Annotated in this window: 60 protein-coding genes (1 of these 60 cut by a window edge); 21 read left to right on the forward strand and 39 right to left on the reverse strand. The window is 68.6% G+C overall.

The features are described 5' to 3' along the window. Positions 1–174: 174 nt before the first annotated feature. The 6 genes from argF to D6T64_RS08710 form a co-directional block, all read right to left on the reverse strand. Positions 175–1104 (reverse strand): ornithine carbamoyltransferase, encoded by a 930-nt coding sequence (gene argF / locus D6T64_RS08685; protein WP_119974285.1) that lies wholly within the window; start codon positions 1102–1104, stop codon positions 175–177. A 71-nt stretch (positions 1105–1175) separates the two neighbouring features. Beyond that, the gene (locus D6T64_RS08690; protein WP_119974287.1) at positions 1176–2450 is read right to left on the reverse strand and encodes an acetylornithine transaminase; all 1275 of its coding nucleotides are present in this window, start codon (positions 2448–2450) and stop codon (positions 1176–1178) included. Beyond that, positions 2447–3376, reverse strand: a complete 930-nt coding sequence (argB, locus tag D6T64_RS08695) for an acetylglutamate kinase (RefSeq protein WP_119974290.1) — start codon at positions 3374–3376, stop codon at positions 2447–2449. The genes D6T64_RS08690 and argB overlap by 4 nt, the downstream gene beginning before the upstream one ends. Continuing rightward, on the reverse strand, positions 3376–4557 hold the full coding sequence (argJ, locus tag D6T64_RS08700) for a bifunctional glutamate N-acetyltransferase/amino-acid acetyltransferase ArgJ (protein WP_119974292.1): 1182 nt from the start codon (positions 4555–4557) through the stop codon (positions 3376–3378). The genes argB and argJ overlap by 1 nt, the downstream gene beginning before the upstream one ends. Continuing rightward, positions 4554–5597 (reverse strand): N-acetyl-gamma-glutamyl-phosphate reductase, encoded by a 1044-nt coding sequence (argC, locus tag D6T64_RS08705; protein ID WP_119974294.1) that lies wholly within the window; start codon positions 5595–5597, stop codon positions 4554–4556. Before argC ends, argJ begins: the two co-directional genes overlap by 4 nt. A gap of 70 nt (positions 5598–5667) precedes the next feature. After that, positions 5668–6627, reverse strand: a complete 960-nt coding sequence (locus tag D6T64_RS08710; RefSeq protein ID WP_158594851.1) for an alpha/beta fold hydrolase — start codon at positions 6625–6627, stop codon at positions 5668–5670. 274 nt (positions 6628–6901) lie between these two features. On the opposite strand from D6T64_RS08710, the gene D6T64_RS08715 reads away from it, so the two are divergent. Beyond that, positions 6902–7699: a sulfite exporter TauE/SafE family protein gene (locus D6T64_RS08715; protein ID WP_233550962.1), complete on the forward strand. Its 798-nt coding sequence runs from the start codon at positions 6902–6904 to the stop codon at positions 7697–7699. Between the two features lie 98 nt (positions 7700–7797). On the opposite strand, the gene D6T64_RS08720 is transcribed toward D6T64_RS08715, so the two are convergent. Further along, the gene (locus tag D6T64_RS08720) at positions 7798–8817 is read right to left on the reverse strand and encodes an LLM class flavin-dependent oxidoreductase (protein WP_119974301.1); all 1020 of its coding nucleotides are present in this window, start codon (positions 8815–8817) and stop codon (positions 7798–7800) included. 100 nt (positions 8818–8917) lie between these two features. After that, positions 8918–9322, reverse strand: coding sequence for a DUF7715 family protein (locus tag D6T64_RS08725; RefSeq protein ID WP_119974303.1), 405 nt, complete (start codon positions 9320–9322; stop codon positions 8918–8920). A gap of 212 nt (positions 9323–9534) precedes the next feature. On the opposite strand from D6T64_RS08725, the gene D6T64_RS08730 reads away from it, so the two are divergent. Next, positions 9535–10773: an MFS transporter gene (locus D6T64_RS08730; protein ID WP_119974306.1), complete on the forward strand. Its 1239-nt coding sequence runs from the start codon at positions 9535–9537 to the stop codon at positions 10771–10773. 44 nt (positions 10774–10817) lie between these two features. Here the strand turns inward: D6T64_RS08730 and D6T64_RS08735 are convergent, their stop codons facing one another. After that, positions 10818–11246 (reverse strand): GNAT family N-acetyltransferase, encoded by a 429-nt coding sequence (locus D6T64_RS08735; RefSeq protein WP_119974308.1) that lies wholly within the window; start codon positions 11244–11246, stop codon positions 10818–10820. A gap of 438 nt (positions 11247–11684) precedes the next feature. Here D6T64_RS08735 and D6T64_RS23435 point away from each other — a divergent pair, with 438 nt between their 5' ends. Both D6T64_RS23435 and D6T64_RS08740 read left to right on the forward strand, forming a co-directional pair. Continuing rightward, positions 11685–11807 (forward strand): hypothetical protein, encoded by a 123-nt coding sequence (locus D6T64_RS23435; RefSeq protein ID WP_267900478.1) that lies wholly within the window; start codon positions 11685–11687, stop codon positions 11805–11807. Positions 11808–12007: 200 nt separating this feature from the next. Then, positions 12008–12790, forward strand: coding sequence for a thioesterase family protein (locus tag D6T64_RS08740; RefSeq protein ID WP_199719119.1), 783 nt, complete (start codon positions 12008–12010; stop codon positions 12788–12790). 18 nt (positions 12791–12808) lie between these two features. On the opposite strand, the gene D6T64_RS08745 is transcribed toward D6T64_RS08740, so the two are convergent. From D6T64_RS08745 to D6T64_RS08755, 3 genes are all read right to left on the reverse strand, one after another. Further along, positions 12809–13165 (reverse strand): hypothetical protein, encoded by a 357-nt coding sequence (locus D6T64_RS08745; RefSeq protein WP_119974310.1) that lies wholly within the window; start codon positions 13163–13165, stop codon positions 12809–12811. Positions 13166–13209: 44 nt separating this feature from the next. After that, complete coding sequence (locus D6T64_RS08750; RefSeq protein ID WP_147364510.1) at positions 13210–13632, reverse strand: hypothetical protein; 423 nt, start codon at positions 13630–13632, stop codon at positions 13210–13212. A 146-nt stretch (positions 13633–13778) separates the two neighbouring features. After that, positions 13779–14549: an IclR family transcriptional regulator gene (locus tag D6T64_RS08755; RefSeq protein WP_119974314.1), complete on the reverse strand. Its 771-nt coding sequence runs from the start codon at positions 14547–14549 to the stop codon at positions 13779–13781. A 91-nt stretch (positions 14550–14640) separates the two neighbouring features. On the opposite strand from D6T64_RS08755, the gene aceB reads away from it, so the two are divergent. Together aceB and D6T64_RS22580 are read left to right on the forward strand one after the other, a co-directional pair. Continuing rightward, positions 14641–16257 (forward strand): malate synthase A, encoded by a 1617-nt coding sequence (gene aceB / locus D6T64_RS08760; protein ID WP_119974316.1) that lies wholly within the window; start codon positions 14641–14643, stop codon positions 16255–16257. Between the two features lie 157 nt (positions 16258–16414). Next, the gene (locus D6T64_RS22580; RefSeq protein WP_158594852.1) at positions 16415–16552 is read left to right on the forward strand and encodes a hypothetical protein; all 138 of its coding nucleotides are present in this window, start codon (positions 16415–16417) and stop codon (positions 16550–16552) included. Here D6T64_RS22580 and D6T64_RS08765 read toward each other — a convergent pair. From D6T64_RS08765 to D6T64_RS08775, 3 genes are read right to left on the reverse strand one after another with little or no spacing between them, the layout of a single operon-like run. Next, the gene (locus tag D6T64_RS08765; protein WP_119974318.1) at positions 16542–17003 is read right to left on the reverse strand and encodes a bleomycin resistance protein; all 462 of its coding nucleotides are present in this window, start codon (positions 17001–17003) and stop codon (positions 16542–16544) included. The two genes, D6T64_RS22580 and D6T64_RS08765, sit on opposite strands and share 11 nt — an antisense overlap. Positions 17004–17030: 27 nt before the next feature. Then, positions 17031–17294 carry a hypothetical protein gene (locus tag D6T64_RS08770; RefSeq protein ID WP_119974320.1) on the reverse strand — a complete coding sequence of 88 codons (264 nt, stop codon included), beginning with the start codon at positions 17292–17294 and terminating at the stop codon, positions 17031–17033. Between the two features lie 36 nt (positions 17295–17330). Beyond that, entirely contained in the window at positions 17331–18329 is a 999-nt protein-coding gene (locus tag D6T64_RS08775; protein WP_119974322.1) for an EamA family transporter, read from the reverse strand. A gap of 45 nt (positions 18330–18374) precedes the next feature. Here D6T64_RS08775 and D6T64_RS08780 point away from each other — a divergent pair, with 45 nt between their 5' ends. Both D6T64_RS08780 and D6T64_RS08785 read left to right on the forward strand, forming a co-directional pair. Continuing rightward, positions 18375–18863 (forward strand): MarR family winged helix-turn-helix transcriptional regulator, encoded by a 489-nt coding sequence (locus D6T64_RS08780; protein WP_119974324.1) that lies wholly within the window; start codon positions 18375–18377, stop codon positions 18861–18863. 10 nt (positions 18864–18873) lie between these two features. Beyond that, a complete protein-coding gene (locus D6T64_RS08785) occupies positions 18874–19101 on the forward strand; it encodes a toxin-antitoxin system YwqK family antitoxin (protein WP_119974408.1) in 228 nt (75 codons plus the stop codon). Here the strand turns inward: D6T64_RS08785 and D6T64_RS08790 are convergent. After that, complete coding sequence (locus D6T64_RS08790; protein WP_147364511.1) at positions 19098–19595, reverse strand: hypothetical protein; 498 nt, start codon at positions 19593–19595, stop codon at positions 19098–19100. The two genes, D6T64_RS08785 and D6T64_RS08790, sit on opposite strands and share 4 nt — an antisense overlap. A 152-nt stretch (positions 19596–19747) precedes the next feature. Here D6T64_RS08790 and D6T64_RS08795 point away from each other — a divergent pair, with 152 nt between their 5' ends. Together D6T64_RS08795 and D6T64_RS08800 are read left to right on the forward strand one after the other, a co-directional pair. Beyond that, positions 19748–20170: an NUDIX hydrolase gene (locus D6T64_RS08795; RefSeq protein WP_119974329.1), complete on the forward strand. Its 423-nt coding sequence runs from the start codon at positions 19748–19750 to the stop codon at positions 20168–20170. Between the two features lie 135 nt (positions 20171–20305). Continuing rightward, positions 20306–21160 (forward strand): hypothetical protein, encoded by an 855-nt coding sequence (locus D6T64_RS08800; RefSeq protein WP_119974331.1) that lies wholly within the window; start codon positions 20306–20308, stop codon positions 21158–21160. Between the two features lie 42 nt (positions 21161–21202). Here the strand turns inward: D6T64_RS08800 and D6T64_RS08805 are convergent, their stop codons facing one another. The 3 genes from D6T64_RS08805 to D6T64_RS08815 form a co-directional block, all read right to left on the reverse strand. After that, positions 21203–21709, reverse strand: a complete 507-nt coding sequence (locus D6T64_RS08805) for a GNAT family N-acetyltransferase (RefSeq protein WP_119974333.1) — start codon at positions 21707–21709, stop codon at positions 21203–21205. Positions 21710–21852: 143 nt separating this feature from the next. Further along, complete coding sequence (locus tag D6T64_RS08810) at positions 21853–22509, reverse strand: CoA transferase subunit B (RefSeq protein WP_119974336.1); 657 nt, start codon at positions 22507–22509, stop codon at positions 21853–21855. Between the two features lie 32 nt (positions 22510–22541). Next, complete coding sequence (locus D6T64_RS08815; RefSeq protein ID WP_119974338.1) at positions 22542–23258, reverse strand: CoA transferase subunit A; 717 nt, start codon at positions 23256–23258, stop codon at positions 22542–22544. 181 nt (positions 23259–23439) lie between these two features. Between D6T64_RS08815 and D6T64_RS08820 the strand changes: the two genes are divergently transcribed. Continuing rightward, positions 23440–24237: an IclR family transcriptional regulator gene (locus D6T64_RS08820; protein WP_119974340.1), complete on the forward strand. Its 798-nt coding sequence runs from the start codon at positions 23440–23442 to the stop codon at positions 24235–24237. Positions 24238–24416: 179 nt separating this feature from the next. Further along, complete coding sequence (locus D6T64_RS08825) at positions 24417–25229, forward strand: DUF1206 domain-containing protein (protein ID WP_325049785.1); 813 nt, start codon at positions 24417–24419, stop codon at positions 25227–25229. On the opposite strand, the gene D6T64_RS08830 is transcribed toward D6T64_RS08825, so the two are convergent. From D6T64_RS08830 to D6T64_RS08840, 3 genes are all read right to left on the reverse strand, one after another. Then, entirely contained in the window at positions 25155–26606 is a 1452-nt protein-coding gene (locus D6T64_RS08830; RefSeq protein WP_119974342.1) for a phosphatase PAP2 family protein, read from the reverse strand. The two genes, D6T64_RS08825 and D6T64_RS08830, sit on opposite strands and share 75 nt — an antisense overlap. A gap of 78 nt (positions 26607–26684) precedes the next feature. Beyond that, positions 26685–26957 (reverse strand): hypothetical protein, encoded by a 273-nt coding sequence (locus tag D6T64_RS08835; RefSeq protein WP_119974344.1) that lies wholly within the window; start codon positions 26955–26957, stop codon positions 26685–26687. A gap of 244 nt (positions 26958–27201) precedes the next feature. Beyond that, positions 27202–28083, reverse strand: a complete 882-nt coding sequence (locus D6T64_RS08840; protein ID WP_233550963.1) for an AraC family transcriptional regulator — start codon at positions 28081–28083, stop codon at positions 27202–27204. Between the two features lie 147 nt (positions 28084–28230). Between D6T64_RS08840 and D6T64_RS08845 the strand changes: the two genes are divergently transcribed. Continuing rightward, entirely contained in the window at positions 28231–29262 is a 1032-nt protein-coding gene (locus D6T64_RS08845; protein WP_119974347.1) for an NAD(P)-dependent alcohol dehydrogenase, read from the forward strand. After that, the gene (locus D6T64_RS08850; RefSeq protein ID WP_119974349.1) at positions 29259–29810 is read left to right on the forward strand and encodes a carbohydrate kinase family protein; all 552 of its coding nucleotides are present in this window, start codon (positions 29259–29261) and stop codon (positions 29808–29810) included. The genes D6T64_RS08845 and D6T64_RS08850 overlap by 4 nt, the downstream gene beginning before the upstream one ends. Positions 29811–29954: 144 nt before the next feature. Here the strand turns inward: D6T64_RS08850 and D6T64_RS08855 are convergent, their stop codons facing one another. Both D6T64_RS08855 and D6T64_RS08860 read right to left on the reverse strand, forming a co-directional pair. After that, positions 29955–30578 carry a superoxide dismutase gene (locus tag D6T64_RS08855; protein WP_119974351.1) on the reverse strand — a complete coding sequence of 208 codons (624 nt, stop codon included), beginning with the start codon at positions 30576–30578 and terminating at the stop codon, positions 29955–29957. Between the two features lie 31 nt (positions 30579–30609). Then, positions 30610–31110 carry a flavin reductase family protein gene (locus D6T64_RS08860; protein WP_119974353.1) on the reverse strand — a complete coding sequence of 167 codons (501 nt, stop codon included), beginning with the start codon at positions 31108–31110 and terminating at the stop codon, positions 30610–30612. 49 nt (positions 31111–31159) lie between these two features. Here D6T64_RS08860 and soxR point away from each other — a divergent pair, with 49 nt between their 5' ends. Next, positions 31160–31642 (forward strand): redox-sensitive transcriptional activator SoxR, encoded by a 483-nt coding sequence (soxR, locus tag D6T64_RS08865; protein ID WP_119974356.1) that lies wholly within the window; start codon positions 31160–31162, stop codon positions 31640–31642. A gap of 30 nt (positions 31643–31672) precedes the next feature. Here the strand turns inward: soxR and D6T64_RS08870 are convergent, their stop codons facing one another. Then, complete coding sequence (locus D6T64_RS08870; RefSeq protein WP_119974358.1) at positions 31673–32125, reverse strand: MarR family winged helix-turn-helix transcriptional regulator; 453 nt, start codon at positions 32123–32125, stop codon at positions 31673–31675. Between the two features lie 60 nt (positions 32126–32185). Here D6T64_RS08870 and D6T64_RS08875 point away from each other — a divergent pair, with 60 nt between their 5' ends. Continuing rightward, on the forward strand, positions 32186–32422 hold the full coding sequence (locus D6T64_RS08875; protein WP_119974360.1) for a hypothetical protein: 237 nt from the start codon (positions 32186–32188) through the stop codon (positions 32420–32422). A gap of 33 nt (positions 32423–32455) precedes the next feature. Here the strand turns inward: D6T64_RS08875 and D6T64_RS08880 are convergent, their stop codons facing one another. The 7 genes from D6T64_RS08880 to D6T64_RS08910 all read right to left on the reverse strand — a co-directional run bounded on the left by D6T64_RS08880 (position 32456) and on the right by D6T64_RS08910 (position 39548). Continuing rightward, positions 32456–32878, reverse strand: a complete 423-nt coding sequence (locus D6T64_RS08880; protein WP_119974362.1) for a hypothetical protein — start codon at positions 32876–32878, stop codon at positions 32456–32458. Positions 32879–33042: 164 nt separating this feature from the next. Further along, positions 33043–34713 carry a dipeptide ABC transporter ATP-binding protein gene (locus tag D6T64_RS08885; protein ID WP_119974365.1) on the reverse strand — a complete coding sequence of 557 codons (1671 nt, stop codon included), beginning with the start codon at positions 34711–34713 and terminating at the stop codon, positions 33043–33045. Beyond that, on the reverse strand, positions 34710–35552 hold the full coding sequence (locus D6T64_RS08890; RefSeq protein ID WP_119974366.1) for an ABC transporter permease: 843 nt from the start codon (positions 35550–35552) through the stop codon (positions 34710–34712). Before D6T64_RS08890 ends, D6T64_RS08885 begins: the two co-directional genes overlap by 4 nt. Then, complete coding sequence (locus D6T64_RS08895) at positions 35549–36517, reverse strand: ABC transporter permease (RefSeq protein WP_119974367.1); 969 nt, start codon at positions 36515–36517, stop codon at positions 35549–35551. Before D6T64_RS08895 ends, D6T64_RS08890 begins: the two co-directional genes overlap by 4 nt. Before the next feature lie 36 nt (positions 36518–36553). Then, positions 36554–38230, reverse strand: coding sequence for a TIGR04028 family ABC transporter substrate-binding protein (locus tag D6T64_RS08900; RefSeq protein WP_119974368.1), 1677 nt, complete (start codon positions 38228–38230; stop codon positions 36554–36556). 53 nt (positions 38231–38283) lie between these two features. Continuing rightward, positions 38284–38943 (reverse strand): alkylhydroperoxidase domain protein, encoded by a 660-nt coding sequence (locus tag D6T64_RS08905; RefSeq protein WP_199719121.1) that lies wholly within the window; start codon positions 38941–38943, stop codon positions 38284–38286. 2 nt (positions 38944–38945) lie between these two features. After that, positions 38946–39548: a CMD domain protein gene (locus D6T64_RS08910; protein WP_119974369.1), complete on the reverse strand. Its 603-nt coding sequence runs from the start codon at positions 39546–39548 to the stop codon at positions 38946–38948. Positions 39549–39766: 218 nt separating this feature from the next. Between D6T64_RS08910 and D6T64_RS08915 the strand changes: the two genes are divergently transcribed. The 4 genes from D6T64_RS08915 to D6T64_RS08930 all read left to right on the forward strand — a co-directional run bounded on the left by D6T64_RS08915 (position 39767) and on the right by D6T64_RS08930 (position 43824). Beyond that, a complete protein-coding gene (locus D6T64_RS08915; protein ID WP_119974370.1) occupies positions 39767–41773 on the forward strand; it encodes an FAD/NAD(P)-binding protein in 2007 nt (668 codons plus the stop codon). Beyond that, entirely contained in the window at positions 41766–42503 is a 738-nt protein-coding gene (locus D6T64_RS08920) for an SDR family oxidoreductase (RefSeq protein WP_233550965.1), read from the forward strand. Before D6T64_RS08915 ends, D6T64_RS08920 begins: the two co-directional genes overlap by 8 nt. A 218-nt stretch (positions 42504–42721) precedes the next feature. After that, a complete protein-coding gene (locus tag D6T64_RS08925) occupies positions 42722–42973 on the forward strand; it encodes a hypothetical protein (RefSeq protein ID WP_119974371.1) in 252 nt (83 codons plus the stop codon). Beyond that, positions 42970–43824, forward strand: coding sequence for a DUF429 domain-containing protein (locus tag D6T64_RS08930; protein ID WP_119974372.1), 855 nt, complete (start codon positions 42970–42972; stop codon positions 43822–43824). Before D6T64_RS08925 ends, D6T64_RS08930 begins: the two co-directional genes overlap by 4 nt. Before the next feature lie 123 nt (positions 43825–43947). Here D6T64_RS08930 and D6T64_RS08935 read toward each other — a convergent pair whose 3' ends face one another. From D6T64_RS08935 to D6T64_RS08955, 5 genes are all read right to left on the reverse strand, one after another. Then, positions 43948–44745 carry a siderophore-interacting protein gene (locus D6T64_RS08935; protein WP_119974373.1) on the reverse strand — a complete coding sequence of 266 codons (798 nt, stop codon included), beginning with the start codon at positions 44743–44745 and terminating at the stop codon, positions 43948–43950. A gap of 29 nt (positions 44746–44774) precedes the next feature. After that, positions 44775–45533 carry an iron ABC transporter ATP-binding protein gene (locus tag D6T64_RS08940; protein ID WP_119974374.1) on the reverse strand — a complete coding sequence of 253 codons (759 nt, stop codon included), beginning with the start codon at positions 45531–45533 and terminating at the stop codon, positions 44775–44777. Then, positions 45530–46471, reverse strand: a complete 942-nt coding sequence (locus D6T64_RS08945; RefSeq protein WP_119974375.1) for an iron chelate uptake ABC transporter family permease subunit — start codon at positions 46469–46471, stop codon at positions 45530–45532. The genes D6T64_RS08940 and D6T64_RS08945 overlap by 4 nt, the downstream gene beginning before the upstream one ends. A gap of 88 nt (positions 46472–46559) precedes the next feature. Next, the gene (locus tag D6T64_RS08950; RefSeq protein WP_119974413.1) at positions 46560–47603 is read right to left on the reverse strand and encodes an ABC transporter permease; all 1044 of its coding nucleotides are present in this window, start codon (positions 47601–47603) and stop codon (positions 46560–46562) included. A 17-nt stretch (positions 47604–47620) separates the two neighbouring features. Then, the gene (locus D6T64_RS08955) at positions 47621–48616 is read right to left on the reverse strand and encodes a siderophore ABC transporter substrate-binding protein (protein ID WP_119974376.1); all 996 of its coding nucleotides are present in this window, start codon (positions 48614–48616) and stop codon (positions 47621–47623) included. Between the two features lie 255 nt (positions 48617–48871). On the opposite strand from D6T64_RS08955, the gene D6T64_RS08960 reads away from it, so the two are divergent. After that, complete coding sequence (locus D6T64_RS08960) at positions 48872–49546, forward strand: CG0192-related protein (protein WP_119974377.1); 675 nt, start codon at positions 48872–48874, stop codon at positions 49544–49546. 84 nt (positions 49547–49630) lie between these two features. On the opposite strand, the gene D6T64_RS08965 is transcribed toward D6T64_RS08960, so the two are convergent. Together D6T64_RS08965 and D6T64_RS23200 are read right to left on the reverse strand one after the other, a co-directional pair. Beyond that, a complete protein-coding gene (locus tag D6T64_RS08965; protein WP_119974378.1) occupies positions 49631–54487 on the reverse strand; it encodes an NAD-glutamate dehydrogenase in 4857 nt (1618 codons plus the stop codon). 52 nt (positions 54488–54539) lie between these two features. Then, positions 54540–54622, reverse strand: partial view of a Wadjet anti-phage system protein JetD domain-containing protein gene (locus D6T64_RS23200; protein ID WP_233550967.1) — the final stretch only. It continues 1162 nt past the right edge of the window; 83 of the gene's 1245 nt are visible here — the last part of the coding sequence; its start codon lies beyond the right edge, outside the window; its stop codon occupies positions 54540–54542.

Below are 54622 nucleotides of genomic sequence, written 5' to 3' on the forward strand. Positions count from 1 at the left end.
CTCGCGGTGGTTTCGACACGGGCGCGCCAACAGCATGCGCGCCCTGCTCAACCAGCGGGGCGGCCGAGCTGCCATTCCCTGGCGACCTTGACCCGCAGCGCGAGTGAGCAATTAATGCACTAAAACTTCGTGGGAAGTGCAAAAAGTGCTCACTCGCGAAAACCTGCGAGCGGGTTAGGACACGTTCTTGGCCAGGAGCCAGGCGAGCAGCGCCTTCTGAGCGTGCAGGCGGTTTTCGGCCTCGTCCCAGATGATGCTCTGCGCGCCGTCGATGACGTCCGCGGTGACTTCGAAGCCGCGGTCGGCCGGCAGGCAGTGCAGAAAGTGCGCATCCGGCTTCGCGAGCGCGAGCAGCGCCGCGTCGACCTGGTACGCACCGAACTGGGTGAGGCGCGCCGCTTTCTCGTCTTCCTTGCCCATCGAGACCCAAGTGTCGGTGACGACCACATCGACCCCGGCCACGGCCTCGGCCGGGTCGCGGTAGAGCGTGATGCTGCCACCGGTCTGCGCGGCGATGGCCGTAGCATCCGCGACGACGGCATCGCTCGGCGAGAATTCGGCGGGCGACGCGATGCGCACATGCATGCCCGCGGTCGCACCGGCGAGCAGGTAGCTCTGCGCCATGTTGCAGGCGCCGTCGCCGAGGAACGCCACGCTCTGCCCGGCGAGGGCGCCGCGGTGCTCACGAATCGTGAGCAGGTCGGCGAGCAGCTGGCAAGGGTGAAAGTCGTCGGAGAGCGCGTTGACGACGGGAACCGTGGTGCCGCGCGCCATCTCTTCGAGTCCGGCCTGGCCGTAGGTGCGCCACACGATCGCGGCGACCTGGCGTTCGAGCACGCGAGCGGTGTCCGACGCGGTTTCCTTGCCGCCAAGCTGACTGCTGGCCGTCGCAATGATGAGCGGGCTGCCGCCGAGGTCGGCGATCCCGACCGCGAACGACACCCTGGTGCGGGTCGAGGACTTGTCGAAGATCACGGCGACGGTCTGCGGGCCTTCGAGCGGTCGCACCGCGAATCGGTCTCGCTTCATGTCCAGGGCCAGATCGAGGATCTCGGCCTGTTCGGCCGCAGAGATGTCGTCGTCGCGCAGGAAATGGCGGGTCACGGTGTCACTTTCGTTGTTTCATTCATGGTTCCCAGAAAGATAATGGGAGGTTTCTACCCTAGGGGAACGCGCTAGGACCGGGCGACGGGCGCCTGGGCGACGGATGCCCCGGCCGCGGCGTGCGCGTTCGTCACGACCGCGAGCGCCCGCCCGAAACGCCGCTCGAACTCGGCCACCTCGGCGTCGCCGACGATCAACGGCGGCGCGAGGCGGATCGTGAGCGGATTGGGTGCGTTGACGATGAGCCCGGCGGCGAAGGCCGCCGCGGCGAGCTCGACGGCGACCGGTTGCGTCAGGGCGATGCCGAGCAGCAGTCCGCGCCCGCGCACACCGGAGATCAGCGGGGAGTCGAAGCCGAGGATTAGCTCGCGCAGTTCGGCGCCGCGCCGCGCGGCATTGCCCGCCAGGTCGTCGCGCTCGATGACGCCGAGCACAGCGTTGCCGGCGGCCGTGACGAGCGGGTTGCCGCCGAAGGTCGTGCCGTGCTGGCCGCGCTGCAAGAGTGTCGACGCGGCCCCGAACGTGACGAGGGCGCCGATCGGCAGGCCGCCGCCGAGTCCTTTGGCCAGGGTGAGGGCATCCGGTTGGATGCCGGCGTGCTCGTAGGCGAACATCGCGCCGGTGCGGCCGATGCCGGTCTGGATCTCGTCGAGGATGAGCAGCGCGCCGTGTTCGGTGCAGAGTTCGCGGGCGCGGCGGAGGAACCCCTCGGGCAGGTCGATGACACCGGCCTCGCCCTGCACCGGTTCGAGGAACAGGGCCGCGACGGTGTCATCGATCGCCGCTTCAAGGGCTGCGAGGGTGGGCGCGATGTGTTCGACGCCGCCGGGAACGGGCAGGAACGGTGCGCGCATCGCGGGCTTTCCCGAGAGCGCGAGTGCGCCCATCGTGCGGCCGTGGAAGGAATCGGTGAGCGTGATCATGCGGGTGCGCTTACCGGTCTCGCCGACGTTGAGTCGGGCCAGTTTGAACGCGGCCTCGTTGGCCTCCGTGCCGGAGTTGCAGAAGAACACCCGTCCTGCCTCGCCGGCGCCCGTCAGCCGGGTGAGACGTTCGGCCAGCTCGATCTGAGGGGTGGAGGCGAAATAGTTGGAGACGTGCGCGACGGCGCCGACCTGCGCGGTCACGGCGGCGACGAGCTCCGGATGCGCGTGGCCGAGCGCGGTCACGGCGATGCCGGCGAGAAAGTCGAGGTATTCGGTGCCTGCGTCGTCCCAGACGTAGCAGCCGGCCCCGCGCACGAGCAGCGCGAGCGGCGGCGCGAAGGTCGGCATGATGGCGCCCGCGTAGCGCTGCGGCCAGGCAGGTGCGGCGGATTCAGGCTGAGCGGGGTCGATCGGGGTCATGCGGGGACTACCTCCGTGCCAATGCCGCTGCCGGTGAAAATTTCGAGCAGGATCGAGTGCGGCACTCGACCGTCGATGATGGCCGCCTTCGCGACCCCGCCGTCGACGGCGTCGAGGCAGGCCGTCATCTTCGGGATCATGCCGCTCTCCAGGCTCGGCAGCAGCGCTCGCAGCTCGGGCACGGGGATGATCGAGACCAGGGAGTCTCGGTTGGGCCAGTCTCGATACAGGCCGGCGACATCCGTCAGAATGACCAGTTTGGCCGCATTGAGCGCGATCGCGAGGGCGGCCGCCGCGGCGTCGGCGTTGACGTTGAGGGACTGCCCAGGCACGTCGGTGTCGGGCGCGATCGACGAGATCACGGGAATGCGCCCCGCGTTCAGCTGCGCGTGCACCGCTTCGGGGTCGACGCCGACAACGTCGCCGACGAGTCCGAGGTCGACTTCTTCGCCGTCGATGACGACTCCGCGGCGTTGGCCGCGGAACAGTCCGGCGTCTTCTCCGCTGAGCCCGGCGGCCAGCGGCCCGTGCTGGTTGATGTGGCTGACCAGATCGCGGTTGATCTGGCCGGTGAGCACCATGCGCACGACGTCCATGGCTTCGGGCGTGGTCACCCGGTAGCCGCCGCGAAATTCGCTCTCGATGCCGAGCCGGGCGAGCATGGCCGAAATCTGCGGTCCGCCACCGTGCACGACGACCGGGCGGATGCCCGCGTAGCGCAGGTAGACCATGTCCTCGGCGAAGGCACGCTGCAGCTCTTCGCTGACCATCGCGTTGCCGCCGAACTTCACGACGACGATCTGGTCATGGAAGCGTTTGAGCCACGGCAGCGATTCGATGAGCGTCGCCGCCTTGACGGATGCCTCTGCCTGCGTCGTCTCGGACCGATCGCTCGATGCCGGGTAGTTCGCGGTGTCGTCGCTCATCAGCTCGCGTACGCGCTGTTCTCTTCGACGTAGTCGTGGGTGAGGTCGTTGGTCCAGACCGTCGCGGTCGCGTCTCCGGCGTGCAGGTCGATCAGCACGGTCACGGCGCGCGGAGCGAGGTCGACGAGTTCCCTCGGCTGGTCAGGCTCGCCGGCGGTGCAGACCTGCACCCCGTTGATGGCGACGTCGATGCCGTAGGGGTCGAAGGCGGCATCCGCTTCGCTGATCGTGCCCACGGCGGCGAGCACGCGGCCCCAGTTCGGATCGTTGCCGAAGATCGCGGTCTTGAAGAGGTTGCTGCGGGAGACGGCCCGGGCCACGGTCACGGCCTCGGTTTCGGTGCGCGCGTTGCGCACTTCGATGGCCACGTCGTGGCCGGACCCTTCGGCGTCGCCCTGCAGCTGCAGGGTGAGGTCGGCGCAGAGCGCGACGAGCGCGGCCGTGAACTCGGCCTCGTCGGCCTCGATGTCGCTGGCTCCGGAGCCGAGCAGGGTGACGGTGTCGTTGGTGGACATGCAGCCGTCGGAGTCGAGCCGGTCGAAGGTGACCGCGGTCGCGTGGCGCAGGGCGGTGTCGAGCTGCGGGGAGGTGAGCACGGCATCCGTCGTGATGACGACCAGCATCGTCGCCAGTCCGGGGGCGAGCATGCCCGCGCCCTTGGCCATGCCGCCGAGCGTCCAGCCGGCGGGTGAGCGGTGCTCGCTCAGTTTGGGGCGGGTGTCGGTGGTCATGATCGCCTGGGCGGCGGCGAGGCCGGCTTCAGGGCCGGTCGATTCCGCGGTTTTCAGGGCCCGGCCGGCGTCAAAGATGCCGGCGGTGACCAGGCCGAGGTTCAGCTGTTCGCCGATCAGGCCGGTGGAGCAGACCAGCACATCACCCGAGGACACGTTCAGCTGGGCCGCGACGGCTTCGGCGGTCGCGTGAGTGGTCTGAAAGCCGATGCTGCCGGTGTAGCAGTTGGCGCCGCCGGAGTTGAGCACGATCGCGCTCACGACACCGTCGGTCATGACCTGCTTGCTCCAGATCACCGGGTTGGCCTGGCAGCGATTCATGGTGAAAACGGATGCCGCGCTGGTCAACGGCCCCAGGTTCTGCACCACGGCGAGGTCGAGTCCGCCGCTCTTTTTGAGGCCGGCGGTGACCCCGGCGGCTGCGAAGCCGGCGGCAGCGGTAACGCTCACGGGGCAACTCCATTCGTGCTCAGGCCCGCGGTTTCAGGTAGTCCCAGGGCGATATTGGCGGATTGGATGGCGGCGCCGGCGGTGCCCTTGGCAAGGTTGTCAACGGCGGTGACCGTGACCACCCGGCCGACGGCTTCGTCGATGGCGAGGCCGATCAGGGCGGTGTTCGCGCCGAGCACGTCGCTCGTGCGGGGAAAACGACCGGCCGGCAGCAGATGCACGAAGGGTTCGGCGACGTAGGCGCTCTCCCAGGCCTCGCGCACGGCTTCGGAGCTCGTGCCGGGCACGAGGCGGGCGGTGACGGTCGCGAGAATTCCGCGCGCCATCGGCACGATCACCGGCGTGAAGCTGATCGTGGGGTTCACGGCGCCGGCCCAGCGCAGGCTCTGCTGGATCTCCGGGATGTGCCGGTGGGTGCCGCCGACCGCATAGGGGTTGGCCGAGCCGAGGATCTCCCCCGCCAGGTTCGGCACGGTGAGGGCCTTGCCGGCACCGGACGGACCGACGGCGAGAACGGCGACCAGGTCTTGTGCTTCGATCACACCGGCGCGGATGCCCGGGGCGATCGCGAGCGCGACCGTGCTTGCATTACAGCCGGGGGCGGCGATCCGGCGAGCGCCGAGCAGGCGACTGCGCTGCTCTTCATCGCCGATGGGCAGCTCGGGCACCCCGTAGGCCCAGGCGCCGAAGTACTCGCCGCCGTAGAAGCGCGCCCAGTCGCTTTCGCTTTCGAGGCGGTGGTCGGCGCCACAGTCGACCACGAGGGTGTCGGGCGAGAGGTGCGCGGTGAGTTCGCCGCTTTTGCCGTGTGGCAGCGCGACGAAGACGACGTCGTGGCCGTTGAGGGCCTCGGGCGTGGTGTCGACGAGGGTGAGGTGGGCAAGCGAACGCAAATGCGGCTGCACGTCGATGAGTTGCTGCCCGGCGTTGCTGTGCGCGGTGACCGTGCGCACCTCAAAATCGGGGTGCCCGGCCAACAGCCGCAACAATTCCCCGCCCGCATAGCCACTCGCGCCCGCCACTGCCACCGAAAAAGCCATGCATCAAACCTAGCGCGCCCCGGTGACACGGCTTGCCGGATGACCCCCGGACAGGATCGGGCCCGTGGGGTCAGTCCTGGTAGCCCGTCTCGGGATCGGCAGGCGGTGCCGCAGCATAGGCCGAAGCATCCGCCGGGCGGCTAGAGTCGGCTAGCGCCGCTCGCTTGGCGGCGGCGGCATGCGTGGCCGAACGCGCGACGGCCAGGTCGGCGGCCAGTTCCTCGTCGGTGGCGTCGAGAAAGGCCAGCACGCGGACCTCGAAGCTGCGGCCGGCCTGCGCCCGAATGTGGCCGGCGCCCTCGACGAGGTCGAGTTGCCCCCGCAGGATGAGCGCGGCCGTGTCACGGAAGAGATCGTCGGAGTAGAGAGGATCGTTGGCGCCGCCGACCACCAGCGTGGGTGCGGTGATGTTGGCCAGACGATCCTTCACGTTGAAGCCGTCTTCGGCCCGGATCGTGGCCACGAGGTCGGCACTGGCGTTCTTGAACAGGGTCGCACCGCCGAGCCAGGCGAGGGCGCGCAGCATCCGCTGCCCGACACGCGTGGTGGACAGCAGGGGCACGATCGCCGTGGCGGCGCTGCGGGGATCGTCGGCCTCGAGGTAATTGGCGGCTTCTGCCTGCGCCTGACGGGCGAGCGGGCTGAGGCGATAGGCAGCAGAGGCGACCACCAGCCGTTTGACGACATCGGGGTGGTCAGCGGCGAGCTGCAGGGCGATGCTGCCGCCGGTCGACAGGCCGACCACGTCGACCGGCTTGCCGAACTTGTGGCGCAGGGCTTCGGCATAGTCCCGGGCAAGGTGCTCCATGGTGGTGCCGGGCTCGAGGTGCGGCCGGCGGTTGACCCACCACACCCGGCGGTTGCCGGCGACGCCCTTCAACTGCTCGGCCTGCGACTGACGGGCCCGTCCGGTGAGCGCCTCGTGGTTGGGCAGGAGCCCGGGAATCACGACGAGCGGGTCGCCCGACCCGATCGTGATGTAGGTCAGCCCTCCGTGGAGGGTTCCGTAGCTGCGCGGTTTCGGTGTCATGGGTGAGCCCCTTTCACTGGCGTGGTCTGACTGCTGGCGTAATTCTGGCTGGCCCCGAGCCGGGACGAAGCCGAGAGTACCCCCGAGCGGGGGGTTCGGCATCCCGTACGGGGCACAACTCCTGCAGATCGTCGGCGGCGGGGCAGCAGATGCCCGTCATTCCGAGCAACTCATCGGCCTACCCGCCCGAATTGCCGGAGTTATGCCGCCGACTGCGCCGCGATGTCGGCGACCGGGTGCCGCGCGCGTAGGGTGGACGAGGCGTTCACTCGCCGTGGGCGGGTCTTCCACATCACTCATTGCGGGAAAGAATAGAAACGAGTTCAGCATCGACGTCTGGACGATCGTGCTGGTTCTCGTGGCCGTTCTGGTTGGATCCAGCATGCAGCGGGTCACCGGCATGGGCTTCGCGCTCGTCGCCGCACCGTTCCTCGTGCTGTTGCTCGGCCCGATCGAGGGCATCGTGCTGATCAATGCGTGCGCGGTGCTGACCGCGAGTGTGATTCTCGCGCGCGTCGTGCGGGAGGTCGACTGGCGCCGTTACGGCGTGCTCGCCGCGTGGGCGCTCGTCGGCATCATCCCGGGCGCGCTGATTTTGAACGTCGTCTCGCTGGCGTGGCTGGAGATTTCGATCGGCGTGATGGTCGCCGTCGGGTTGGGGGTGTCCCTCAGCCTGCGCCGAGTCGCACTGAAGGACCGGCCGGTTTACCGGGTCATCGCCGGGGTGCTCGCCGGCTTCATGAACACCACCGCCGGCGTCGGCGGGCCCGCCGCGAGCGTCTACGCCGTCGCGACCCACTGGCCACAGCGCAGCTTCGCGGCGACCATGCAGCCGTTCTTCCTCACCCTGGGCGCGGCGTCGCTGCTGGCCAAGTTCGCGACCGGCGCCGCGATCACGCCGAACCTCTCCGGCACGGTGCTGCTGTTGATCGCGGCGGCGTGCCTGATCGGCCTGGTCGTCGGCGAGTTACTGTCCCGGGTGGTCGAGCCCCACATCGCCCGACGGATGCTGATCGTCGTCGCCTTCGTCGGCGCGGTCGCCACGATCATCCGCGGGCTCACCGAGCTCTAGGCCCGCCGCCTCGCCGAACGGTGAGTTAAGCGGCCGTTTCGAGTCGATTTCGATGCTTAACTCATCTTCGCCGAGGGCCGGCAGCCCGGGAGAGCGCGTCAGCGCCAGCCGAGGGTCGGGGCGACGTGGCGCAGGATGCTGCCCAGCAGGTGCGCGTTGTAGTCCACGCCGAGCTGGTTGGGAATCGTGACGAGCACGGTGTCGGCCTCCTGCACCGCGGCATCGTCGGCGAGGGCCTCGGCGATGGCGTCGGGTTCCCCCACGTAGCTCTTGCCGAACCGCGCGAGGCCACCGTCGAGGTAGCCGACCTGGTCGGCGGCATCCGCTTCGGCTTCGCGCCCGAAGTAATGCCGGTCGAGGTCGCTCACGATCGGGATGATGCTGCGGCTCACCGAGACCCGCGGGGTGCCCTCGTGGCCGGCTTCCCGCCAAGCCTCGCGGTAGATGGCGATCTGTTCGGCCTGCAGATCGCCGAAAGGCACGCCGGTGTCTTCGGTCAGCAGGGTCGAGCTCATCAGGTTCATGCCCTGTTCGCCGGTCCATTTGGCGCTTGCGCGGGTCCCGGATCCCCACCAGATACGGTCCTGGAGGCCCGGCGACTGCGGCTGGATGGCCAGCAGTCCGGATCGGCCGGTCATCTGCGGGTTGGCCGGCGCGATGCCGACCCCGCTGATGGCCGTGCGAAAGATTTCGGTGCTCTCTCGGGCGTCGTCGGCGTCGGTGTTGCCGTCGCGGGGCACGTAGCCGAAGGCTTCGTATCCGTGCAGCGCCGTTTCGGGCGAGCCGCGGCTGAGGCCGAGCTGCAGGCGTCCGTTGCTGATCAGGTCGGTGATGGCGGCTTCTTCGGCCATGTAGAGCGGGTTTTCGTAGCGCATGTCGATGACGCCGGTGCCGAGTTCGATGAGGCTGGTACGGGCGGCCATCGCGGCCAGCAGGGGGAACGGTGACGCGAACTGCCGGGCGAAGTGGTGCACGCGCAGATAGGCGCCGTCGACGCCGAGCTCCTCGGCAGCCACGGCCAGCTCGACCGTCTGCAGCAGCGCATCCTGCGCGGTGCGCGCGACCGAACCCGGCACGGCCTGGTGGTGACCAAAGGATAAAAACCCGATCTTCTTCATGCTCGGTGCAGCGCACCGGCACCGCCGGCTATTCCCGGGCCGCGGCCAGAACCCGGCGGCGGATGCCCCGGGTCGCCACCCGGGGCATCCGCGGCGATCGTCAGTGCGGCAGTTGCCGCCGCACCCGCACGACGAGCCTGCCGAGCCGCCGCCCGACAACGGAGCCCTCGGGAAGCGCTTCGGCGAGCGCCAGGAGTGCGTCAACATGCTCGGCGAAAAAGACGGTCCGGCACCGGGAACACAAGCCTCGTGCCTCGAAGCTGCCGCGCAGAGCGTCTTCGTAGTCTTGGCGGCTCAGGCCGGGCAGGTTCTGCACCATCGCCGTCGTGGTTCGGCCCTGGGAACTCATGCCCAGAAACGTGCGCCCACAATCGCAGGGCCCGTCGGGGCGGCGCCGGCTGGTGTCGCACGGCGCGACCATCCACACCATTTCGCCCTCCACGCAGTCGGTGCGGTCGGTCGCGCGCAGTCCCTGGGTTGCCCGGGTTGCCACAAGTGCCTTCATGGTCTTCTCCTCTGTTGTCGGCACGGAGTAACTCAATATCGGGAATGTAGCGCCAGCCACCGACACTCCGATCGCGAAGTCTCGGCGCAGACAAACGGAGTCGCGCGGCGCCGCTGTTAGGGAAGCGCGGGCCAGTCAGCACACTCGCCCCGAGGCCGTGGATCGCTGTGACGGCCGGGGACCGGCGCGACCGCCTGCCATAGACTCGGCGTATGTCGCTCGGTCGCCCTTTTCGAGCGCCCCGCCCCTTTCGAGCGCCCCGCCCCTTTCGAGCTCTATGGACGGCCAGTGCCGCGTCGAACCTCGCCGACGGCATCGCTTTCGTCGCGATGCCGCTGCTCGCGGCGTCGCTCACCGACGATCCGCGACTCGTCGCGGGTCTGGCCACCACCTACGCCCTGGTGAGGCTACTCGTCGCCCTGCCGATCGGGGTGTGGGTCGACCGGGTCGACCGGCGCACGATGCTGGTCGTCGCGAACCTGATTCGTGGAGCTGTCGTCGTCGGGCTGGCCGTTTCCATCACTCGGGAGGCCGGCTCGCTGCCGCTGCTGTACGCCGCGTTCGCGGCGATCGGCACGCTGGAGAGTGCGGCGGATAATGCATCCGTTTCGCTGCTGCCGGCGATCGTGCCGGACCGGCAGCTGGACCGTGCGAACGGCCGCATCTCGGCCGCGCAGCTGGTCGCCGACGAGTTCGCGGGTCCGCCGCTCGGCGGCCTGCTGTTCGCGGTAGCAGCCGCCGCGCCCGTGTATCTCATGGGCGGGCTCTGGGCGGTGGCCGGGATTGTCGCGCTGGCGCTTCCGATCCGACGCCTCGGCGCAACGACCGGCACCGAACTCACAGCCCGCGAGCCCCTCGTTCGGGAGGCGCTGCAGGGCGCCCGCTGGCTCGCCGGCAACCGCACAGTCGGCGGCCTCGCGCTCATCGGTGCCCTCGCGAGCGTCGGCTACATGCTGCCGTTCTCGATCCTCGTGTTGTTCGCCGACGAACGGCTCGACCTCGACGCCTTCGGTTACGGCGTGATCCTCGCCGTTTCCGCGCTCGGCGGCTTGGTCGGATCATTCACGACGGCCCGGGTACGCCGGTGGATCGGCTACCGTCGCACGATCGTCGCGAGCCTGCTCACGGGCGCGACCTCGCTGGTCGCCCTGTCCGTCACGACGAACGGTGCTGTGGCCGCCGCCCTGCTCGCGGTCTACATCCTGCACGCGGTGGTGTGGGGCATCTGCGCCACCTCGCTGCGGCAGCGACTCGTTCCCGATGAGCTCAGGGGGCGGGTCAACGCGGCGTCCCGCGTGCTCAGCCTGCTCGGCCTGGCACTCGGGTCCGCGCTCGGTGGCCTCCTCGCGGTCGTCAGCCTGCCGTTGCCGATAGCGGTCGGCGGCGTGGTCTTCGTCGCCTGCGCGGTACTGGCGGCGACCCTTCTTCCGAAGGCGAACGATTCGGCCTAGGCGCCACCCTCGGTTCCCGACGCTCCGGGTTCAGCGACGCCGACCTATCGCTCGAGGACGCCATCCGGCGGCTGGTAGCTGTACCAGCGCTCGGTGATGTCGTAGCCGAGCGCCTGATTCACACCGAGGCTGGCGTCGTTCACGGCCGCACCGCCGGTGCCGAAGACCCGCACCCCATCTTCGGCGCACGCAATGACGGATGCCGCCTTCACGGCCGCGCCGATTCCCCGGCCCCGATGCGTGGCGAGCACCAAGGTGAACTCGGTCTCCGCGCACATATCGCGCTGCCCGATGACCGTCGCGCCGACCAGCTGCGTGCCGTCTCGGGCCCCGAATACACGCAGGCCACGGGTCCAGAGTGCCCTTATGGCCTCGAGGTCCATCAGTTCCTGAAAGGTCGCCGGCGTGAAGGGGTAGTCGGGGTTGTTGGTTTGTTCCAACTCGAACAGTTCGAGCGCGGCGCCAACAGACAATTCGCCGATCGAGATTCCGGCCGTCTGCGCCCCTGCGACGGCACGGTGAAAGACCGCGAGATCCGGGGCATCCGCTAGCCGAAGCCGCGCGCCCCATGACTGCCCGACGATCTTTACCCGTGGGCCTCAAGTTTTGCCCGCCGCGGATCACTGTCTTGCAGCACCACAAACTCGTTCCCCATGCGGCCTATCCAATCAGAGTCGCGTCTCCAGCGGATGTCCGCCCCCGGTCAGCGCATAACTCCTGCTCTGTCGTCAGGCGAAGGCGACGGACGCGCATGATTCCGCGGCATCCGCTGTGGCCGGTTGCGATGTGCAGGAGTTACGCGCGCACGACTGAGGCAATGAAGGCAGCGCCTCGAAGCTGGGAGGACGCTTCCCGGGGCGAGCCTGCTCGCCCCGCTCGCCCGGCCGACGCACGTCACGGCGGCAACGCTCGTGGCGTCCGGCCTCGGCAAGGGCCGGGTCATCTTCTGGCAGGCCGTCGCGATCGTACTGTGGACCGGCCTGGTCACGGTCTCGGCCCTCGCCGCTCTCGCCGCAGTGGCCGAGACCGCCTGAGCGCGGGCTGCAGACCGGACCAACCCGGGGCATCCGTCGCGAAAAAAGGATGACGCGCTCGAAAAGGCCCAGTTCGTCCTGCTTTCGACTGCAGAGTGCCAATCCGTCCTGTTTTCGTGACGGCCGACCCAGCCGATACGCTCGGAAGGGCGTGCTCGACGACGAGCGCCGACCTACTCAGACTGGGAGCACAACTGCTGATGGATGCCTACTTCGAGCCGATCGCCCCCGGCCAGTACCAGCCCACCGCCTTCGCCGGCGGGGCGTGGCAGGACAATGAGATCCACTTCAGCCCGCTCGGCGGCCTGATCGTGCACGCGATGGACCGACACCGCGCAGCCACCGCCAGTTCGGGTACCAAGGAACTCGGGCGCATCAGCTTCGACATCCTCGGCTTTCTGGCAGCGGATGCCTGCACGGTCACGGTAGAAACCATCCGCCCCGGACGCACCATCGAACTGCTCGAGGCGACGGTCACCATCGCCGGCCGAGCCGCCGTGCTGGCTCGCGCCTGGTACATCGCGACCGCCGAGACCTCAACGGTCGCCGGCGGCGACACCGTACCGATGGTGTCCCCCGACCGCTGCATTCCGTGGACGATGACCGACACGTGGCCGGGCGGCTTCGTCGCGTCGCTTGAGATGCAGGCCGTCGCTCCCCCGGTGGCCGGCCGCGTCAGCGCCTGGTTGCGCACCGACATCGCGCTCGTCGCGGGCGAACCGAGCAGCGCGCACGCTTCCTTCATCGCTCTCGTCGACACGGCGAACGGGGTGGCCGTGCGCGAGCACCCGACCGAGTGGATGTTCCCGAACCTCGACCTGACCATCCACCTGCACCGACAGCCGACCGGCGCCTGGGTCGGGCTCGACACTTCCGTCACCTTTGGCCCGGCCGGCCACGGCCTGACGAGCAGCGTGCTGCACGACGAACTCGGCCCGATCGGCCGGGCCGAGCAGATCCTCACCGTGCGGCCGCTGGGCTGACCCACCCGGCCGGAGGGGTCAGGCGAGCGCGCGCAACTCATCGATTGCCGGGAAAGACACCGTGAAATTCAGCTGGGGGATGTCGATCGCGCCCCAGTCATCCCGCTTTACGGAAATAGTGTGCGCGGAGACCTCGGTGATGCGCACACGCAACCACTGACCCGAGTCGAGTCGCAGCTCGTAGGGATCGGCCAGATACCCGATTCCCAGTGACTCGAGTGCCTCTTCGCCCGTGAGCCAGTCGACGACCTCGCTGCGGTCACGGCCGAGCAGGTCGACCACGACGAAGCCGTCGCCGGCGGGGCGCAGCCAGCCCAGAAGCTCCCGGTCGCGGCCGCGGCGGTGCTCGATCCAGTCCTGAAAGTCCTGCTCCATGAAACAACCCTAGGCGCCGAGCCGCAGAAGCGGGAGGCGCAGCGTCAGTGGCGCCTTCGGGCAGCCAGTTCCGTGGCCGTCGTGCTGACGAGGAGCACGAGGGTGACGGGAGCCCAGATCATCCGCTCAAGCCGACTCGGGGTGATGACGTTCAGCACCGAGCCCACGGCGAGGAGCCCCACGGCGATCCACATGACCACGGGAACGGCCCGACCCGGCACGACCGACGGCACTCGATGGCCGCCACGGTTCAGGGTCACCACGGCGATCAGGGCCCAGATGACGGATGCGACGGCGCTGCTCACGCGCATCCGTGCCGTCGGGCGTTCGGTCGCTCCCCCATAGGCCGCGCGACCCCACGGAGCGCCAACGGCCAGGGCTATCTGGAAACCGACAAGGCCGGTCAGGAGCACTGCAGCGAGCCCCGACGAATACCGGGCGATCAGGCGAGGCGGCAGCTGTCTCATGACGCCGATCATAGGCCCGCACTGCCGCGCACGACCCCGCCGGACCGGGCTTGGTCGCGCGCGGCACTCGTTGTGTCAGCCGGCACTCAGCAGATTTGGTGCCGGCTGGCACAACGAGTGCCGCGTGCCCCAGCGGTGTCCGGCCCCTAGGGCACCCGGTTCAGGTCGTGCGAGATCGCCTCGGCCGCCGCCCGCAGCAGCGGCACGGCCCGCTCGCCGAAGGCATCGTCGACCCGGGACACCGGCCCCGACACCGAGATCGCCGTGGGCGTGGGCGCGTTCGGCACCGACATGGCAAAGCAGCGCACGCCGATCTCCTGCTCGTTGTCGTCGATCGCGTAGCCGCGCACGCGGATGAGGGCCAAGTCCTGCAGCAGATCCTCGGGCGTCGTGAAACTCTGTGCCGTCGCCGCGGGCATGCCGGCGCCCGTGACGAGGGCGCGCGCCGCGGCATCCGTCAGCTGGGCGAGGATCGCCTTGCCCACGCCGGTGTCGTGCAGGTGTGCGCGCCGACCAACCTCCGTGAACATACGCATGGAGTGCCGACTCGGCACCTGCGCCGCGTAGAGCACCCGATCGCCGTCGAGCACGGCCATGTTCGCGGTCTCGCCGAGCTGGTGCACGAGGGTCGCGAGGTGGGTGCGGGCGAGCGCACCGAGTTGGCGGCTGGCGCCCTCGCCGAGGCGAATCAGGCCGGGGCCGAGCACGTAGCGGCGGTTCGCGAGCTGCCGCACATAGCCGGTGGCGACGAGGGTGCGCAGCAGGCGGTGAATGGTCGGCAACGCGAGGCCGGTGGCCGCGGCGAGCTCGCTCAGCATGGCTTCGCCCCCGGATGCCGCGATCACCTCGAGCAGGTCGAACGCGCGCTCGACGGACTGCACGCCTCCCGCCCCCGTAGTGGTCACAATCTCGGACATGCCCCAGTCGCCTCTTTCCGCTAAACTCGTCAAAACAGAATAATACTTCCACTATACGGAAACTTCGCGCATGTGATTCAGAGGATTACCGATGTCGTTAACGCTCACCTCCCCCGCTCCCATCGATCGCGCCGGTGAAATCCTGACGCCGGAGGCGCTCGCCTTCATCGAGAAGCTGCACCAGAACTTCGCCGCCACCCGCAACGAGCGCCTCGCCGCCCGCGGCGTGCGCCGCGCCGAGGTCGCCCGCACCGGAAAGCTCGACTTTCTGCCCGAAACCGCCGACGTACGCGCCGGCGACTGGACTGTCGCCCCCGCCCCCGCCCAGCTCACCGACCGTCGCGTCGAGATGACCGGCCCGGCCTCCCCCGCCAAGATGGCAGTGAACGCCCTCAACTCCGGCGCCAAGGTCTGGCTCGCCGATCTCGAAGACGCCTGCACGCCCACCTGGCACAACGTGATCGACTCGCAGCTCTCGCTCTTCGACGCCGTGCGCGGCCAGCTCAGCTACACCTCCCCCGAGGGCAAGGCCTACAGCCTGCGAACGGATGCCCCGCTCAGCGTGGTCGTGATGCGCCCGCGCGGCTGGCACCTCGACGAACAGCACATCGAGATCGATGGAGCCCCCGCCGTCGGCGCCCTCGTCGACTTCGGCCTGCACTTCTTCCACAATGCGGCTCAGCTGCTCGCGAATGGCGGCGGCCCCTACTACTACCTGCCTAAGACCGAGAGCTACCTCGAGGCCCGCCTCTGGAACGACGTCTTCGTCTTCGCCCAGAACGAGCTCGGTGTGCCGCAGGGCTCGATCCGCGCGACCGTGCTGATCGAGACGATCCCCGCCGCCTTCGAGATGGACGAGATCCTCTACGAACTGCGCGACCACGCCTCGGGCCTGAACGCCGGCCGCTGGGACTACCTGTTCAGCATGATCAAGTACTTCCGCGACGCCGGCGCCGCGTTCTCGCTGCCCGACCGCGCCGCGATCACGATGACCGCGCCGTTCATGCGCGCCTACACCGAACTGCTCGTGAAGACCTGCCACCGCCGCGGCGCCTTCGCGATGGGCGGCATGGCCGCCGTCATCCCCAACCGCCGCGAGCCCGAAGTCACCAAGGCGGCCTTCGCCAAGGTGCACGCCGACAAGACCCGCGAAGCCGGCGACGGCTTCGACGGCTCCTGGGTCGCCCACCCCGACCTGGTGCCGGTCTGCGCGGAGGTCTTCGACGCCGTTCTCGGCGAGCGCCCCAACCAGATCGACCGCCAGCGCCCCGAGGTCGAGGTCACCGCGGCCGACCTGCTCGACGTGACAACCGCCCCCGGCGACGCCACCGAGGCGGGACTCCGCTCCAACCTCTACGTGGCCGTGGCCTACATCGCCGTCTGGCTCTCGGGCAACGGCGCCGTCGCCATCCACAACCTGATGGAGGACGCCGCGACCGCCGAGATCAGTCGCTCGCAGGTCTGGCAGCAGATCCGCAACGCTGTCGTGCTCGCCGACACCGGTTCGACGGTCACCCGCGAGCTCGTCACCACGATCCTCGCCGAAGAGACCGCCAAGCTCCGCGGCGAGGTCGGCGAAGAACTGTTCGGCCAGTTCTACGAGCCGGCCAGCGCCCTGGTCGCCGAGATCTGCCTCAGCGAGGACTACACCGACTTCTTGACGGAGCCGGCCTACAAGCTGCTCGTCTCGAACCGCGTCGCCGCCTAACAGCGCCCCGCGCACGGATGCGGCGGGTCGGGGGAATCCCCCGGCCCGCCGCATTTCTGTTTCCGGGGCCGACCTTCGGTTCCCCGCACAGCCAGTGTCGGGCGGCTCCGCCGCATAACTCCTGCTGAATTTGCACGCGGCGAAAGAGTGGCCCGGAATGACGGGCATCCGCCGTCGGAGCCGCACGATCTGCAGGAGTTATGCCGCCGATGCCTGCGGATCTGCCGAGGTGCCGGCGGGCCTGCGGTATTTCGCCGAGGAGCACGCCCGCGCCGAGGTGTCGATCACTGTGTAGCGAAGCCGTCGCGCGCCGGCAGCGGTGCGGCGAAACGCACGAGGTAGCCGTCCGGGTCTTGCACGAGAAACTGGCGCAGCCCCGCCTCGGAGTCACCGGTCGGGTACCACTTATCTTCGGGGGCGAGAATGAGCGGCTGGCCGGCCGCACACATCCGCTCGATCAGTGGTTCGATTGCCGGCACCGAGACCTGAAAGTTCACGCCGCGGCCGAGGGGCTGTTCGAGCGGGCCGGAGACCCAGTCGCGGCCGAGCCCGATCTGGTCGAGCATGACGTGGGCCGTGCCGAGGTGCAGGTAGGCGAAGCCTTCCGCGGGCCTATCGTAGAGAATCTGGAAGCCGCAGAGGTCGACCCAGAAGTCGAGGCTCGTGGCGAGGTCGGTCACGAGCAACTCGGGCACGAGATCGGGTAAGACGGGGGCCGCGTGCGGCACCGGTGTGGCGGAACTCATGACACCCAGTCTGCCGCCGCGGCGCTGCTATTGCTGACGCGAAGGGGGCGCGCGAAACCCGTCGACCACATCGCGGTGTTTCCCGCGCAGGCTTCCACCGCCGAGATACAGGCAGAGAACGCCGAACACGATCACGAGCAGGCCGGCCCAGCCGTAGGCAGACTCAGAATAGACCAGGGCGGCCACCGCGAAGTACAGCCCGAGGAGTGTGCAGAACACGCCCCCGAGCAAGATGAACCAGGCCCCGAACGCGCTCTTATAGAGGTACGGGATGTTGCCTTCGGTGCTCATGATCGGTCTCGTGTCGGCTGGAACGTGCGGCAGCGGTCAGGTCGCATGGGTGTTCCCGGCTCTCTCTCGGCGGTCAAGTCGCGGCACCGGCTCACCCGCCGACCGCGTTCTCCCACCGTATCGACGGGCCCGGGGCGGGACATCCGTCGCGTGGGGGAGATGACCGCCCCGACAAGCGGATGCCCGCGGTCGCCCGACCGCGGCGGCAATCGACGCGAGCACCACCACGATGCCCAGCACCTGCCATACCCCGAGCACCTCGCCGGCCAGGCCCCAGCCGAGCAGGATCGCCACCACCGGGCTGAGCAGCCCGAGGAACGCGGTCGTGCCGGCCGGCAACCGGGCGAGGCCACGAAACCACACCACATAGGCGAAGGCCGTGCCGACAACCGACAGGTAGGCGTAGCCCGCGAGATTGGTCGCGGTCAGCGGCTCGGTCGGCAGTCCCTCGACGATCAGCAGCACGGCGAGCAGTGTCAGCCCCCCGGTCACCAATTGCCAGGCGGTGGTGGTGAGCGGCGGCGCCGGCTGGCCCCATTTCTTGGCGAGCACGATTCCGCAAGCCATCGCCACCGTTCCCCCGACGGCCGCCAGCAGCCCGAAAGGGTCAAGCCGGGCCTGGGCCTGCAGCACGATCAGCGCCACGCCGAGCACCCCGGTTGCGCCCGCCACGAGGACCCGCTTCGTGAGCCGTTCGTGCAGCACCCGGCTGGCGAGCAGGGCGATCACCAGCGGTTGGAGCCCGCCGACAATTGCGGCAACCCCACCCGGCAGCCGGTAGGCCGCCACGAAGAGCAGCGCAAAGAAGGCGCCGATATTGAGCACCCCGAGCAGCCAGGACTTCCACCACCAGGCTCCGACGGGCAGGCGGCGGCAGATCAGCAGCAGCAGCAGTCCGGCCGGCAGCGCGCGCAGGGTTGCCGCGAGCAGCGGGCGATCCGGCGGCAGCAGCGCGGTCGTCGTGAGATAGGTCGTGCCCCACAGGGCCGGCGCGAGGGCGGTCACTGCCAGGAGAAGTCGTCGATTGCTAAGCACTTAGCCATAATAGCTAAGTGCTTAGCGAATTGCTAGGGTGACTCCATGACCGATCACGTGGACCGCATCCTCGCCCAGTGGAACGTTGAGAAGCCCGAACTCGACGTCTCCCCGATGGCCCTGATCGGCCGCCTGAGCCGCACCGCGCTGGCCGTCGAGGCCCGCCTGGCCGATACCTTTGCCCGCCACGACCTGGACGCGTCGTCATTCGATGTGCTCGCGACCCTGCTGCGCACCGGCGCGCCCTACCGCCTGGCTCCGGCAGCCCTGGCTCGCGATTCCATGATCTCCACGAGCGCGGTCGCGCAGCGGCTGAACAAGCTCGAAGGCCGCGGACTCGTGGCCCGGCAGACGAACCCGAACGATGGCCGGGGCACTCTCGTGTCGTTGACGGATGCCGGCCGCCGGCTCGTCGAAACCGCCCTGCCCGACCACGTGTCCACGGAGCTTGCCATCACGGCCGTTCTGAACGTCGAGGAGCAGGCCCAACTCGCCTCGCTGCTCCAGCGGCTGCACGACGCGGCCGCGGGTTAATATGGTGGGCATGAGCGAGGCATCGGAGCACATTGAGTACCACCGCGCCGGCAGCGTGCGGGCCCGCGGTCCCCAGATCGACGGGGTTCAGGAGGGTTACTGGGAATGGTTTCGCCTCGACGGCACGAAGATGCGGTCAGGCAATTTCACTCACGGCGAGCAAACCGGCGAGTGGATCACCTATAACAGCGAGGGGCTGCCGCACCGGGTGACCCAGAAGACGCCGAAGAACCCCTAGCCCTGCGGCGCCTCGGACTCAGCGTGTGACGCCGCCGCGGCAGGTTCCGACCCGATCTGGTGCGGTTGCGCACGGGAGGCGCTGCGCACCCGGTAATACCGCACGACGAAGACCGCGGAGAGCGTCATGCCCACGATGCCGGCGACCACTCCGCCCGCCAACTGGTACCAGGTCGTGCCGAGGAAGGTCAGGAAGATGACTCCGAGCGTCAGGATCGACGTCACCCCGGCGAGGGAGAAGTAACGGTCTGCCCTGTCACTGAACGGGTGGAGGGTGGGGGCCGGGGCCTCCGTTGGTCGCCCCATCATCACGATCAGGGCCGTCGCGATCGGGCCGAGCAGGATCGACCCGAGGAACCAGGCCAGCCGGGAACGGTTCTTCTGCTCGGCGAGCCCCGCGTTGACGAGGGCCAGGGCGAACCAGACCCAGCCGTTGAGCGTCCAATTGGTTGAGGAATCGGTGGTCTCCACGATGATTTGGCTAAGAAAAGACATACCCCATGGTGGCAGGCGAGCCGGCGTCGGCGCGGCGAAAGCAGGATCCACGGCGCCGAAACGTGCAATTCGTCCTGTTTTCGGCAACGGATGCCCCATTCGTCCGGTTTTCGACACCCTCCGGTCCGGCGCCCGGTTGCTAGCGTGGACTCATGCTCTCCCCCACGCTCGTCGTCGCTGCCGTCTGCTTTCGCAACGAAAGGGGCGAGGTGCTCACGGTACGCAAGCAGGGCACGAGCGCGTGGATGCTGCCCGGCGGCAAGCTCGAGTCCGGGGAGGCGGCGCTGGCCGCCGCCGTGCGCGAGGTCAGCGAGGAGATCGGAATCGAGCTGGCACCGGGTGAGCTCGTGCTGCTCGGCGAGTTCACGGCATCCGCGGCCAATGAGGCCAACACCAGCATCGACGCGACGATCTACCTGAGCGCGGCCCGCATCACTCCGGTCGCCTCGGGCGAGATCGCCGAGGTGCGCTGGGTACATCCAGCGAATTCCGCGGCACCCCACACCCCGCTCGCCCCGCTCCTGGCCGACTGGGTCTTCCCTGCCCTCGTGGCTGGCGGGGTCGACGCCGCATAACTCCTGCAATTTGTGGCGCGCACCCAAAACATCCGCGTCGTTCCGCGGCTCCGTTGGCGGCGCCACACAATCTGCAGGAGTTGTGCCGCCCGTCGCTGGGGCATGGCAGCGGATGCCCGTCGGTAGAGTCGGGTCATGGAACTTGACGCGTATCCCACCCGGGTGATCCTGATGGAGGAGTACACGGTGACGCTGCCGCTGTGGGACCGCTCCCCCTCGCCGGACAAGACCTTCGGCCCGTTCGAACCGGGCGACCTCGGCCTGCCGCCCGACCTCGAGGCGCGCCTGGCAGCGTATAACCAGCGTTTTGAGCGACTGATGGGCAGCGAATTCGAATGGCCGTCCGAGCAGGAACACCTCGACTTCGTGATCGACGGGCACCTGCTGGCCGCCGCCCTGCAGCGCGCGTTCGGCCACCGGGTGCTGGTCTTGTACCGGGAGGATGACTCTGAGCTGTCGCGGATTCCACGGCCGACCGCTGCACCGACGGGGTCAGGGTCGGTGCAGTTCATGGCGCGGCAGAACGGCATGCTGAAGCCGCTCACCATGCCCGATCACCCGCCGGGCTCGGTCGTGCAGCAGATTGTGAAGATGGACGACGCCGAGATCGAGGCGGCCGGCGCCGGGATCGACGTCGCGGCCCTCACCTGGCAGCCGCAGCGGATGCCCACCCGCATCCTGCTGCGCGCCGGCTCCCCCGGGTCCCCGCTCGCGGACCGCTCGCCCCTGTTCGGCCTGACCGATGACCGTCTCGAGCCCGCGGCCCTCGGACTATCCGCGGAACTCACCGCACGACTGCAGGCCTGGAACATCGCCGGGCTCGCACCATACGTCGAATACCTGGTCGTGGGCCACGAACTCGCCGCCGCCGTGCAGCGCGAGATCGGACCGCAGATCACCGTGCTGTTCCCCGAAGCGGATGCCGCCCGCTCCCGCCCCGCGCCCGAACTGGTCGCGATGCTGGACCGCTTTCACCGACTGACCGACTGACCGAGCCGCGGCCGCGGGTGGCCACCGACGGGGTGCGCCGGGTCAGGATTCCCAGCGCACCTCGCCGTCGACGACCACAGCCGTGGGATGCAGCCCGAGCCTGCGGGCGACCGCCCCTGAGGCGCCGTGCTCTGGATGGATGTTGGCGGCAAACCCGGTAACACCGTGCTCGTTCAACCACCCGACCAAGACGGTTGCGGCTTCCGTCGCGTAACCCCGGCCCTGCTGAGCCGGAGTGATCACCCAGGAGAGATCAGCGGCAGCCTGAGACCGTTCCAGCAGGGTCGCCTGCACGACCCCGATCGGGGTCTCCGTCTCGGCGAGCGTGACGATCCAGTTCAGCCAGCCGATGCATCCGTCGGGGGAATGCCCGACCACCTGTCGGCGGTACTGCCTGGCGAGGGTCAGGGCCGACGGCGGCTCGCCGCCCATGAAGTGATAGATACTGGGATCGGCCAGCACGCTGACCATGCGTGTACCGTGCCGCACGGTGAGCGGCTCGAGCCGCAGTCGCTCGGATTCGATCGGTTCGGCGGCCAGCCATCTCATGCCTCGATCATCGCAGACGGCACCGACGCCCGGGCCAGCGTGGCGAAAGCAGGATGGAAGCCTCAGACCGGGCCGATTCGTCCTGCATCGGGCACCGGATGCGCAATCCATCCTGTTTTCACCCCGCGCGCCTCGAGCGCGGCTCAGGCGGCGATTTCGACCAGCCCGGGGGCGAGGGTGAAGTCGGGCTCGGTGCAGCCGCGAATCGTCTCGACCGTGACCCCGGGCGCGAGCCTGCAGAGCACGAGCCCGTCAGCGGTCACGTCGAAAACAGCGAGGTCGCTCACGATCCGGTCGACAACCTTCACGCCGGTCAGCGGCAGGCTGCACTCCGTGACGATCTTCGCCGAGCCGTCGCGGGCGACGTGTTCGGTCAGCACGACGACGCGCGGGGTGCCGGCGACGAGGTCCATGGCGCCGCCCATGCCCTTGACCATCTTGCCGGGGATCGTCCAGTTGGCGAGGTCGCCGGCGCCGGAAACCTGCATCGCGCCGAGGATCGCGACCTTCACATGCCCGCCGCGGATCATGCCGAACGAGGTCGCAGAATCGAAAATCGACCCGCCGGGCAGCACGGTCACGGTCTGCTTTCCGGCGTTGATGGTGTCGGCGTCTTCCTCGCCCTCGTAGGGGAACGGGCCCATGCCGAGCAGGCCGTTCTCGCTCTGCAGGGTCACTCGGATTCCCTCGGGCAGATTATTGGCGACAAGGGTCGGGATGCCGATGCCCAGATTCACATAGTCGCCGTCGGTGAGTTCTTCGGCCGCGATGGCCGCCATTTCGTCTCGGGTCCACGCCATGGTTCTGCTCCTTGATCTCGGTGGGAAATGGGTCAGACGCCGGCGACAGCCAGCCGGGGCCGCACGGTGCGCTGTTCGATGTCCTTGACCGGGTTCTCGACCAGAATCAGGCGTTGCACATAGACGCCCGGCGTTACGACATGGTTCGGATCGATCTCCCCCGGCTGCACCAGGTGCTCGGCCTCGGCGATCGTGATCACGCCCGAGGTCGCCACGAGCGGGTTGAAGTTGCGGGCGGTGTTTCGGTAAACGAGATTGCCGTCGGTATCGGCGAGGTAGGCGTGCACCAGGGCGACATCGGCGACGATGCCGCGTTCCTGCACGTAGCGCACACCGTCGAAGTCGGCGTGCGGCTTGCCCACCGCGATCAGGGTGCCCACCCCGGTCTTGGTGTAGAACGCCGGGATTCCGGCACCGCCCGCCCGCAGCCGTTCGGCGAGGGTGCCCTGCGGGCTGAATTCCACCTCGAGCGAGCCGGCCAGAAACTGTTCGGCGAAGAGCTTGTTCTCGCCGACGTAGCTCGCGATGACCTTGCGCACCTGGCCGGCCTCGAGCAGCACGCCGAGGCCCTTGCCGTCGACGCCCATGTTGTTGCTGACCACGGTGAGGTCGCCCACCCCGGAGTCGCGCACCGCGTTGATCAGCGCGCTCGGAATTCCGCAGAGACCGAACCCGCCAACGGCGAGCACCATCCCGTCTCGCAGTATGCCCTGCAGCGCTTCGGCTGCGTGTGCCTGAACTTTGGACACGAAAATCTCCTCATTGAGTCGGTGTTGCCGGGTGGTCGCCCTGACTGACGCTGATCCGCGGGCCGCATGCTGTCCATAATATAGACCGCGCTTTCGCTCGTCAGCCTATTGCGGTCGGAGTTTTCTTGTCAATAGTTGTTCCATCTGCGCTAGACTTGTCCACAATATAGACAGGAGCCTCGTGCCGGATTTTGCCGAACTCAGCGCCACCGCCCCGCCCGTCGCGGGCGCCCAGGTCGTCAGCCGCATCGCCCAGCTCTTGCGGCTCGTCGGCCGCGACCCGAACGGCTCCCCGCTCGCCGACATCGTTCGCGACTCCGGGCTCACCCGACCCACGGTGCATCGCCTGCTCAGTTCTCTCGCCGCCGAGGGCCTGCTCGTGCTGGATCCGGCCAGCCACACCTGGCGCTACGGCCCGGAGATCTTCGTGATGGGAACCGTCGCCGCACCGCGCTATCCGGTCGACGAGCTCGCCCGCCCGGCACTGCAGCGGCTCGCCGACGCCACCGGGGAGAGCGCTTTCCTGTCGATCCGGCGAGGACTGGAGACGGTCTGCCTGATGCGGGAGGAGGGCAGTTTTCCGGTGCGCTCGTTCGTGCTGCACGAGGGTGTGCGGTTCCCGCTCGGGGTGGCGTCGGCCGGCCTCGCCATCCTGTCGGCCCTGCCCGACACCGAGGTCGACGAGGTACTCCGCGCGCAGGCGGGGCTGACCGAGCGGTGGGGCGCGCAGAACGCGGCAGGGAGCATCCGTCTGAATGTGCGGGCGACCCGCGACCGTGGCTGGGCGCTGAACCCCGGTCTGGTCCTGGAAGGGAGCTGGGGCATGGGTGCCGCGGTGTTCGACCGGGCCGGTCGTCCGGCCTGGGCACTGTCACTGACCGGCATCGAGCCGCGCTTTCGTCCCGACCGGCAGCAGTTTCTCGCCGCCCTGCTCACGCAGGAGTCCGCCCTGCTCACGGCCCGCCTGGCCGAGCGTTAGAGCGGACTGCGCCGCATAACTCCTGCTCCGCACCGCGGCGGCATGCGAATTATCGCAACTGGGCGCAGGTTCCACAGAACGCGCAGGAGTTATGCCGGATCCAGACCGGTGAATCGTGCGGGAACCGCCACCAGTGCCCGGCATCCGACCTATGATGACCCTGTGAAAAAGTTGACGCTGTGAAAATCGACTCGACGTCTGACCTCGCCCGTTCCGCCCAGAACAGCGGAGCCCTGCAGGCCCTGGCCCGGTTGGGGTATGCCGTGAACGGCCTGCTGCACATCCTCATCGCCGGCATCGCGATTGCCGTAGCCCTCGGTGGCAGCGGCGGCGAGAGCGCAGACCAGTCCGGCGCCCTCGGCCAGCTCGCGAGCAGCCCCGGCGGGGTGTTCGTGCTCTGGACGGTCGTGGTCGGACTCGCCGCCCTCGGGCTGTGGCTGCTGCTCAGTGCATTCCTGCTGAAGGGTGGCGATCCGAAGAAAAAATGGTCCCATCGAGCGAGCGAGATCGGCAAGGCCGTCGTGTACTTTCTGCTCGCCGCCACTGCCTCCACCTTTGCCTCCGGCGGGTCGACGAGTTCGTCGGCGAGCGCCAGCGACGCCAGCGCCCAGCTGTTGGCGGCTCCGGGTGGCGTGGTGCTGCTCGTAGTCGTGGGCCTGGGTGTGCTGGCGATCGCCGTCTACTTCGTGCAGAAGGGTGCGCGCCAGAAATTCACCGAGGACATCTCCGTGCCGGGCGGGACCACTGGCCGGGCCATCATCGCCCTCGGTGTCGTGGGCTACGTCGCCAAGGGCATCGCACTCGCAGTCGTGGGCGTGCTCGTCGTGATCGCCGCTGTCACCCTCGATCCGAGCAAGTCCAGCGGCCTTGACGGCGCTCTCAAGAGCCTCATCGCCCTGCCCTACGGCGGTCTGGTTTTAGGCACGATCAGCGTCGGGCTCATGGCCTACGGCGGGTATTGCTTCGCTCGCGCCTGGCGCGCCCGGCTCTGAGCGAGCGCCCCACCAGACATCGACGATGATCACGCACCCGAGAACGATCAGCGCCAGCGCGACGGATGTGAGGACATCCGTCACCCAGTGGTACCCCAGATAGACGCGGCTCAGCGCGGCGAGAACGATGCCCAGCGCGGCGACGGCCGAGCCGATCACCGTTCCGCGCCGACTCGGCCGCCGGGACAGCACGAGATAGGTCGTGATGAGCGCAAAGTCGGCGGCCCCGAGCACGTGACCCGACGGGAAGCTGAACGACGCGTCCGCTCCGAAGAGCATCAGATCGACCGGCGGGCGCTGCCGGTCGACGGCCCGACCGACGACCTGGCCGAGCACCACCCCGAACGCCATCCCGGCGACGAGCAGCGCGGGCCGCCAGGCATGCCGACTGGTGATTCCCCAGCCGACGGCCACCACCAGCACGATGATCGGCAGGACGACCGGGCCGAACACGATCGCCAGGGCGATCATGATGCCGGTCAGCTCGGCCGAGCGCCAGGACAGCACGAGGTTCTGCGCCGGAACATCCATGATGGTCAGCCCGGTACTCCCCAGCACCGAGACCAGCAGCGCCACACACACCGTGGCGCCGAGCGACGCAACAGTGACGGCGGTGCGAACGAGGCGACGCCGGGCATCCGCGTCATGGTCGTGGTGCACCACGAGCCCCGCATGTCGGGCCCAGAAGGTGTGCCAGACCGCCGGCTGCCCGGCCGAGAGAGCCCGCTCTCCCTCGATTCGTGCGGCGAGCGGGGTCCAGACGAGCAGCGCGACCCCGACGGCCAGAAGCACCGCGCCAACCGCGTCGCTCAGCCAGTGTGCGCCCAGATAGGTGCGACTGAGCATCATCAGGATCGTGTAGACACCGCCGACGACCCACACCCAGACACGCGGAACGAGCAGGGCCAGCACCGTGGCCACGACCGCCGCGTTGGCCACGTGGCCAGAGGGAAAGGATCCATAATCGAGGGTGGTCAGCACGTTCATCGGCCGGTCCCGGCCGAGGAGCTGCTTCAGTATTTGCACGGATGCCCCGGCCAGCACCGTCGCGATCAGCACGTACGCAGCGCCCCAGCGACGTCGAACCAGGAGCAGCGCCACGATGATCGCGCCGGGAATCAGGAGGGACGCCACGATCCCGCCGCCGAGCACCGCGAGGGTGTCCGCGACGACATCCCCGGCCACGGAGCGGTTCTGGTTGAGCAGACCGAGCCAGGCCGTGTCCACGGCGAGCGGCCCGTCCGTGCGTGCCGCGATGAGGGCGCCGAGCACCACCGCCAGTGCTACGGCGCCCAAACCCGTCACCGGCAGCCAATGGCGAGTCAACCAGCGGGCGCGGGGCGGGGTAGTTACGGCGGGATCCCTCGGCGCGTTCATGACGTCATGGTAGAGGCTGCCCCGACTTTCCGACCCGGTAGACGCCGAGTTCGGATCGATCTCGACGGCGTGGGCCGCCTAGGCGACGCTGTGCTCGCGCGCCAGGGACTCGGTGCGGGCGTGGAACTGGGCGTGGTGCTCGGCCGTCGCGATGATGATCGACCACGGCGAGCCGTCCAGCCCCGCGAGCATCGCTGCGTTCTGCCAGATGTACAGCCACAGTCCGCGCATGGCCTCGTCCACGGCATCGGGCGTGCCCAGGTGGTGTCGGCAGATCGCGAACGTGGCGAGGTTGAGCTGGTCGTAGATTTCTCCGAACGCGGCCTGGTCGCCGGCCACCAGCAGGTTCATCAATTGCCGCTGGCTCGGATCGGACCCGCTCGCCCCGGACCCGCTCGCACCCGGCTCCGGCGACACGAAACTCGACATAGCTACCTCACGTGCCGGTCCGCCGGGTCCACGGCAGAGATTCACAAAATCGTAGTTGTATCCGCCCCCTTTCAGGGGTGGCAGTACGAAAATAGCATCCTCGGTTAGCTTCCGGAAGCGCAGTCGCGGGCCGTTACGCATCCGTTATTAAACTCCCGATCAGACCCTACGGGCGCAACGCATCCCGCACCCGGGAGCGGTACTGCGTGGGGGTCTCCCGGAGCTCACGCAAAAACTGTCGATTGAAGTTCGACAGGTTCTCGTAGCCCACTTCGAGCGCGATGCGGGCGACCGGGTCACCGGTCTGCTGAAGCAGCTTCGCCGCGTGCGCGAGCCGCAACTTGCGCACGAGCGCTGTGAAATTTTGCCCGCTGGACCGGGCGAAATACCGGGAGAAGGCCGACTCACTCATGCCCGCGAGGGTCGCCGCGGTCGACAGGCGCACGGTGCCGCTGATGTTCTCGAGAATGTAGTCGAGGCTGCGGCCCACGATTTCGGCGGCCAGCGGGTCGTGCAGGGGCGGCACCCATTCCCGGGCGAGGGTGCGCGTCTCCGGGGCTGGTGCCGTGGCGAGCGCGCTGAAGAGAGCGAAGATGTGCGACAGCCGCGCGGCGCCGGTTGCTGTTCCGATCTTTTCCAGCGCCGCGACGCCGAGCCGGGCGGCATCTCCGGTGAACTCGATGCCCGACAGCGAGCGCTGCCAGAGTGGATGCAGCGCGGCCACCTCGGGCATCGCCGCCTCACACTGCACGAGCCACTCGTGCCGAAACTGAAAGACCAGGTCACTGTGCGGGATCGACTCCCCCGCGCCCAGATCGGTGATCCAGTCGTGCGGAACGTTCGGGCCGATCAGCACCAGCTGGCCGGCGTCGAACACGCCGACACTATCACCCACGATGTACCGGCCGCCGCGCCGCCGCGCGTAGTGAATCTCGTATTCGGGGTGGTAGTTCCAGCGCGCGAACGGTCCCGGATAGTCGTGGGAATGCCAGCGCGCCGAGAACCGCGGGTCCATCGGGATCACCTCGCGCACGGCACTCCCGGGCACCCAGACCTCCACCACGCGTTCCGCCCCTCTCCAGATCGTGCAAAAAAGTACCGGTATCGGTCATGACCCACGCTAGTGGCTGCGATAGACCTTCTCCTAGCCTAAGAAGACACCGCCACCGGTGTGCACGCAAAGGAGCGAACCGGTATGAATCTGCCCACACCCCGTGAGAGCCGCACCAACTTCAGCGCGGTGCTCCACGGCACCCGTGACGTGCGCATCGAGCCACGCCCGGTACCCGTTCCCGCTCCGCACGAGGTGCTCGTCGAGATCGCCGCGGTCGGCATCTGCGGCTCCGACGTGCACTACTACGAGCACGGACGCATCGGCCCCTACATCGTCGACAGTCCGATGGTCATCGGCCACGAGTCGGCCGGCACGATCGTCGGCGTCGGCGGCGACGTCTCCCCCACCCGCATTGGGGAGGTCGTCGCCCTCGAGCCCGGCGTCCCCTGCCGTCGCTGCCCGCAGTGCCTGAGTGGCCGCTACAACCTCTGTCCCGGCGTCGTCTTCTTCGCCACTCCACCGGTCGACGGGTCGATCAGCACCTACGTCGTGATCGACGCCGCCTTCGCCCACGCCGCCCCGACCGGTCTTGGCTTCGAACAGGCCGCAATGGCCGAACCCGTGTCCGTGGGGGTGTGGGCGGCGCGCAAGGCCCGCGTCTCGGTCGGCGATCGGGTACTCGTCACCGGGGCCGGGCCGATCGGACTGCTGGCGGGTCAGGTCGCGAAGGCGTTCGGGGCATCCGTCGTCCTGATCACCGACGTGAGCGACTTTCGCCTGCAGACCGCGCGGGCCCTGGGACTCGGCGCATCACGCGCGGATGCCCCCATCGACGGCAAGTTCGACGTGCTGCTCGAGTGCTCGGGCGCCGAGGCCGCGCTGACGGCCGGCATGCAGGCCCTCGCCCCGGCCGCCCGGGTCGTGCTCGTGGGAATGGGCGCCGACACGGTGAGCATCAACGTGCCCCTCATCCAGGGCAAGGAAATCACCCTGACCGGCATTTTCCGCTACGCCAACACTTACCCGACCGCCCTCGACCTGATCGCGCGCGGCGCCGTGAACGTCGACGCCGTCATCACCCACCACTTCGAACTGGCCCACACGGAGGAGGCCCTCACCATCGGCCGCCGCGACCCGCACGCCCTGAAGGCCATCGTCACACCGGGTCGATGAGCCGGGCGCGGCCGGTGATCCGCGTGATCGGCGAGCTCCCGGAGGCCGGTGAGCGGGTCGACATTCTGCACACGTCCTCGCTCACGGCTGCCGTGCTGTGGACGGTGCAGTCCATGGAGGACGAGACGATCGTGTCGTTCTCGCCGTCGCTGCCGGGTGACCGCACGCTCGTGAAGCGGTTTCTCGCGGCCGCCGACGTCGTCACACTGACGGAAACGGACGCGGCGTGGCTCTATCCCGGGGTCACCGTCGACGCGGTGATCGCCCGGCTCCTGATCCCCGGCCCCGCGCTCGTGGCGGCGCAATACGCCAACGGCTGGGCGCTCGGAACCTCGAGCACTGTGCTCACTCTGCCCGCGGTCGCCGCCGACCGGTTCGTGGCGGGGCTCGTGAACGGGCTTGCCGAGCTGTGGGCCGACGGCTTGGAGGCGAGCGACCTGCGGGATGGCCTCGGCGCGGCTCTTCTCGCCCGAATCGGCCAGTCTGCCGTTGCGGGGGCCCTCAATCGGGTGCCCGACTTCGAGGTACAGCCCGCCCCCGCGGCATAACTCCTGCATTTTTTGTCCGAGGCAAAGAACGGCCCCGGAATCACGGGCATCCGTCGCCGGCACCCAACAAAAGTGCAGGAGTTATGCCGCCCGACTGCCGCAGACCGACGCCAAACGGCCGGGCAGCAGTCGGGGAGAGGCGAGTTACAGGCGGATCAGGCCTGCGGTCTGGGTGCTCGCGGCCGCGAAACGGGCCTGCACATTCGCCCAGTCGACGATGTTCCAGAACGCCTTGACGTAGTCGGCGCGCACGTTGAGGTAGTCGAGGTAGTAGGCGTGCTCCCAGACGTCGAGCATGAGCAGCGGCACAACGCCGAGGGGCGCGTTGCCCTGCTGGTCGAAGAGCTGGAAGATCACCAGGCGCTGGGCGATGGAGTCGAACGCCAGCACCGACCAGCCGGAGCCCTGCACGCCGAGCGCGGTCGCGGTGAAGTGGGCGACGAACTTGTCGAAGGAGCCGAACTGGTCGTCGATCGCCGCGGCAAGGTCGCCGACCGGCTTGTCGCCACCGTTCGGGGACATGTTCGTCCAAAAGACGGAGTGGTTGACATGACCTCCGAGGTTGAACGCGAGGTCCTTCTCGAGCTTGTTGACGTTGGCGAGGGTGCCGGCGTCGCGGGCTTCGGCGAGCTGGGCGAGGGCGTTGTTCGCGCCGGTGACGTAGGCCTGGTGGTGCTTGGAGTGGTGCAGTTCCATGACCTTGCCGCTGATGCTCGGCGCGAGCGCGGAGTAGTCGTAGGGCAGGTCGGGCAGGGTATATGCGGTCATAGTGATGCCTTTCGTTGAGGTGAGAGGAAGGTCAGGCGAGGCGCCGAAAATGGCGGTCGTGGTAGATGAGGGGCGGCGCCGGTTCGCCGATGCGGATGTCGAGAACTTCGGCGAGCACCACCGACGACGACCCCACCTTGATGATGTGGGTCACGCGGCACAGCAGCGTCGCGCGGGCATCGTCGAGCAGGGGTTCGCCGCCCTCGAACGCACTCCAGCCCTGTTCCGGCGTGAACCGGGGCGCGCCCGACCGGGCGAACGCGTCGGCGAGGTCGACATGGTGCTCGCCCAGCAGGTGCACCGAGATCGTCTGGGCCTCGAGCAGGCCGCCCGCTGACCCGTTCGTTCGAGTCACCGAGAACGACAGCGTCATCGGATCCACGGCGACGGATGCCACGCTCGACGCCGTCAGCCCCACCGGCCCCGCCGCGCTCATCGCGGAGATGACCGCGACGCCCGCTGGATGCTCGCGAAAGGCGGACTTGAAGAGTTCCTGCCGGCTTCGTGTTTCGGCGGCGGCTGTCTGTTCCATGTATTGAGCCTAAAACCTCAAGTACACTTGAAGTCAAAACGGGGGTCACATGACGCAACAGGAGGATCCATCGGGGCCAGCCGCCACGCCGCGGCACGCGCCCGACGAGCTGCTCACGGTCGGGGAGATGAGCGACCGCACGGGAGTGGCCACATCCGCTCTGCGCTTCTACGAGCAGCTCGGACTCATCGCCGCCGCGCGCACGAGCGGCAACCAGCGCCGTTACGCGCGCCACATGATCCGCCGGGTGTCCCTGATTTCGGTCGCGAAACGGCTCGGCATCCCGCTCGTCGACGTGCAGCACGCCTTTGAGGCGCTCTCGCTCGACGGGCCGCCGACCCAGGAAGACTGGCAGCGGGCATCCGGTCGCTGGAAGAAGACCCTCGAAGAGCGGCGTCTCGGCATCGAGCGCCTCGAACGGGAGCTGACCGGCTGCATCGGCTGCGGCTGCCTGTCGATGAAGGCGTGCGGCCTGCTCAACCCCGACGATGCCCTCGGTGATGCCGGCGCGGGCGCCCGGCGGCTGGGTTGAGCCCCCTAACGGCCCAACCCGGCCGCCGGCTCAGCTCGTGGCGGCTATCACTCGGTGCAGCGCGTCGCGCAGGGTGATGAGGTCCTCGACCGGCACGTTGAGCGCCGCGACGACCCGCGGCGGAATGGTCTCGGCGACCTGTCGCAGGGCTTCGCCGCGCACTGTCAGGGTGATGTCGAGGGTGCGTTCGTCGTTCGGGCGGCGCTGACGCTGCACATATCCGGTTGCTTCGAGCCGCTTCAGCAACGGCGACAGGGTCGCCGGTTCCAGACAGAGCGTGTGGCTGAGGCCCTTCAAGGTGCGGGGGCTTTCGTCCCAGAGGGCGAGCAAGACGAGGTACTGCGGATGCGTCAGCCCGAGCGGTTCCAGAATCGGCCGATAGAGGGCGATCACGTTGCGCGACGCGATGGCGAGCGCGAAGCAGACCTGGTTATCCAGGGCAAGCGGGTTCTCGAGAGTCTCGTCCAGCGTGGGAGTGGGCATCCGTGCGGTCCGTTCCGGCCCGGTTGTTTCTCGAACCATTTACTTAGTACACTAACAGTTATGACACCCGGCAACGATTCCCCCGCACGCAACCGCGGCCCCGGCGGCTTCACCGCCTGGATCAATCGTCGCTTGCTCCCCATTCTCGGCCCGCCGCCGGTCGGCGCAACAGGCTCCGACCTGTTGCCTGCCGCGCCCGCGCCGGTGCGCGGCTGCCCGGTCTGCCAGCAGCCGATCGCGCGGCACGACATTGACCGCAGCGGCGAGCGCACCCAACTGCACTGCCCGGTCGCCTAATCGCCCATCGGTCGAACTAACCCGAGCGTCAGCTCACAGCATCTGTGCGCTGAGTACAGCTATAGCTACGAGAAGCACCAGCGGCACAATGATAATCACGATGCCAGCGATGAGCGCGGCCAACGCCGTGCCCTTGCGCAATCCGCCGAGCCGACGGGCGCGGGAGAGCCCGATAGAAGCGAAAACCACCGCAATGATCGCGAGAACGATGCAGGCGAACCCACCGAACCAGCTCACGATGATGCCCAGGGTTTGCACGGCCGGGTCCGCGACAAAGGTCAGCACAATCGCGACGATCCATCCGCCCAACAGCGTTCCCAGTGCCCAAAAGATGAGGTTGCGCGCCGAGACGGCGATCTTGTTGTTCGTCCCGCCGCCGTCGGGTAGTGCCGCAGCATTCGGTGCGGACCAGGCGGGAAGCGGGGTTTCTGGTTGGTCTTCAGCGTTTTGGTTCATGTCAACACAATAACTCAGTATGACGACACTATCCTACCGACTGGCCGGTTTCGGCGAGCGCTTGGCGTTGCGCGGCCCGGCCCTCACCACCTTCACCGTGCGCACAGCGAACGCACACCGTGCTTTCTCGGGATCTCAGGCCGATCCGCCGCAGCTGCGGCGGGTCAGCCGACGAGCGACCGGGCGCCGCGGCCGGGAATCGCGTCGAGCAGCGTGACGGTGTACGGATGCTGCGGCGCGGCGAAAACATCCTCCGTGATGCCGGACTCGACCGCGACGCCGTGGCTGAGCACGGTCACGGTCTGCGCCACCTGCCGCACCACCGCCAGGTCGTGGGAAATAAAGAGGTACGCCGTGCCGAGTTCACGCTGCACCTCGGCCAGCAGCTCGAGGATGCTCGCCTGCACCGTCACGTCCAGCGCCGACACGGCCTCGTCGAGCACGAGCACGGTCGGCTCGAGCACGAGCGCCCGTGCGATGGCGACCCGCTGGCGCTGCCCGCCGGACATCTCGTGCGGGCGTTTCGCGGCCATCGACGCGGGCAGGCTGACCCGATCGAGGGCGGCGCGCATCCGCTTCTCGCGTTCAAGCGGGGACCCGATCCGGTAGTTGCGCATGGGCTCGATGAGCGTCTGGTGAACACTCTGTCGCGGATCGAGGCTGCCGAACGGGTTCTGGTACACCATCTGCAGGCGTCGCCGCGCCTGCCGCAACGGCTCCCCCGACGCGGTCGTCATATCGACGCCCTCCACCAGGATGCCGCCGGCGGTCGGCTTCTGAAACGCCATCACGGCGCGCGCGATCGTGGACTTGCCCGAGCCGGACTCCCCGACGAGAGCGTGCGTCATACCGCGGCGCACCTCGAACGAGACAGTGTCCACGGCGCGCAAGCCGCCCTGCCCCCGGCCCCGGGAGAACACCTGCACCAGATCATTCACGACGACGACCGGCTCCGCGTGCTGCGGCGACGCGAGCTGTGCCTGCACATCGGCGCTCGTGCGCACCGCGGCGCTGAGCGCGGGAGCGTCGGCGAGCAGCGCCCGAGTGTACGCGGCCTGCGGTTGCCCGAGCACCTGCGCGCTCTCGCCGTGCTCCTGCACCCGCCCATTTTTCAGCACGATGACGTGGGTGGCCCGGTCCGCCGCGACGGCGAGCTCGTGCGTGACGAGCAGAATCGCGGTGCCGCTCTCCTCGCGCAGCTCGTCGAGCAGGTCGAGGATGGTCTTCTGCACCGTCACATCGAGGGCGCTCGTGGGCTCATCGGCGATGATCAGCGCCGGACGCATCGCGATCGCACTGGCGATCAGCACCCGCTGCTTCATGCCGCCCGACAGCTCGTGTGGATACTGCCGCACCCGCAGCTCGGGCTCGGAGATCTGCACCCGCTCGAGCAGTTCGATGACCCTCCGCCGGGTCGCCGGCGCGCTGCCGAAGCGGTGCAGGTTCATCACCTCGGCGAGGCTGTCCCCGATGCGTTTCACCGGGTTGAGCGAGTTATGCGGGTCCTGCGGCACCAGGCCAATGTGCGCCCCCCGCAGCCGCAGCCACTGCTTCGGCGTCCAGTCGGTCACATCCAGACCGCCCAGACGGATGCTGCCGCCCACGATCCGCCCATTCGCCGCGAGCAGACCGATCAGCGCCTGCGCCGTCGTGGTCTTGCCCGAACCCGACTCGCCGACCAGCGTCAGGGTGTTTCCGCGCTCCAGGCTGAACGAGACGTCGTGCAGCACCGGGACCTCGCCGCCCCGACCGCGGTAGGCGATCGACAGGCCGTCGACCTCGACGATGGGCGCGGCGGCATCCCAGTGGGGCAGCTGTTTGTGGACCTGGATCATGCGCGGTTCCTGTCCGAGACGGCGGTGGAGATGCGGTTCGCGGCGAGCACGGTCAACACGACGATCACGCCGGGGATGGTGGTCAGCCACCAGCTCGTTGCGATGTAGTTGCGGCCCTCAGCGATCATCAGGCCCCACTCGGGCGTGGGTGGTTCGACGCCGTAGCCGAGAAAGCCGAGCGCGGCAATGGAGAGGATCGCGGTGCCGAACTGCAGGGCGGCGAGCGCGATGACCGGGGTGAGGGAGTTCGGCAGCACGTGCCGCAGCATCACACTGAGAAAGGAGCCGCCGCTGGCGAACGCGGCCTCGACGTAGTCCGTGGCGCGCACCCGCATCACCTCGGCGCGGGCGAGGCGCGCGAACGCGGCGACGCTCGTGATGCCGACGGCGATCGCGACCTGTGCCGTGCCGAACCCGAGCACGATGATGATGCTCAGGGACAGCAGCAGGCTCGGCACGGCCAGCAGCACGTCGACCAGCCGCATCAGGGCGGCGTCGACGAATCCGCGCAGCGACCCGGCCAGCAGTCCGACGCCGGTGCCCACGACGAGGCCGAAGAGCACCGCGATCAGGGCCGTGACGAGGGTGTGCACCGACCCGAACACGACACGGGTGTACATGTCGCGGCCGGTGGCATCCGTTCCAAACCAGTGCGCCGCGCTCGGGGCCTGCAGGCCCTCGGTGGCGACGCCGATGACGGGGTCGCCGTGGGCGAAGAGGCCCGGCAGCACCGCCCACGCGATCATGAGCGCGAGGTAGGCGGCGGCACCGACGAGCAGGATCGGGCGGGGCCGCCCCACCCGACGGGTGCGACGGATGACCCGGGTCGTCTCGGTCATGCGGGCACCTTCACGGTCTGGGTCGTCTTCCCGGTCGTCTTCATGGTCTTCAGCCGAGGATCAAGAATCGGATACAACAGGTCGACGGCCAGGTTGACGAGCACGAACACCGTGGCGGAGATCACGACGACGGCCTGCAGCACGGGGGTGTCCTGGTTGGTCACCGCCTGCTCGGTGGCCCGGCCGATGCCGGCCCGCCCGAACACGGTCTCGGTGATGACGGCGCCGCTGATCAGCTCGCCGAGCAGCAGCCCGGCGATCGTCAGCGTCGGCAACACGGCGTTGCGAGCCACGTTGCGGGTGAGGATCCACCAGTCGCTCGCGCCCTTCGACCGCACTACGGTGATGAAGGGCTGCGTGAGCACGTCATCGATCGAGCGGATCAGCACCTGCGCCATCGGCGCGGCGATCGGCAGGGCGAGCGCCGCGACGGGCATGATCAGGCCCTCGATCGGGCCGGGGTTGATGACCGGCAACCAGCCAAGCCTGAACGAGAACACCTGGATCAGCACGATACCGAGCCAGAACACCGGCACCGAGATGAACAGCGACGGCAACGAGCGCAGCAGGCTGCGCAACCACGGAAACCAGCCCAGGTGGGCGAGCACGGCCAGGCCGACCGCGAGCAGAATCGCCACGACGAAGGCGCTCGCGGCGAGGACCACCGTGTTCGGCAAGGCGGCCGCGATGATCTCGCGCACCGGGGTGCCCGACTGCACCGAATAGCCGAAGTCGCCGACCAGAAATCCGCCCAGGGTACCGAAAAACTGTTGCCAGATCGGGGTGTTGGCCCCGAGCGACTCGCGTAGCAGCGCGATCTGCTCGGGGCCGAGGCCCGATTCGGGGCTCTCGAACTTGATCAGCAGGGCGTCACCGGGCAGCGCCTGCAGCAGCACGAACGCCGCCGTGAAAGCGATCGCCAGCACGATGACCGCCTGCCCGATGCGGCCCAGAATGTATGACACAACGCCGTCCTTTCGATACCTGGTGAGGGGCAAATGCTACTTGTCGAGCCAGACCTGCGAGAACGACGGGCGGGCGACGGCCTCGAAGGTGAGGTCCTGCACGTACGGCGCGATGCCGTACACCTGCGGTTCCTCGAACAACGGCACCACGTAGGCCTGCTCGGCCAGGTAGACCTGGGCGGCCTGGGTGTCACTGATGCGCGCCTCGGCGTTGGGTTCGGAGGCGACCGCCTGCAAAACCTCGTCAAGGGTCGGGTCGCCAAGGGAGCCATCCGTCTTGTTCAGATTGAGCGTCACGTTGCGGTTCGTGGAGAAGAACTGGCTTTTGATCACATCGAAGTCGGCGCGTCCGACCATCGAGTGGAACACCTGCACCTGCGAACCGTCGAGCACGGCGGCGGCGAAGTCGCCGGCATCCGCCCGAATGATCTTCAGTTCGATGCCGACCTCGGCGAGCTGCTGAGCCACGAGGGTGAGCACGTCGAAGGAACGCGGCTGCGGGCCGGCCTCCGACGCGGTGATCGAGAGCCGCAGGCCGTCCTTCACGCGGATGCCGTCGCTCCCCTCGGTGAAGCCGGCCTGATCGAGCAGGGCGGCCGCCTTCGCGGGGTCGTACTGGAAGTACTCGGAGGTGTCGAGGTAGCCGAGCGCGGTCTGCGAGAGGATCGACGTGGCGACCGGGTAGTTGTCGGAGAACAACGAGTCAACGATCGCGTCACGGTCGACGGCGGCGATAATCGCCTGGCGCACCCGGATGTCCTGCAGCTCCGGCTCCCGGAACCGCAGGTTCAGGCTGTTGTTGACGCCGTTGGTCTGCGCCGCTTCGAGGGTGTAGCCGGCATCGGTGACCTGGGTTTCGTCCTGGGCTTCGACCTTGCGGGCCACATCCCCCTGGCCGCTGATCAACGAACCAACGCGCACGCTGGTCTCGGGGGTCACGATGAACTGCACGGCATCGATCGAGGGGCGACCCTGGTGGGCGAAGCTCGCCGGCGCCCAGTCGTAGTCGTCGCGGGCCGAGAGGGTCAGCTGCGCGCCGAGCTGCTCGTCGGTGACGACGAACGGCCCGGATCCGATGATTTCGGTCGCCGAACCGGCGCCGAAACCGTCGAGGTCCTTCGCGAGGGTGTCCGCGGAGACGAGGCCCGACGTGATGGTCGACGTGGCCTGCAGGAACCCGGGCGAGGAGGCGCTGAAGTGGAAGGTGACGGTGTCGTCGTCGACGACCTCGCTGTGGTCGTAGTTGTTGACGGCTTCCGAGACCGCGAGGCTGCGGTCAGGGTCGCCCAGGCCGAACAGGTCGAAGTTCGCCGCGACCACGGATGCGTCGAGCGCCGACCCGTCGGAGAAGGTCACGTCATCGCGCAGGTCGAAGGTGAATTCGGTGGCATCGTCGTTGACGACCCAGTCGGTGGCGATCCAGGCCTCAAAATCGAGGGTCTCCGGGTTTTGGTACACGAGGCGGTCGGTGATGTTGTTGACGACACCGCCGTTGGGATAGAAGCCGGCGGCCGGCGGGTACAGGTTGGTGAATGCGTCGGGCTCGAGGTAGACGAGGGTGCCACCGTCGGCACGTTCGCCGGTTGCGGTAGTGGCCGTCTGGCCGTCGGCGGCGCACGCGGACAGCAGTAGCACGCCGGCCAGGCCGGCGGCAGCGGCGAGGAGGCGGCGCGAACGGGCGGTGCGGCCAGGGAGGCGGGTGGAGGGAGACATACGGGCTCGCTTCTGAGAACTAGACGTGCGAAAAAGTGTGGGTTGGGGTGGTGTTAAACGGTGGGGCGGCGCGGGGTCGACCGCGCCGGCGGCATCTCGGGTTCGCCCAGACAGAGCATCAGCCGGTTCGCCCAGTTGAAGAAGGCCGCGCCGGCGATGGCATCGCTGATGTCGAGATCGCTGAGGCCGAGGGCCGTGAGCCGGGCGACGTGGGCGGTGCCGAACTCGTTCGGCGTCACGGTGAGCGCCCGGGACGCGTCGATGAGGGCGTCCCAGCGCTCGTCGATGGTGACTCCGACGCCCTCATCGAGCAGCGCCTGCACGTCATCTTCTCGCCCGGAGAGTCTCGTGGCATTGCGCGAGTGCACCGAGGCGCAGAATACGCATCCGTTCACCCGTGACGCGGCCGCCGCGGCGAGTTCGCGCTCGTAGAGCGGCAGCCCGCCGTCATCGTTGCCGAAAATATCGAAATCGGTGCGGGTGCGTGCGGCGAGAATCTCGGGTTCGCGGGCGAGCAGGGCGAAGTAGGGCATCTGGGCGCGGGAGCGCTCGACGAGGCCGGTCCAGTGGCGCTGTTCGAACTCGGCGACCGGCAGCGGCGCGAGCCAGGGCACCCAGCCGAGGCCGGCCTGGGTGAATTCGGTGGGGCGGTTCAGGTCGGGGTAGCCGGTCACGAGGTCTGCGGGAACGGTCGGGAGCGTGTTCGGTGTCATGGTCAGGCCTTCCACGTCGAACGGAGCACCGCAAGGCCCACGGCCAGGCGAATCTGAAAGCTGAGGAATGCGACCAGCTGGGAGACGGCGACGATCTCGCCGGCGGTCCAGCCCACGTCCACGAGTTTCTGCAGCTCGTCGGGGCCGCTCTCCCGCGGGCGGAAGACCAGCAGGTGGGCGTATTCGAGCAGGGCGGTCAGCTCGTCGCCGAGCACTTGCCGGTCATCGGCGGCGATGGTCAGGCGCAGCCCCTCGGTGGATTCGGCACCGAGCCGGCTCTCGCGGTACTGCCCGAACGGGCCGGTTGTGCGGCCGTAGTCGCTCACGTCGTGCAGGGTGGCGATGACCTCGGCCCGGGGTTCGACGGCCGCGAACAGCCGCTCGTAGTGCGCGGTGACGGGGGTGTCGCCGTGCAGCCGGGCGACGACGACCGCCACCGCGAACCGTTCGGCAACCGAGAGGGCGCCGGGGAACTCGGGTTCGAAGATGCTCTGGTAGCTGAGCTGAACGTTGCTGCGGGTCTCGGGCCGGGCGCGACGCAGCCGGTCGAGACGGTCACCGGCGCCGACGCCGAGCGCCCGGTCGAGCACATCAGGAACGGTCATGGGACTCCAGTCACGGAAGAGGTAGAGGGGGCGGTGAGGCCGGGCGACAGCGACCGGGTGCAGGCATTCGTCGCCTTGCTGTAGCGCTACGAAACCCTACGTCTACTACGGTAGATGCCCGCGGGGGTCGGTGGGTGCCAACCGCCACAGAGCGTCACACAGTGTCCGGGGCACGGTGTGAGCGTGCGCGGCGGCCGGGAAGGGCGTAGACATCTCTTATGCCTTCCCCTCGCCCCACCTCGCTCTGCCTCGTCGGTGTCGGACCGCGCGGCGCCTCCATCGTCGAACGATTGGCCGCCAACGCGGGACTGATCGGCGAAACGGGAGCGCCGTGGACGCTGCACCTCGTCGACGACTCCGAGCTGGGTGCCGGGCGGGTGTGGCGCACCGACCAGCCCCTCGACCTGTGCATGAACACCCTCGCCGGAGCCGTGACCCTCTTCACCGACCCGTTCGTGACGATGCAGGGGCCGGTGCTCGAAGGGCCAACCCTGTACGAGTGGTGTGTGCTCGTGGCCAACGAGCTGAGCGGCATCCGCGAGAATGAGGTCGCCCAGATAGACCCGGTGCGCCGGGCGGTCTATGCCGGCGTCGAGCTTCCTGATGTGCTCTTCGACCGGCCGGAACTGATCGACGAGATGACGCCCATGCGGCCCGAAAGCCATCCCAGCCGGGCGATTTATGGCGCCTACGCCACCTGGGTGCTCGCCCACGCGCTCGAAGCGCTTCCGGTCGGGGTCTTGGTTGAGCAGCACGAGGCGCGGGCCACATCGGTGCGGCTGGTCGACGGCAGCCCGGTCGTCCAGCTGGATTCCGGCGAGACGCTCGAGGTCGACGACGTGATCCTGTCGCTCGGCTGGCTGGCCCGGCAGGATACGGCGGCGGATGCCGAGCTGACGCGCCGGACCGCGGGCGACGACCGGTTCGTCTGGGTGCGGCCCGACAGCCCGATCGAGCAGGACCTGTCGCAGGTGCCCGCGGGTGCGCCGGTGATCGTGCGCGGCCTCGGGATGGGGTTCTTCGACACGATGATGCTGCTGACGCAGGGGCGCGGCGGCCGCTTCGTGCCGGGCGCCGACGGGGCCGGGCTCCAGTACGTGCCGTCCGGGCAGGAGCCCGAGCTGCACGTCACGTCCCGGCGCGGAGTGCCGTTCCGGGCGAAGTCGCTCTACGGCGGGTTGCCCCCGGCCGCGCGGCTGAGTCGGCTGGCCGCTTTTCGAGACGGCGTCGCGGCATCCGCCGTGATTGATTTTGACCGGGACCTGTGGCCGCGCATCGTGCTCGACGCCCACGAAGCCTGGTATCGCACGCTGGTGGGGCTGCGGCCGGAGGCCTTCGCAGCGCCGCTCGATGCCGTGATTCAGGCGTTGGATGCCGGCGCCGTTGACGGGCTCGACGCCCGGCTGGCCACCCTCGTACCCGAGCCGACCGACCGGTTCGACCTCGCCGCCGCCATGAATCCCGCGGGCGGCCGGTTCGACTCCCCGGCGATCTTCGACGCCTGGGTCGCCGACTACCTGGCCGCCGATCTGCACGAATCTGCGCTGGGGGTCGCGAGCGAGCTCAAAGCCGCGCTCTGGGTGTTCGGCTCGGCGCGCAAAACGGTCTCCACGCTGCTCGCCTTCGACGGCACCACGGCCGAGAGTTTCGCCGGGCAGGCGCACCGCGACTTTCTCGCCTTCGGCGGCATGGTCGGCAGCGGCCCGCCGGCGTTTCGCAGCGCGCAGCTGCTCGCCCTGGCGCGCGCCGGGGTCGTGCACTTCATCGGGCCCGCCGGGCTGCTCCAGGTCTCCGACGGCGAATTCCGCGCGGAGTCACCGAACGTGGCCGGCTCACTGGTGCGCGCACACGTGTTGGTCGACGCGTGGATGCACGCCCACGACGTGACCGTCACGGCCGACCCGGTCATCGCCGAGCTGAGCGTGTCGGGTTCGCTGCAGGCACACCACCGCGCATCGCGGGCGGGCGGCTATCCGCTGGCCGACGCCGGCGTCGACATCGAGCGCGTCACGAGCCGCCTGATCGGCAGCGACGGCGTCGCCCTGTCCAACGTGCACCTCGTCGGGATCCCGGTCAGCGACACCCGCGGCGATACGGTCATCAGCCCGATGCCCCGAGCGGATGCGACCTTTTTGCGCGAAACGGACGGCGTCGCCCGCGCCGCGCTCGATACGCTGAGCCGGGTCGCCGCCACCACACTGTCATCGGAGCCGAGCTTTGCCTGAAACCACACTGACTGAATCTGAAACCACACTGACTGAATCGGCACGCCGCCCGGTCGCCGTCGTCACGGGCGCGACGAGCGGCATGGGCTGGCAGATCGCCCTCGATCTGGCCCGGGACCACGAGGTCATCGCGGTGGGTCGCTCCGCCTCGGCCCTGGCCGAGCTCGACGCGCGGCCGAACATCCGGGCCTTCGCGGCCGACCTCACGGATGCCGCCGCCCGCGACGCTCTCGTCGCCAGCCTCGACCGCGTGGATGTTGTGGTGCACGCCGCCGCCCTCGGCGGCGCGATCTCGCTGCCGGACTCGTCGACGGACTCCTGGCTGGCCTACCTGCAGATCTGCGTCATCGCCCCCGCCGAGCTGACCCGGTTGTGCCTGCCGCTGCTGCGCAGCGTGCAGGGCACGGTCATCTTCATCGGGTCCGGCGCGGGCACCCGCCCCGCACCGGGAAGCGCCGTCTACACCGCGTCGAAACACGCGCTGCGCGGCCTGGCCGACGTGTTGCGCATCGACGAAGCGGCTTCCGGAGTGCGGGTGTCGACGGTGGCTCCCGGGCCCACCGATACCCCCATGTTGCAGTCGTCGCGAGGCGAGGCGGGACTACCCTGGGAACCGGAGCGGTACATCCGCCCGGAGTCGATCGCCCGGGCCGTGCGGTTCGTCGTGGACGCCTCCCCCGACGTGCAGATCACCGACGTGGCCGTTCGACCCCGCCGCGAGATCGCCTGACCGGACCGGCGGCCTGAGAACCCGAAAAGCACGGTCGCCACCGCCCACGACCGTGCTATTTCCGGGTCTCACCGCAGGCGACCCTCGCTCGGCCCGGCGGACCGCCGCTAGGCTCGATGGGTATGGGGAACTTGCCGGATCAGCCACCATCTGTTTCACCGCTCGCGGCTGCGGGGCCGGGCCAGCGTCGACCGGGGCGATGGGCGGCATCCGTCTGTGTGATCGTGGCGCTGGTGAGTGCGGCGATCATGCTGCTCGGCACGTGGAGCGTCGACGACCGGTTGCGCTGGGTGTTCCTGGCGCTGATCCCGGTGAGCGGCATCGTGGGCGTGGTGCTGTCGGTACGCAACCTGAGCCGCGGCACCGCCGACCAGAGGCTCGACCGGGTCACCCTGATTGTCAACGCGTTCGTCGTGATCGCCGTGATCCCGCTGCTGTGGGCGGTCGTGGTGATCGTCAGCGGGCCATGACACGCTTCATCGGGGTCGACCTGGCCTGGGGCGAGGGCACCGCGACGCGCCGCGCGAATGAGACCGGGCTGGTGCTGCTGGATGCCGCCGGCACCGTTCTCGATGCCGGCTGGGCGCGCGGCATCGACGCCGTCGCCGTCTGGCTGATCGACGTGGCTCGCCCCGGCGACGTGATCGCCATCGACGCGCCGCTGATCGTTTTCAACGAGACGGGAATGCGCGAGTGCGAACGCGAGGTCGGCCGACGCTACGGCCGGTGGAAGGTCGCGGCCAATGCGTCCAACCTGAAGTTGGGGTGGCTCGGCGGAGTGACCCTGCGCGTGGCCCTCGAAGCCGCCGGGTTTCGCTACACCGACGGCGGGCAGCCGCCAGCGGCCGACCGGGTCGAATTCTTCGAGTGCTACCCGTACACAACCCTGGTCGGGGCGGCGGAGTTCGGCTACTCCGTGCAGCGCCCGCGGTACAAACGCCCCGCTCTGGCTCTGCCAACCGGCGAACGCCGGGCCTTTCGCGCGGCCGAATGCGACGACCTTCTGCAGCGGATGTCCGCCCTCACCACCGCCGATCCGCCGCTCGATCTGCGCTCGCATCCGGTCACCTCGGCCCTGCTCGAGTCGCCGTCACCACTCATCGACGCCGCCTACAAGCACCGGGAAGACCTGCTCGACGCGGCGCTCTGTGCGTGGACGTCCGCGCTGTGGTCACGTTTCGGCCTCGCGCGGTGCCAGGTACTGGGCGCCGCTGACCCGCCGGATTCCGCCGGCCGGCGCCCGGTCATCATCGCCCCGGCGCGGCCGGAACAGCGCCGCACCGTGGCGGCGGTGCCCGCCTCACCCGGCGCCACGGCATAACTCCTGCTGCTCGCAGCCGCGGCAGAAAACTGCCGCGAGATCACGGGGTTCCACCGCCCAGGCCGCACAATCTGCAGGAGTTGTGCTGCGGACGAGCCAGTCAGGTCGGTCGAGTCAGCGGGTTCAGTCGGGATCGGTCGGGTCGAGCGGCGCGTGGTGGTCGAGATTCTCCACCCCGCGCTTCCAATAGCCACTGAGCTGGGCCTGGTCACGGCCGAGGCCGAGCTGACCGCGCAGGTAACGGCGCAGCGGAATCAGCAGCCCCGCCTCCCCCGCGGCCCAGACGAAGGTACCGTCCTCGATCGGCTGAGCCTGCACCGCCTCGACCAGGGCGAGCGGGTCGCCGGGCACACTGTCGATCTGCACTCCGGGCCTACGGGCCTCGGCCAAGTACTCGGCGAACGCCGGGTCGGTGCCGGCGACGATCACTCGCACCGAAACCTCGTTCGGCAGCGCCGCGAGCCACCGAGCGGCGGCGGGCAGGGCCGTGGCATCGGCTACGAGCACGGCAGAGCGGATGCCCACCGGCAGCAGCTGGGATCCCCGCGGGCCGCCGATCTGCAGCGTGTCTCCGACGACGGCGCGGGCGGCCCAGCCGGTGGCGGGGGCATCCGTGCCGTGCAGGGCGAAGTCGAGGTCGAGCTCTCCGCCGGAGCCCTCGGCAGCGCCGACCGGTGCCGGGCGGAACGCGCGCGGGGTGAAGTCGCGGGCGAAGACATCCGCTGCTGTGCCGGCGGCGGCCGGAAAGAAGACCTTAATGTGGTCGTCGGGCCCGACGGCACTGAAGCCGTCGAGGTCGGCGCCGGTCAGCGTGACCCGGCGCAGGGTGGGCGAGAGGTCGCGCACGCCCGAGACGGTGAGGGTGCGGCGCGTGAGCGCGCTGCGCACGAGGATGCGAACGGGAAAATCGGTGAGGTTCATGGCTGCCTAACGCGTTGGATGTGGGGATTTCAGGAGTAGTAGACGCCGATGCGGTGCCCGTCGATCTCGTGCACGGTCACGTCGATGCCGAAGATGTCGCGCAGCGGCTCCGCGTGGATGACGACCGACGGCGGCCCCTGGTGCACGACGCGTCCGTCTTTCATCGCCACGATGTGGTCGCTGTAGGTGGAGGCAAAGTTGATGTCGTGCACGACCATCACCACGGTCTTGCCGAGTTCGTCGGCGGCGCGGCGCAGGATGCGCATCATCGCCACGGCGTGGCGCATGTCGAGGTTGTTGAGCGGTTCGTCGAGCAGCACGTAGTCGGTGTCCTGGCACAGCACCATCGCCACGAACGCGCGCTGGCGTTGCCCGCCCGAGAGTTCGTCGAGGTACCGGTCGGTGAAGTCTCCGAGGTCGAGGTAGTCCATGGCCCGGTCGATGTGCTCCCGGTCCACGGTGGTGAGCCGGCCGCGAGAGTGCGGATAGCGGCCGAAGGCCACGAGGTCCCGCACGGTGAGCCGGGCGGCGAGATGGTTCTCCTGCCGCAGAATGGCCAGCCGCCGCGCGAGTTCACCGCTCCTGGTCGCCGCGATGTCGTGGCCGTCGACGGTGATGGTGCCGGTTTCGGTGGTCAGCAGCCGGGACACCATCGAGATCAGCGTGGACTTGCCGGCGCCGTTCGCGCCGATGATCGAGGTGATGCCGCCGGCCGGAATGAGCAGGTCGACGTCGTCGACGACCGCGACGGTGCCGTATTTCTTGGTGACGCCGGCGATATCGATCATCGGCGGGCTCCCTTCAGAACGAGCAGGATGAACACGATTCCTCCGATGAATTCGATGATGACGCTCAGCACGGTCGCCAGGCCGAAGACGTGCTCGAGCACGGTCTGCCCGCCGACGAGCGCGACGACCGCCAGTGCCACGGCGACGGGCAGGTTGGCCGAGTGTCGGTGGCTGCCCGTAACTTGATAGGCGAGGCTCGCCACGAGCAGGCCGAAGAAGGTGATCGGCCCGACCAGGGCCGTGGAGACCGAGACGAGCACCGAGACGATGATGAGGAGGCGCAGCACGAGGTGGCGGTGGTCGACGCCGAGCACGGTCGACAGGTCCCGTCCGAGGGTGAGCACGTCGAGGTCGTGACGCATGCGCCACAGCAGCACGCTCGCGGCGGCCAGCAAAACCGCAGAGATCAGCAGCAGGTCGGGTTCCACGGCGTTGAAGCTCGCGAACAGGCGGTCCTGCAGCACCGTGAACTCGTTCGGATCGATCAGACGCGCCATGAAGGAGGCGATGCTCCGAAAGAACACCCCGCAGACAATTCCGACGAGCACCAGCAGGTGGATGCTGCGTCGCGCTCCCCCGAACAGCCAGCGAAACAGCAGGGTCGACAGCACCACCATGAGCACGACCTCGCCGGCGAACTGCGCGACCGGCGGGATGCTGCCGAGCGCCGAACTGCCCACGACGAACACGAGCACGGTCTGGATCAGGGCGAACAGCGCGTCGAAGCCGAGGATGGAGGGCGTGAGGATGCGATTCTCGGTGATCGTCTGAAAGATGACCGTGGAGACGGCGATCGCGAAGCCGACGAGCACGAGGGCGGCCAGCCGGCGGCCGCGAAAGGGCAGCACGAAGCTCCAGTCGCCCTGGGCTCCGACGGTGAAGAAGGCAACCACGGTGATCACGAGAAGGGGGATGAGGATCCAAGCGATGCGGCGCATCCGTCGGCTGGAGGGCGACCGCGCGGGGCGAGGCTTTCGGGCCGGGAGAGGGTTCGTGCGCGCGGGCCGCCGCGTGATCGCGCGCAGGTCAACCGACACGGGCGGACTTTCGCAGCAACAGCGCGAGGAACAGGGCGGCACCGACGACGCCGACGACCACCCCGATCGGAATCTCATAGGGAAAGCGGATGACCCGCCCCACCACGTCGCACACCAGAACGAACGCGGCGCCCACCACGGCGACCCACGGCAGCGACTGCCGCAGGTTGTCGCCCATCACCAGGCTGACGATGTTCGGCACGACGAGGCCGAGGAAGGGCAGGGCGCCGACGACGACGACCACGACGGCGGTGACGATCGAGACCAGGAACAGCCCGAGGGCGACGGTGCGGCGGTAGTTGAGGCCGAGGTTGGTGGTGAATTCCTCACCAAGGCCGGCGACGGTGAACCGGTCGCCGGCGATGTAGATCGCCACGGTGAGGGCGGCGACGCTCCAGATCAGTTCGTAGCGGCCGGCGATGACGCCGGAGAAGTCGCCGGTCATCCAGGCGGACAGGGTTTGCAGGAGGTCGAAGTCGAAGGCGACATACGTCGAAATGGAGGCGATCACCCCGGAGAGCATCAAGCCCACGAGCGGCACCAGCACGATCGAGCGCAGCGGCAGGCCGCGCAGGATACGCACGAACACGAGCGTCGACGCGAGCGCGAACACCGCCGCGACCAGCATTTTGCCAAACAATGGCATACCGGGCGCCAGGATCGTGACGGCCAGGAGGCCGAGACCGGCGGCCTCGGTGGTGCCGATCGTCGAGGGTTCCACGAAGCGGTTGCGCACGAGCATCTGCATCACGAGGCCGCAGATCGCCATCGCCGCTCCGGCGAGCACGATGGAGACGGTGCGCGGCACCCGGCTGAGCAGAAAAATCTGCAGGGCCTGCGGGTCGGCATCCGCTCGCAGCAAGCTGAGCGGCGTCACGTCGCTGACCCCGACGAAGAGACTGAGGGTGGCCAGCATCAGCACCCCGGTGACGGCGAGCGGCAGGGCCGCGCCACCCTGCAAGAGCGGGCGGCGCCGGGCGTCGTCGTGCGGGATGTCTGGGTCTGCGTGCGGGTCGGAAGTCACCGCCTGCATCGCCGTCACCGAGGAACTCACTCGGCCAGCGCCGCGGCGACCTCGTTGGTTACAGCCTGCAGGTTGACCAGCCCGCCGTTCACGATGTACCAGGACACCGGGTCGACGAAGACGATGTGGTCGTCCTGCGCGGCGGCGGTCTGGGCGACGAGCTCGTTGTCGAGTACCTCGGCGGCGTTGCCCGTGCCGGAGGCGGTCGCGGAATCACGGTCGACGACGAACATCCACGCGGGGTCGGTTTCGACCAGGAATTCGAATGAGACGGCTTCACCGTGCGTCGCGGCTTCGACGTCGTCGACGGCCGGGGTGATGCCGAGGGTGTCGTGGAGGAATCCAAAGCGTGAGCCCGGACCGAAGGCGGTGATCTCGCCGGCGTTGGTCATCACGATCAGGGCGTCGCCCGCGTCGGCCGCGGCGTCTTGCACATCGGCGATGGAGTCTTCGAGGGTGGCGACCATGCTCGCCACTTCGTCCTGCTTTTCGAAGATCTCGCCGAGGGTCTCGGTGCCCGCGATCACGGATGCCGTGAAGTCGGCCGCGTCGTTGGTCAGGTCGATCGTCGGTGCGATCGCGGCGAGTTCGGGGTAGACCGCCGCCGAGCGGCCGGCGACGATGATGAGGTCGGGCGCGGCGGCGTTGACGGCCTCGTAGTCGGGCTCGAAGAGGGTGCCGATGTTGAGGTAGTCGTCGGCGTTGAACTTGTCGAGGTCGCCGGGCAGGTTCGCCTTCGGCAGGCCGAGCACGTCGACGCCGAGGGCGTCGAGGGTCGTCAGGGATGCGATATCAAAGGTGAGTACCCGCACCGGGTTGACCGGAACGATGGTCTCACCCTGGGCGTGGGTCACGCTGATCTCGGTGGGGGTCGCGGTCTCGGCCGACTCGGCGGCATCCGCGGCCGTCTTCGTCGGCGTTGCGGCGCAGGCGGAGAGCAGGCCGAGGGCGGCGACGGTCGCGAGGGCGGCGGCGGTGCGGGTGGCGGTGCGGGTGCGGGGACGTGTAGCTCGGAGATGCACGGTGCTCGTTTCGACGAGGGAAGGGTTGACTTACTTAGGATAGCCATACCTAAGCACAAGCATGGACCACGCGTCTACCCCGTGTCGGCGTACCTCGCTGCGCCTGAGCCAGGAGGAGACCCCGAGAAAGCACGGTCGCAGCACGTCATGACCGTCCTTTGTCGGGGTTTCACACTCCTCACCGGTGCCGTCGCCGCTCGTCGCGCGGACTGCCGGCCCACGCCGGCGCGGCGGCCCCGCGCCTACACTCGAGGCATGGCACTCCTTTATGACGCCGTCCTGCGGCCCTCCAAGACCGAGCTCATTTCCCTGTGGGCGCCCACCCAGCCCTGGTTCGCCGGCGACGCGACCGCTGAGGTCACCCGCGTGGCCGCCTACCGCTTCGACGATCCAGACGGTGAGGTCGGAATCGAAACGCTGCTCGTGCGGGCCGGCGGCGGTCCCCTGCTGCAGGTCGCGCTGACCTATCGCGGCGCGCCACTGGCCGGCGCCGAGGACTGGCTGATCGGCACCATGTCCCACTCCGTGCTCGGCGAGCGCTGGGTCTACGACGCCGTCGGCGACCCGGTCTACCTCACGGCCGTCACCACGGCCGCCCTCACCGGCGGCCACCAAGCCGAGCAGTTTCTCGCGCGCGCCGACGACCGGGCCGGCGCCCAGCAGGTGCGGGTCGAACCCTCCGTCCAGGTTGTCGGCAGCGGCTCCGCGGGCTCGCCGGTGCCGCCGGTCGGGTCGCCGATCCTCACGCACCACGAGCCCGGTATCACCGTCGCCACCGCGGGCCGGCTGCGGGTCGTGCTGCGGCGCGAGATCGGGGCATCCGCTGCCCACGACGACACGGCGACGCCGGATGCCGCCCCGCCCGCGACCCTGTCGGCCACCTGGCCGGGACAGCAGCACCCCTGCAATCTCGTGACCGTCACCGCCTGAGTCGGGACGAGGCTGAGGTGCGGACTTCGTGCCTTCCCGGTCGGAATGAAGGCACGAAGTCCGCATCTCAGCGGCCGAAAGCCGCTAGCGACGCACGATCGAACGCAGCAGGCGCAGCGCCACCGAGAGTGACGCCATGTCGTCTTGGCCGAGGGCGTTGACCTCCTCGAAGACGCTGCGGGCACGACCGAGCTGCTCCTGGTTGAGGCCCTCCCAAGTGAGCAGGCGGTCCTCGGCGGTGAGAACATCCGCCGGGTCGAGGGTCGCGGTCGCCTCCCACACCGCCTTCGTCATGTCGGCGATCGTCGAGTACAGGTCGTCACGCAGCGCGGCCCGGGCGAGGGCCTGCCAGCGGTCCTTACGCGGCAGAGCCGTGATGCGCTCGAGCACATTGTCGACCTCGAACCGGGCGTACACCTGGTAGTACACGGCCGCGATCGTGGCGATGGGCGCCTGCGTCTGCGCGGCGACCTTCGCCACGTCGAGCAGCGCGAACGCTTCGAACAGCTCGGACCAGCGCCGTCCGAGGTGTTCGGGCACACCCCACTCGTCGGCCTTCGCCCGCTGCTCGTCGAGCCGGCGCATGTCAGCACCCTGCAGGTAGTCACCCAGGTGCGCGCGCAACTCATCGATCTGCGGCTTGTATTTGCCCACGACCTCGGCGACCGGGCGCGATCCGCCCTGGTTCACCAGCCACCGCACGGCCCGGTCGAGCAGCCGGCGCATGTCGAGGTGGATCGCGGTCCAGTGCTCGGTCGGGAACGACGACGGCAGTGCGTTCAACTCATCGACCATCTTGTCGAGCTCGAAAATCTCCCGCAGGGCAACAAACGCCCGCGCGACGATGGCCTGGTTGGCGCTGGTTTCCTCCATCGCGCGGAACGCGAAGGTGATTCCGCCGAGGTTGATCATGTCGTTGGCGACGACGGTGGCGATGATCTGCTTGCGCAGCGGATGCGTGTCCAACTCGGCGTCGAAACGCTCGGACAGCTGGGCCGGGAAATACCGGCGCAACGTGGCGCCGAACCACGGGTCGTCGCCGAGGTCGCTCACCCCGAGGCTCGTCGCCAGTTCGATCTTCGCGTAGGCGGCGAGCACCGAGAGCTCGGGCGAGGTGAGCCCCTGCCCGGTGTCGAGGCGTTCGCGCAGGGTGACCGTCGTCGGGAGCGCTTCGAGCTCCCGGGTCAGGTCGCCGGAGGATTCCAGCCAGTTCATCAGGCGTTCGTAGCTGGGGCTCCAGTTGGTGACCAGCATGCGGTCGTTCAGCAGGAGGATGTTCTGGTCCACGTTGTCCTGCAGCACGAGTCGGCCGACCTCGTCGGTCATCTCGCCGAGGAACCCAGCGCGTTCGGCCGGGTCGAGCTTGCCGGCGGTGACCATGCGGTCGACGAAGATCTTGATGTTGACCTCGTGGTCGGAGCAGTCCACGCCCGCGGAGTTGTCGATCGCGTCGGTGTTGAGGATCACCCCGGCGAGCGCCGCCTCGATCCGGCCGCGCTGGGTGAGGCCGAGGTTGCCGCCCTCGCCGACGACCTTGACCCGCAGATCGCGACCGTCGACGCGGATGGCATCGTTGGCCTTGTCGCCGACCTGCGCGCTGGTCTCGGTGCTGGCCTTGACGTAGGTGCCGATGCCGCCGTTGTAGAGCAGGTCGGCCGGGGCGAGCAGAATCGCCCGCAGCAGCTCCGGCGAACTCAGCCGGGTGGTGTTCTCGGGCAGGCCGAGGGCCGCGCGCACCTCGGCGCTGATCGGGATCGCCTTCGCCTGGCGCGGAAAGATGCCACCGCCGGTGCTGATCAGGCGGGCGTCGTAGTCCGCCCACGACGAGCGTGGCAGCTCGAACAGGCGCGCTCGTTCGGCGAACGACACGGCCGGGTCGGGGTTCGGGTCGAGAAAGATGTGCCGGTGGTCGAACGCGGCGATCAGGCGCACGTGCTGCGAGAGCAGCATGCCGTTGCCGAAGACATCGCCCGACATGTCACCGACACCGACGACGGTGAACTCCTCGCTCTGCGCGTCGAGGGAGAGTTCGCTGAAGTGCCGCTTCACCGATTCCCACGCGCCGCGGGCGGTGATGCCCATCACCTTGTGGTCGTAACCGACCGAGCCGCCCGACGCGAACGCGTCACCGAGCCAGAATCCGTACTCGGCGGCCAGGGAATTCGCGATATCCGAGAACGCCGCGGTTCCCTTGTCGGCCGCCACCACGAGGTAGGTGTCGTCGTCGTCGTGGCGCACGACCCGAATCGGCGGCACGACATTCTCGGCGGCATCCGTCGTCACGAGGTTGTCGGTGAGATCGAGCAGGCCGCGAATGAAGGTTTTGTAGCTTTCAATGCCCTCCGCCATCCACGCGGCTCGGTCGACGGATGCGTCGGGCAGCTGCTTCGCAAAGAACCCGCCCTTCGCGCCGGTCGGCACGATGACCGCGTTCTTGACCGTCTGCGCCTTGACCAGGCCCAGCACCTCCGTGCGGAAGTCCTCCCGGCGGTCGGACCAGCGCAGCCCGCCGCGGGCGATCTTGCCGAAGCGGAGGTGCACGCCCTCAACCCGCGGCGAGTACACCCAGATCTCGAACATGGGCTTGGGGAACGGCAGCAGTTCGACCTGCTGCGGGTCGAGCTTGATGCTGAGGTAGGGCTTGTCCTGGAAGTAGTTGGTGCGCAGGCTGGACTCGATCAGGTTGATGAAGGTGCGCAGCACCCGGTCGGCGTCGAGGGTCGACACCTGCTCCATCGCCAGCGTCAGCTGCTCGCGGATCGATTCGAGCAGGGTCTCACGGGCATCCGCTTCAAGGTCGGGATGGAACCGGGCCTCGAACAGCGCCACCAGCGCGTTCGCGACCGCCGGGTTGGCGATGAGGGTGTCCCCGACGAAGCCGTAGGAGTTGGTGTTTCCCATCTGGCGCAGGTACTTGGCGTAGCTGCGCAGAATCACGACTCGCTGCCAGGCCATGCCCTCGCGCAGCACCAGCCGGTCGAGGCCGTCGCTCTCGCTGAGCCCGTGCACGGCGGCGCCGAAAGAATCGGCGAGTAGTTGACCGGTCTTGACCGGGTCGATGCCATTCGGGTAGGTCAGGCCCAGGTCGTAGAGGTAAAAGGGACGTCCATCAGCGGTTTCGATCTCGAACGGGCGCTCGTCGAGCACCTGGATGCCGAGGTTGTGGAAGTACGGCAGAATCTGGCTGAGGCTCTGCGGGCGGGTCATATAGATCTTCACCCGGGCGTCCTCGTCCCCGGCCGTGACCTCGGTGCTGACCGGAAGGTAGACGTGGAAGCCGAGCGGCGATACCGCGTCAGCGGCCAGGCTCGAGGCGGCGACCTCTTCGAAACGGGCGATGTCCTGCAGCGCGTCATCGGTTTCATAGTCGACCTGGTAGCTCGCCGGGAACGCCTCGGCCCAGAGGCCGGCGAGGCGTTCGGCGTCGTCCATCGAGTGGACCTCGTGCAGCTGCTCGGTGATGCCCTCAGGCCACGATCGCACCGCCGTGACGAGCCGGCGCTCGAGGGCGGCCGGGTCGACGTCGCCGATCGGGGCATCCTTCGGCAAGCGGATGCGAAAGAACAGCCGGGCCAGGGCCGACTCGCTCATGCGGGCCTCGAAGTCGACCGAGACGGCACTGAAGGTTTCCTGCAGCTCTTTCTCGACGCGCAGCCGCACGGCGGTGGTGTACCGGTCGCGGGGCAGGTAAACGAGGGCGGACATGAACCGCCCGTAGACGTCGGGACGCAGGAACAGGCGGGTGCGGCGGCGTTCCTGCAGTCGCTGAATCGCGCGCACGGTCGCGGCGAGCGTGTCGACGTCGATCTGGAACAGTTCGTCGCGGGGGTAGGTTTCCATGATGCCGAGGAGGTCTTTACCGCTGTGCGAGCCGGGCGGGAACCCGATCTGCTTCATCACGGCGGCGACCTTTTCTCGTAGCACCGGTACGGTCTCGACCGAGCTCGTGTAGGCGCTCGCGGCGAAGAGGCCGATGAAACGCCGCTCGCCGTTCACGTTGCCGGCGCCGTCGAAGCTCTTGATGCCGATGTAGTCGAAGTAGGCGGGGCGGTGCACGGTGGAGCGGGAGTTGGCCTTCGTGATGACCAGGGCGCCACGCTCCCGGGCCTTGTGCCGGCCGGCGTCGGTGAGGTGCTGGATCTGATGGGCGTCGTCGGCGTGCCGCAGCAGTCCGAGGCCACTGCCGTCGCGGATGGAGAGCACGTCCTCGCCGTCCAGGGATTTGAGGTCGTATTCGCGGTAGCCGAGAAAGGTGAAGTTGCCGGCGTCGAGCCAGCGCAGCAGGTCCTGGGTCTGCGTGAGGTCGTGGATCTCGTGCGCGTTCGTGACGGAGCCGAGGGAATTGGCGATCTGCCCGGCCTTCACCAGCATCAGCTGCCAGTCGTCGACGGCGGCGCGCACGTCGCCGAGTACCTTGCCGAGCCCGGCGATCAGGCTGGCTTGGGCCTCCTCGCTGGCCCGGTCGATCTCGACCGCGATCCAGGATTCGAGGTGTGAGGCGTCGTCGCCGCTCGCGATGAGGTGCGCGATGCTCGTCATTGCGCTGGTGTCGCCGCTCGAGACGCCGACGCTTGCGGGCATCCGGTTGACACCGACGAGGTCGCCGGTCGCGCGGTTGCGGGCCACCACGAGCAGCGGGTGCACCACGAGGTGGATGGCCGAGTTCTGCCGCACCAGTTCGGCGGTGACCGAGTCGACGAGGAACGGCATGTCGTCCGTCACGATGTAGAGCACGCTGCGACCCGGTTCGCTCCGAATGGCCACGTTCGCGGTCTTCGCCGGCCGGGACTGGGCGACCTCGGTGTGGGCGCGGGCGCGGGCCTCGAGGGTCTCCGCGGTGTAACTGGCGGCGTCTTCCTCGGCCAGATGCTCGTAATAGTCGGCGATGAAGGAGTCGTGGGTGCCGAGTGGGGACGAGCCCCTGGTGGATTCAAACGTCATCGAAAATGCGCCTCCATTGGCAATATTTCGTTTTGTTACGGATGGTCCAAGCCTACGCTCGGCCCGCCGGGTGCCGTGACATCGGCTCGGGCGTGTGTGTCGACACTGTCAGCGCCTTGAGAGCCACCGGCCACG

The organism is Cryobacterium melibiosiphilum, assembly GCF_003602235.1.
GTDB lineage: Bacteria > Actinomycetota > Actinomycetes > Actinomycetales > Microbacteriaceae > Cryobacterium > Cryobacterium melibiosiphilum.

Coding starts and splice junctions, on each gene's coding strand:
- D6T64_RS08745 (WP_119974310.1), bottom strand. CDS start 13,165: ATGGAGCAGGACTTTCAGGACTGGATCGAGCACCGCCGCGGCCGCGAC.
- D6T64_RS08770 (WP_119974320.1), bottom strand. CDS start 17,294: ATGAGCACCGAAGGCAACATCCCGTACCTCTATAAGAGCGCGTTCGGG.
- D6T64_RS08945 (WP_119974375.1), bottom strand. CDS start 46,471: ATGCGCCGCATCGCTTGGATCCTCATCCCCCTTCTCGTGATCACCGTG.
- D6T64_RS08850 (WP_119974349.1), top strand. CDS start 29,259: ATGAGCCGGGCGCGGCCGGTGATCCGCGTGATCGGCGAGCTCCCGGAG.
- aceB (WP_119974316.1), top strand. CDS start 14,641: ATGTCGTTAACGCTCACCTCCCCCGCTCCCATCGATCGCGCCGGTGAA.
- D6T64_RS08860 (WP_119974353.1), bottom strand. CDS start 31,110: ATGGAACAGACAGCCGCCGCCGAAACACGAAGCCGGCAGGAACTCTTC.
- D6T64_RS08870 (WP_119974358.1), bottom strand. CDS start 32,125: ATGCCCACTCCCACGCTGGACGAGACTCTCGAGAACCCGCTTGCCCTG.
- D6T64_RS08830 (WP_119974342.1), bottom strand. CDS start 26,606: ATGAACGCGCCGAGGGATCCCGCCGTAACTACCCCGCCCCGCGCCCGC.
- D6T64_RS08755 (WP_119974314.1), bottom strand. CDS start 14,549: ATGTCCGAGATTGTGACCACTACGGGGGCGGGAGGCGTGCAGTCCGTC.
- D6T64_RS08930 (WP_119974372.1), top strand. CDS start 42,970: ATGACACGCTTCATCGGGGTCGACCTGGCCTGGGGCGAGGGCACCGCG.
- D6T64_RS08810 (WP_119974336.1), bottom strand. CDS start 22,509: ATGGCGTGGACCCGAGACGAAATGGCGGCCATCGCGGCCGAAGAACTC.
- D6T64_RS08880 (WP_119974362.1), bottom strand. CDS start 32,878: ATGAACCAAAACGCTGAAGACCAACCAGAAACCCCGCTTCCCGCCTGG.
- D6T64_RS08845 (WP_119974347.1), top strand. CDS start 28,231: ATGAATCTGCCCACACCCCGTGAGAGCCGCACCAACTTCAGCGCGGTG.
- soxR (WP_119974356.1), top strand. CDS start 31,160: ATGACGCAACAGGAGGATCCATCGGGGCCAGCCGCCACGCCGCGGCAC.
- D6T64_RS08710 (WP_158594851.1), bottom strand. CDS start 6,627: ATGACACCGAAACCGCGCAGCTACGGAACCCTCCACGGAGGGCTGACC.
- D6T64_RS08690 (WP_119974287.1), bottom strand. CDS start 2,450: ATGACCCCGATCGACCCCGCTCAGCCTGAATCCGCCGCACCTGCCTGG.
- D6T64_RS22580 (WP_158594852.1), top strand. CDS start 16,415: ATGACGGGCATCCGCCGTCGGAGCCGCACGATCTGCAGGAGTTATGCC.
- D6T64_RS08785 (WP_119974408.1), top strand. CDS start 18,874: ATGAGCGAGGCATCGGAGCACATTGAGTACCACCGCGCCGGCAGCGTG.
- D6T64_RS08965 (WP_119974378.1), bottom strand. CDS start 54,487: ATGACGTTTGAATCCACCAGGGGCTCGTCCCCACTCGGCACCCACGAC.
- D6T64_RS08795 (WP_119974329.1), top strand. CDS start 19,748: ATGCTCTCCCCCACGCTCGTCGTCGCTGCCGTCTGCTTTCGCAACGAA.
- D6T64_RS08855 (WP_119974351.1), bottom strand. CDS start 30,578: ATGACCGCATATACCCTGCCCGACCTGCCCTACGACTACTCCGCGCTC.
- D6T64_RS08765 (WP_119974318.1), bottom strand. CDS start 17,003: ATGAGTTCCGCCACACCGGTGCCGCACGCGGCCCCCGTCTTACCCGAT.
- D6T64_RS08740 (WP_199719119.1), top strand. CDS start 12,008: ATGGATGCCTACTTCGAGCCGATCGCCCCCGGCCAGTACCAGCCCACC.
- D6T64_RS08910 (WP_119974369.1), bottom strand. CDS start 39,548: ATGACCGTTCCTGATGTGCTCGACCGGGCGCTCGGCGTCGGCGCCGGT.
- D6T64_RS08730 (WP_119974306.1), top strand. CDS start 9,535: ATGTCGCTCGGTCGCCCTTTTCGAGCGCCCCGCCCCTTTCGAGCGCCC.
- D6T64_RS08900 (WP_119974368.1), bottom strand. CDS start 38,230: ATGTCTCCCTCCACCCGCCTCCCTGGCCGCACCGCCCGTTCGCGCCGC.
- D6T64_RS08890 (WP_119974366.1), bottom strand. CDS start 35,552: ATGACCGAGACGACCCGGGTCATCCGTCGCACCCGTCGGGTGGGGCGG.
- D6T64_RS08875 (WP_119974360.1), top strand. CDS start 32,186: ATGACACCCGGCAACGATTCCCCCGCACGCAACCGCGGCCCCGGCGGC.
- D6T64_RS08805 (WP_119974333.1), bottom strand. CDS start 21,709: ATGAGATGGCTGGCCGCCGAACCGATCGAATCCGAGCGACTGCGGCTC.
- argB (WP_119974290.1), bottom strand. CDS start 3,376: ATGAGCGACGACACCGCGAACTACCCGGCATCGAGCGATCGGTCCGAG.
- D6T64_RS08950 (WP_119974413.1), bottom strand. CDS start 47,603: ATGCAGGCGGTGACTTCCGACCCGCACGCAGACCCAGACATCCCGCAC.
- D6T64_RS08780 (WP_119974324.1), top strand. CDS start 18,375: ATGACCGATCACGTGGACCGCATCCTCGCCCAGTGGAACGTTGAGAAG.
- D6T64_RS08905 (WP_199719121.1), bottom strand. CDS start 38,943: ATGACACCGAACACGCTCCCGACCGTTCCCGCAGACCTCGTGACCGGC.
- D6T64_RS08915 (WP_119974370.1), top strand. CDS start 39,767: ATGCCTTCCCCTCGCCCCACCTCGCTCTGCCTCGTCGGTGTCGGACCG.
- D6T64_RS08750 (WP_147364510.1), bottom strand. CDS start 13,632: ATGAGACAGCTGCCGCCTCGCCTGATCGCCCGGTATTCGTCGGGGCTC.
- D6T64_RS08935 (WP_119974373.1), bottom strand. CDS start 44,745: ATGAACCTCACCGATTTTCCCGTTCGCATCCTCGTGCGCAGCGCGCTC.
- D6T64_RS08790 (WP_147364511.1), bottom strand. CDS start 19,595: ATGTCTTTTCTTAGCCAAATCATCGTGGAGACCACCGATTCCTCAACC.
- D6T64_RS08720 (WP_119974301.1), bottom strand. CDS start 8,817: ATGAAGAAGATCGGGTTTTTATCCTTTGGTCACCACCAGGCCGTGCCG.
- D6T64_RS08960 (WP_119974377.1), top strand. CDS start 48,872: ATGGCACTCCTTTATGACGCCGTCCTGCGGCCCTCCAAGACCGAGCTC.
- D6T64_RS08940 (WP_119974374.1), bottom strand. CDS start 45,533: ATGATCGATATCGCCGGCGTCACCAAGAAATACGGCACCGTCGCGGTC.
- argC (WP_119974294.1), bottom strand. CDS start 5,597: ATGGCTTTTTCGGTGGCAGTGGCGGGCGCGAGTGGCTATGCGGGCGGG.
- D6T64_RS08800 (WP_119974331.1), top strand. CDS start 20,306: ATGGAACTTGACGCGTATCCCACCCGGGTGATCCTGATGGAGGAGTAC.
- D6T64_RS08885 (WP_119974365.1), bottom strand. CDS start 34,713: ATGATCCAGGTCCACAAACAGCTGCCCCACTGGGATGCCGCCGCGCCC.
- D6T64_RS08835 (WP_119974344.1), bottom strand. CDS start 26,957: ATGAACCTGCTGGTGGCCGGCGACCAGGCCGCGTTCGGAGAAATCTAC.
- D6T64_RS08725 (WP_119974303.1), bottom strand. CDS start 9,322: ATGAAGGCACTTGTGGCAACCCGGGCAACCCAGGGACTGCGCGCGACC.